Genomic DNA, 56,474 nt, shown 5'->3' on the forward strand with positions numbered 1-56,474 from the left:
GGGTGACGAGCAGGAGCCCGACCCGCCCCGTGACCGCACGCCAGTTGCGGCGCGACAGGCGCGGCCACAGCCACACCGTGCCGACGAACAGCACCGCGGCGACCACGATCGCCAGCAACAGCACCTTCTTGCTCGTGAGACCCATGGGGTGTTCCTGCCTGCGCTTTCCGTCCATGACCGGCGCACTCCCCGCACTTCCTTCGCACGGGCTTGCCCCGGACTTTCCTCGGCCTTTGAACCGGCTTTGACGGGGTGAGTGAACCTCTCCCCGCAAGACACCGTCCTAGAGGACGCAATGTCGCCGGATGCCCGATACGGCACCGGGTTCAAGGTCTCTCGCAGAACTACGGGATGCGATGTCTGTCAGGGAAGATGGGGAAATGTCGGGCGGGGTTCCGAGCCGATCAAGCCGGGTGCGGCGCGTGCTGCGCGGCCCGCGTCCCGAGGCCAGTCCGGTGCTCGTCGGCAGAGCGGCCGCCCTCGTGGGGGTCCTGGACATCGCCGCGGGGGTGTTCCCGCGGTTCAGGCACAGCCGTATGCACGCGATCGCCGAGGTGCTGCCCGGATCGTTCGGGCCGTTCGCCGCGGCGGTCTCGCTGGCCGACGGAATCCTGCTGCTGCTGCTCGCCCACGGCCTCAAGCGCGGCAAGCGCCGCGCCTGGCGCGCCGCCGTCGTCCTGCTGCCGGTCGGCGCGGTGGCGCAGTTCGTGTACCGCCACTCCGTCATCGGGGTGCTGATCTCCGCCGCGCTGCTCGCACCGCTGATCCTGCACCGCGACCAGTTCACGGCCCTGCCCGACCCGCGCAGCCGCTGGCGGGCCCTGGCGAACTTCGTCCTCATGAGCGCCGGATCCGTCGTGCTGGGCCTGGTCATCGTCAGCGTCCACCCGAACCGGATGGTCGGCGACCCGAGCCTGGCCGACCGCCTCACGCACGTGATCTACGGCCTGTTCGGCTTCGAGGGCCCGGTCGACTACCAGGGCAACACCTCCTGGACCGTCGCCTTCTCCCTCGGCGCGCTCGGCTGGCTGACCGCGGTCACCACCATCTACCTCGCCTTCCGGCCCGAACACCCGGCCGCCCGCCTCACCGAGGACGACGAGGCCCGGCTGCGGGCGCTGCTCGCCAAGCACGGCGGGCGCGACTCCCTCGGCCACTTCGCGCTGCGCCGCGACAAGGCCGTCGTCTTCTCCCCCAGCGGCAAGGCCGCCGTCACCTACCGCGTCGTCTCCGGCGTGATGCTCGCCAGCGGCGACCCCATCGGCGACGTCGAGGCCTGGCCGGGCGCCATCGAGCGCTTCATGGACGAGGCCAAGGCCCACTCCTGGACGCCCGCCGTGGTCGGCTGCTCCGAGACCGGCGGCGAGGTGTGGACCCGTGAGACCGGCCTCGACGCCCTCGAACTGGGCGACGAGGCGGTGGTGGACGTCAAGGATTTCTCCCTGTCCGGCCGTGCGATGCGCAACGTCCGCCAGATGGTCAAGCGCATCGAACGGGCGGGTTACGAGACGCGGGTGCGGCGTATCGGTGACCTCGGCGAGGCCGAGCTGGAGCGCATCCGCCGCGCCGCCGACGACTGGCGCGGCACCGACACCGAACGCGGCTTCTCCATGGCGCTCGGCCGCCTCGGCGACCCCGCCGACGCCGACTGCCTCATCGCCACCGCGCACAAGGCCGACGACGAACCCGGCGCGTACGGCGACCTCAAGGCGATCCTGCACTTCGTGCCCTGGGGCAACGACGGCGTCTCGCTCGACCTGATGCGGCGCGACCGCAGCGCCGACCCCGGCATGAACGAACTGCTGATCGTGGCCGCCCTCCAGGCCGCCCCGAAGCTCGGCATCGAGCGCGTCTCGCTGAACTTCGCCGTCTTCCGCTCGGCGCTGGCGCGCGGCGAGAAGCTCGGCGCCGGCCCGGTGCTGCGCACCTGGCGCGGGCTGCTGATCTTCCTCTCCCGCTGGTTCCAGATCGAGTCGCTGTACAAGTTCAACGCCAAGTTCCAGCCGCGCTGGGAGCCGCGCTTCATCGTCTACCGCGCCTCCGCCGACCTGCCCCGCATCGGCTTCGCCTACATGCAGGCCGAGGGCTTCGTGAACCTCGCCCCGCCGCTGCCGCGCTTCCTGCGCCGCCGCGCCGCCTCCCAGCGGCCCTGCGCCCACAGCGTGGCCGAACGCGACGTCCGCGCGGCCTGACACCCCTGTCACGCGCGCGTGCCGGCTCCCCGCGCACGCGCGCGTACCCGTCTGCGGCCGGCCCCGCCCGGCGGGAGACGGTAGAGCCGGCCCCGCCCGGCGGCCGCCGCCGCCCCGCCCGTACGGCGATCCCGCCCCGGTGAGGGGCCTACGCTGAACATATGAGCAACCACAGCGGACGCGGGCGCGTCGCGGGCCTTCCGGACTGGGACCGCTGCGCGGTCATGGGTGTCGTGAACGTCACCCCCGACTCCTTCTCCGACGGCGGCCGCTGGTTCGACACGACCGCCGCCGTCAAACACGGCCTCGACCTCGTCGCCCAGGGCGCCGACCTGGTCGACGTCGGCGGCGAGTCCACCCGCCCCGGCGCCACCCGCGTCGACGAGGACGAGGAACTGCGCCGGGTCATCCCCGTGGTCCGCGGCCTTGCCTCCGAGGGCGTCGTCGTCTCCGTCGACACCATGCGCGCCTCCGTCGCCGCCCGGTCCCTCGCGGCCGGTGCCGCCCTCGTCAACGACGTCAGCGGCGGCATGGCCGACCCCGCGATGATCCCCGCGGTCGCCGACGCCGGCGCCCCCTTCGTCGTCATGCACTGGCGCGGCTTCCTGCAGGGCGGCAACGTCCCCGGCCGCTACGACGACGTCGTCACCGAGGTCGTCGGCGAACTGCACGCGCGCGTGGAGGCCGCCCTGGCCGGCGGCATCGCCCCCGACCGCGTCATCGTCGACCCGGGCCTGGGCTTCTCCAAGGACGCCGAGCACGACCTGGCCCTCCTCGCCCACGCCGACCGGCTCCGCGCACTCGGGCACCCGCTGCTCATCGCCGCCTCCCGCAAGCGGTTCCTCGGCCGCATCCTGGCCGGCCCCGACGGCGCGCCCCCGCCCGCCCGGGAGCGCGACGCCGCCACGGCCGCCGTCTCCGCGCTCGCCGCGCACTCCGGCGCCTGGGCGGTGCGCGTCCACGAGGTGCGCGCCACCGCCGACGCGGTCCGCGTGGCCCGCGCCGTCGAGGGGGCGCGCACGACGCCCGAAGGAGCCCGGTGAGCGCCCCGCACACCGACGTCGAACAGGTCGAGGCCGCCAACACGGCCTTCTACGAAGCACTGGAGCGGGGCGACTTCGAGCAGGTCTCCGCCACCTGGCTCACCCCGGCCGACCTCGGCGTCGACGAGACCTACCACGATCCGGCCGACGCCGGCGTGATCTCCTGCGTGCACCCCGGCTGGCCGGTGCTGACCGGCCGCGGCGAGGTCCTGAGGTCGTACGCGCTGATCATGGCGAACACCGACTACATCCAGTTCTTCCTCACCGACGTGCACGTCTCGGTGACCGGCGACACCGCCGTGGTGACCTGCACGGAGAACATCCTGAGCGGCGGCCCGGCACCCACCGACGGCGAGGAGCTCGGACCGCTCGTGGGCCAGCTCGTGGTCGCCACCAACGTGTTCCGGCGCACGCCGGCGGGCTGGAAACTCTGGTCGCACCACGCCTCCCCCGTTCTGGCCGAAAACGAGGAGGACGAGGGCGAGGAGTCACCCTCCTGAGTGGGTAGGCGCACCGGGACAGCGCCGCGGGGACCAAGAAGTGGTTGGAATCACGGGCACCCGGGTAGGGGCGGCTACCAGCCCGTGCGTCACCGCGTTTCCCAGGGGAAACGTGCGGTGAACTCTTCCCGACCCGTGTCGGCCCGGCCCTGCGCCGGCCCGGCGCTGTCAGTGCCCGCAGGTAGATTCGACTGAGGCCGACGCACCGCCCGCACGCGGAGCGGACCGGCCGCACCCGACGATTGCAGGAGTGATTCGCGTGGATCGTGTCGCGCTGCGCGGCCTGAAGGCCCGCGGGCACCACGGTGTGTTCCCCAAGGAACGCGAGGAGGGCCAGACCTTCCTCGTGGACCTCGTCCTTGGCCTGGACACCCGGCCGGCCGCGGCCGACGACGACCTGACGAAGACCGTGCACTACGGCATCGTGGCCGAAGAGGTGGTGGCCGTCGTCGAGGGCGAGCCGGTCAACCTCATCGAGACCCTCGCCGAGCGCATCGCCCAGGTGTGTCTGAAGCACGAAGGGGTCAAGGAGGTCGAGGTCACCGTCCACAAGCCGGACGCGCCGATCACCGTGCCCTTCGACGACGTGACCGTGACGATCACCCGGAGCCGAGTATGACCGCACCCTTCACCAAGGGGCACACCGACCCGACCGTCCAGCCGGTGCCCGCCTCCGTCGTCGAGCAGGTCGACGCCGCCGACACCACGCTGCAGAACCCCAAACGCGCGGTGATCGCCCTGGGCGCCAACCTCGGCAACCGCCTGGAGACCCTCCAGGGCGCCATCGACGCCCTGGAGGACACGCCCGGCGTGCGGGTCAAGGCCGTCTCCCCGGTGTACGAGACCGAGCCGTGGGGCGTGGACCCCGGCAGCCAGCCCTCGTACTTCAACGCGGTGGTGCTGGTGAAGACCACCCTGCCGCCGTCCTCGCTGCTGGAGCGGGCGCACGCGGTGGAGGAGGCCTTCCACCGGGTCCGCGACGAGCGCTGGGGCCCGCGCACCCTCGACGTCGACATCGTCGCCTACGCCGGTGTCGTCTCCGACGACCCGCACCTCACCCTCCCCCACCCGCGCGCCCACGAGCGGGCCTTCGTCCTGGCTCCCTGGTACGACGTCGAGCCCGAGGCCGAGCTGCCCGGCCGCGGCGCGATCGCCGGGCTCCTCGACGCCGTCACCCGCGAGGGCGTCGCGCCCCGCGAGGACCTGGAACTCCACCTGCCCGAGTAGTCGTTAAGGTCGAGGCGGGCCGCAGGCGCGGCCCTGCGGACGGGAGCCGCCCGTCACCCGGTCCGGGGGAGCTGAAGGGTCACCGTGAAAGAGCTGCGCATCAGGGTGCTGGCCGGTGTGTTCGTCGTCGCCGGGATCCTGTCCTGGGCGGGCGCCCGCCTGTGGAACTCGGTGGGGACCCTGCCCAGCGTCCCCCTGGCCGCCCCCATCGTCCTCGCGCTGATCGCGGTGGTCCTGCTCGCCACGGCGCTGTCCCTGCGCGCCCGCCTCAAGGCCCAGCGCGACCGCGTCCCCGAGGCCAAGGGCGTGGACCCGCTGATGGCGGCCCGGGCGGTCGTCTTCGGCCAGGCCAGCGCCCTGGTCGCGGCCCTGGTCGCCGGCATGTACGGCGGCACGGGCGTCTTCCTGCTGGAACTCCTCGACATCCCGGCCCGCCGCGACCAGGCGATCTACGCCGGCTTCTCGGTCGTCGCGGGCATCGGCGTCGTAGCGGCAGCCCTGTTCCTGGAACGCGTCTGCAAACTCCCCGACGACGACGAACACAACAACAACGGGGCGGCCCACCCGGCGTGACCCGCCCCGCGCGGGAGCCTGTGGAGCTCGAAGGAGCCCGCGGGCTCAGTTGGCCATGATCAGGCTCATCGCCTCGTTGCGGGTCGCCGCGTCGCGCAGCTGACCGCGCACCGCCGAGGTGATGGTCTTGGCGCCCGGCTTGCGGATGCCGCGCATCGACATGCACATGTGCTCGCACTCGATGACGACGATGACACCACGCGGCTCCAGGATCTCCATCAGGGCGTCCGCCACCTGAGTGGTGAGACGTTCCTGCACCTGGGGGCGGCGGGCGTAGACGTCCACGAGCCGCGCCAGCTTGGACAGCCCGGTGATCTTCCCGCTGGTGGACGGGATGTAACCGACGTGGGCGACGCCACGGAACGGCACCAGATGATGCTCACAGGTCGAGAACACCTCGATGTCCTTCACCAGCACCATCTCGTCGTGGCCCAGGTCGAACGTCGTCGTCAGGACGTCCTCCGGCTTCTGCCACAGGCCCGCGAATATCTCCCTGTAGGCCCGGGCGACCCGTGCCGGGGTCTCCCTGAGGCCCTCGCGGTCCGGGTCCTCGCCGACCGCGATGAGGAGTTCGCGTACGGCGTTCTCGGCGCGCTTCTCGTCGAACTCGCCGATGGTGCCCTCGCCGTCCAGCGTCACGGGGTCGGTCATCTGGTTCCTCGTTCCTGTACCTGGCACGCGTGGCGAGCCACGCGTTTCGAACTGCGGTAGACGAAAGCCGCGCCCTCCAGGCTAGAACCTGGGGGGCGCGGCTTTCATTCCGGCCCGATGGCCGGAAACGCTCAGCTCTCGGGACGGTCCTCTCGGGCCGTCTCGGTCGCCGGGGCGGAGTCCGCCGCCGTCGACTTCGCCGTGCTGATCGCGGCCGTCGCGCCGTTGGCGCCGTTCGTCAGGGCGAGCTCCTTCGGGGAGAGCACCGGCGGACGGGTGGACGGCGTGCGCCGGGAGGAACCGGTCCAGGCGGGCCGCGGCGGGCGCTTGACGATGGGGGCGAAGATCTCGGCGATCTCCTCCTTGCCCAGCGTCTCCTTCTCCAACAGCTGCAGGACGAGGTTGTCGAGCACGTCGCGGTTCTCGACCAGGATCTCCCAGGCCTCGTTGTGCGCGGTCTCGATGAGCTTCTTGACTTCCTCGTCCACCAGCGCGGCGACCTCCTCGGAGTAGTCGCGCTGGTGAGCCATCTCACGGCCCAGGAACGGCTCGCTATTGTCGCCGCCGAACTTGATCGCGCCGAGACGCTCGGTCATGCCGTACTGGGTGACCATCGCGCGGGCCAGGTTGGTGGCCTTCTCGATGTCGTTCGCGGCGCCGGTGGTCGGGTCGTGGAAGACCAGCTCCTCGGCGGCGCGACCGCCCAGCATGTAGGCGAGCTGGTCGAGCATCTCGTTGCGGGTGGTCGAGTACTTGTCCTCGTCCGGGAGCACCATCGTGTAGCCCAGGGCGCGGCCGCGGGACAGGATGGTGATCTTGTGGACCGGGTCGGAGTTCGGTGAGGCCGCCGCGACCAGGGCGTGACCGCCCTCGTGGTACGCGGTGATCTTCTTTTCCTTGTCCGACATGATGCGGGTCCGCTTCTGCGGGCCGGCGACGACGCGGTCGATCGCCTCGTCGAGCATCTTGTTGTCGATCAGCTTCTGGTTGGAACGGGCCGTGAGCAGCGCGGCCTCGTTCAGCACGTTGGCGAGATCGGCACCGGTCATGCCGGGGGTGCGCCGGGCGACGGCCGACAGGTCGACGTCCGGGGCGACCGGCTTGCCCTTCTGGTGGACCTTGAGGATCTCCATACGGCCCTGCAGGTCCGGCGGGTCGACGGCGATCTGCCGGTCGAAGCGGCCGGGGCGCAGCAGCGCCGGGTCGAGGATGTCGGGCCGGTTGGTGGCGGCGATCAGGATGACGCCGCCCTTCACGTCGAAGCCGTCCATCTCGACGAGCAGCTGGTTCAGGGTCTGCTCGCGCTCGTCGTGACCGCCGCCGAGGCCGGCGCCGCGGTGGCGGCCGACCGCGTCGATCTCGTCGACGAAGACGATCGCCGGGGCGTTCGCCTTGGCCTGTTCGAACAGGTCACGGACCCGGGAGGCACCGACACCGACGAACATCTCGACGAAGTCGGAACCGGAGATCGAGTAGAAGGGGACGCCCGCCTCGCCGGCGACGGCGCGGGCGAGCAGGGTCTTGCCCGTACCCGGGCGGCCGTAGAGCAGCACGCCCTTGGGGATCTTGGCGCCGACGGCCTGGAACTTGGCCGGCTCCTGGAGGAACTCCTTGATCTCCTGGAGTTCCTCGACGGCCTCGTCGCAGCCGGCGACGTCGGAGAAGGTCGTCTTGGGGGTGTCCTTGGTGATGAGCTTGGCCTTGGACTTGCCGAAGTTCATGACCCGGCTGCCGCCGCCCTGCATCTGGTTCATCAGGAACAGGAAGACGACGACGATCAGGACGAAGGGCAGCAGGGACAGCAGGATGCCGACGAACGGGTTCTGCTTCGAGGGCGAAACCGTGTAGCCCTTCGGGATCTGCTTGTCCTGGTACTTGGTCTGCAGCGTGCCGGCGATGGTCACGCCCTGGTCGCCGATGTAGCTGGCCTGGATCTTCGAGCTGCCCTGAACCTTGACGCCGTCCTTGAGCTCGACCTTGATGGTCTGCTCGTCGCCGGTGGTGAGCTTGGCCTGCTCGACCTTGTTGTCGTTGATGGCCTGGACGACCTGGGCGGTGTCCACCGTCTTGTAGCCGCCGGACGAGCCGACGACCTGCATCAACACGACCACGGCAAGGACGGCCAGCACGATCCACATGACCGGCCCACGGAAGTATCGCTTCACGTCCATCCACACGGAGCGGTGCCGCCCCGTCCCTCCTGCCATAGTGAGTTTGATAAGACAGTTCTTCTGACGGTACCCCAGCATCGGGCTGTGAAGCCGCACGGGAGAGCTGGCGAACCCGTCTGCATGCTCCAACGGCGCGAGGGGCGCCGGGGTTCCCGATCGTCGTACGAACCGTGCCCGGGTGGGCTAGCCGCCGTAGACGTGAGGCGCGAGCGTACCGACGAACGGCAGGTTGCGGTACTTCTCGGCGTAGTCGAGGCCGTAGCCGACGACGAACTCGTTGGGGATGTCGAAGCCGACCCATTCGACGTCGATGGCGACCTTGGCGGCGTCCGGCTTGCGCAGCAGCGTGCACACCTTCAGGGAGGCGGGCTCGCGCGAGCCGAGGTTGTTGATCAGCCAGGAGAGGGTCAGGCCGGAGTCGATGATGTCCTCGACGATCAGGACGTGCCGGCCCTTGATGTCGGTGTCGAGGTCCTTGAGGATCCGCACGACGCCGGAGGACTGGGTGCCCGCGCCGTAGGACGAGACGGCCATCCAGTCCATGGTGACGGGGGTGGACAGCGCCCGGGCCAGGTCGGCCATGACCATCACCGCGCCCTTGAGCACGCCGACGATCAGCAGGTCCTTGCCCGCGTACTCCGCGTCGATCTTCGCGGCCAGCTCGGCCAGCTTCGCGTCGATCTCTTCCTTGGTGATGAGCACCTGCTGGAGGTCGGCACCCATGTCTTTCGCGTCCACCCGCATCACTTTCGGTCGGTCCCACCGGCCGGTCCGGCCCTCCGTCACGCGTGCGTCACGGGTGCGGAGGGGCCGGGAATCAGCCTTGCCGAATCACCAGTCTGCCACCCTGCCGCTGGGCGACGACTTTGCCGGGCAGATTGATGGCTCCCTGACCGCGCCAGCCGGTGATCAGCCGGTCGACCTCCTCGATGTGCCGGGCGAAGAGCGAACCGGCCGGGGCGCCCGCCTCGATGGCCGCGCGGCGCAGGATCCGGCGGCGTACGGCGGGCGGGAGGGCGTAGAGCTTGGCGCATTCCAGGCGGCCCGCCGCGTCGCGCACGCCGGCCTCGGCCTGGCTGGCCCAGGCGTCGAGGGCGTCGGCGTCGTCGCGGGAGAGCTGGGCGGTGCGGGCGAGGGCTTCGACGACGCCTTTGCCGAGGGCCTTCTCCAGCGCGGGCAGGCCTTCGTGGCGCAGCCGGGAGCGGGTGTAGGCGGGGTCGGTGTTGTGCGGGTCGTCCCAGACGGGCAGGGACTGGACCATGCAGGCCTTGCGGGCGGTCTGCCGGTCCAGCTGGAGGAAGGGGCGCCGGTAACGGCCGCCGGCCCCCGAGACCGCGGCCATTCCGGACAGGGAGCGGATGCCGGAGCCGCGGGCGAGGCCCAGCAGGACGGTTTCGGCCTGGTCGTCGCGGGTGTGGCCGAGGAGGACCGCGGCGGCGCCGTGATGCTCGGCGAGGGCGTCGAGGGCGGCGTAGCGGGCGTCGCGGGCGGCGGCCTCGGGGCCTCCGTCGCGGCCGACGGTGACGGCGACGGACTCCACGGGCGCAAGGCCCAGACCGGTGAGGCGCTGGACGACTTCGGCGGCGCGGGTGTCGGAGCCGGGCTGCAGGCCGTGGTCGACGGTGACGCCGCCGGCGCGGATGCCGAGCCGGGGGGCCTCGAAGGCGAGGGCGGAGGCGAGCGCCATGGAGTCGGCGCCGCCGGAGCAGGCCACGAGCACGAGGGGCGCGGGCGGGCGCGCGGGGGCGCCGGACCCGGCGGGCTCCATGGCCCGGACGGTGGCCGAGGAGGTCTGTTCGGTGAGGATGTCGTGGAGGACGCGGCGGACCGCCAGGCGTATCGCCGCGACCGCAGGATGGGGACCCATGTCCGGTTCCCTTCGGGAAGCTTGTCGGGGGGTGAACCGCCCGAGTTCGGTCACTCAGAGTGTGTAGATGGTGACAGAAATGGGCGGTGACCCGAGCATTGCACGCCTGTCCACGGCCCACGGTCCCTCGGACGGGTGATTGAAGGGGCGTTCGCCTGCCGTCCGCCGGGTCGTTTTCACCACCGTGCCCGTCCGTTCACGCCTCGGGCCTGCGGTGCACCCGCGCGATCCAGTCCGCCGGTTTGGAGATCTCCGACTTGGTCGGGAGCGTGTTCGGGGAGGTCCACACGCGATTGAAGCCGTCCATGCCGACCTCGTCGACGACCGCGCGCACGAAGCGTTCCCCGTCCCGGTACTGCCGCAGCTTGGCGTCCAGGCCGAGCAGCTTGCGCAGGGCGACGTCGAGGCGGGAGGCGCCCTTGGCGCGGCGCTGCTGGAACTTCTCGCGGATCTCGGCGACGGAGGGGACGACGGCGGGGCCGACGCCGTCCATCACGAAGTCGGCGTGGCCTTCCAGCAGGGACATCACGGCGGTGAGGCGGCCGAGGATCTCCCGCTGGGCCGGGGTCTGCACGAGCTCCACCAGGGAGCGGCCGCCGTCGTCCTCCTCGCCCTCGGGGCGGCCGCCGGCCAGCGACTGGGCGGCGTCGCGGACGCGCTCCAGGACGGTCATCGGGTCGACGTCGGTCTCGGCGAGGAACGACTGGATCTCGCCCTCCAGGTGGTCGCGCAGCCAGGGGACGGCGCTGAACTGGGTGCGGTGCGTCTCCTCGTGCAGGCACACCCACAGGCGGAAGTCGTGGGGCTGGACGTCGAGTTCGCGTTCGACGTGGACGATGTTGGGGGCGACGAGCAGGAGGCGGCCGCCGCCGTTCTCGCCGGCCGGCAGTTCGCGGGTGGAGGGGGCGAAGGTCTCGTACTGGCCGAGGACGCGGGAGGCGAGGAACGACAGCAGCATGCCCAGTTCGACGCCGGTGACCTTGCCGCCGACGGTGCCGAGGACCTGGCCGCCGGGGGTGCTGCCGCGGCGCTCCTGCATCTTCGCCAGCAGCGGCTTGAGGATCTCACGGAAGCCGGCGACGTTGGCCTTCACCCAGCCGGGGCGGTCGACCACGAGGACGGGGGTGTCGTGGATCTCGTCGGTGGCCATACGAGTGAAGCCCCGGACGTGCTCCTCCGAGGCTTTGGCGTGGCGGCGCAGTTCCGCGACGACGGCGCGGGCCTCCTCGCGGCTGACCTCGGGGCCCGGCCGTACGAGCCGGGTCGCGGTCGCGACCGCGAGATTCCAGTCGACCATCCCAGCAGATGCGGCACCACCGATGCTCGTCATGTGTCAACGGTACGTGAGCGTTCCCGCTTGGGGCAGGCCGTGGAGGTGGGGAACGCCGGGGGCGTTTCGGGTTGCGGGGGGCCGCGTCGGGCGTCGTCCTTCCGCCGGTGAGGGCCGGCGTCCCTCGGGCGGCACCCGGCGTCGCAGGCCGCGGGCCGGGGAGAGCCGTGGGTCCGCCGTCCTCAGTTCGGCGTGGCGGGCCCGGCCAGCGCCGTCGCCGCCCTGTCCAGCGCCCTCTGGGCGGCCGCCGAGTCGCTGGTGCCCGAGGTGAGGAAGGCGAAGGCCAGCAGGTGGCCCTGGGGGGCGACGGCCGTGCCGGCGAGGGTGTTCACGCCGGTGAGGGTGCCGGTTTTGGCGCGGACGATGCCGGCCGCGCCGTCGGCGTAGCGGGTGGTCAGGGTGCCGGTGAAGCCGGCGACCGGGAGGCCGGTGAGGACCGGGCGCAGGCCGGGGCGGGCCGGGTCGGCGGCCCGGGTGAGCAGGGCGGTCAGCAGGTCGGCCGTGATCCGGTCGGTGCGGTCGAGGCCGCTGCCGTCCTTGAAGACGGCGCCCTTGAGCGGCAGCCCGAGCTTGGCGAGCTGCCGGTGGATCGCCTCCCCGGCGCCGGGGAAGTCGGGGCGGGTGCCGGTGGCGAGGGCGGTCTGGCGGGCGAGGTGCTCGGCGATGTCGTTGTCGCTGTTGGTGAGCATCCGCTCGACGAGGTCGGACAGCGGCGGGGAGGACACCGTGGCGAGGGTCTGGGCGCGCTGGGTGGCCTTGGAGGGGCCGGGGGAGCCGGTCCGGACGCCCTGGGCGTGCAGCAGGTCGGCGAAACGGCCGACGGCGTCGGCGGCGGGGTCTTCGGCGCGGGTCGCGGTGCCGGAGGTGGAGTCGTCGGTGCGGGCCTCGTCGACCATCAGGGGGGTGACGGGGGCGAGGTTCTCGTTCTCCCCGATCGGGTGAAGGACGGGCCCGGCGTACAGGCTGGTGTCGTAGGACAGCGTCACGTCGGTCAGGCCGCGCTTCTTCAGCGCGGCGGCCGTGGCGGCGGCCAGGGTGCGCAGGCTCGCCCAGCCCCCGTCGTCCGCGCGGGCGGTGAGGGTGGGGTCGCCGCCGCCGACCAGGATCAGCTCGCGGGTGTCGGGCTCCAGCACCGCGCGCGTGGTGAGGCGGTGGTCGGGTCCGAGGGCGGTCAGGGCGGCGACCGCGGTGGCGATCTTCGTCGTGGAGGCGGGCGTGAGGGCGACGTCGCCGCCGCTGCCGTAGAGCCGGCGGCCGGTGGTGAGGTCGACGACGACGGCCGTGTGGCGCTCGCCGAGGGCGGGGTCGTTCAGCAGCGGGCCGAGGAGCCGGTCCAGTGGCGGTGTGCCGGGTGCCGGCGGGGCGGAGGCGACGGCGCCGCCGAGGCCGGCGAGGACCGCCGGGGCGCTGGGCGCGGGCCGCGGTGCCCCGGCCGCCGCGTCGAAGGACCCGGACGAATCGGACGTACGGCCGTGATCTGCGCCACCCGTGCGTTCCTGGGCGTCGGCCCGCTCCCGTTCGGCCGTACGCTGACCCGTGGAGTCCCAGGGGCCGGCGGCGGTGACGACGCCGGCGGCCAGTGCGAGACCGACGGTGGCGGCACCTGCGGTGTACTGCCAGGTCCGGACGGCCTGCGGTCGGCCGGTACGCGTGACCCGCAGCCGGGCGGCGGCGGTGGCGCGTTCCAGCCGTGGTCGTACGGCGTCCGCGATCCGTGCCATGTGCCCTCTCGCGGCCCGCCAGGGCCTCAGTTCCGGCACGACCACCAGCCCCTTTCGCGATCACACACTGGCGTGAGGGACACTTAATCACCCGAAGTATGTGTTGATCATGGAGGAGCCACCGGTGGAGTTCGACGTCACGATCGAGATCCCGAAGGGTTCGCGGAACAAGTACGAAGTGGACCACGAGACGGGTCGGATCCGCCTGGACCGGCACCTCTTCACCTCGACGGTCTACCCGGCCGACTACGGCTACATCGAGGGCACCCTCGGCGAGGACGGCGACCCGCTGGACGCCCTGGTCATCCTGGACGAGCCCACCTTCCCGGGCGTGCTGGTGAAGTGCCGCGCCATCGGCATGTTCCGCATGCGCGACGAGGCCGGCGGCGACGACAAGGTGCTGTGCGTGCCGGCGTCCGACCCGCGGATGGAGCACCTGCGCGACATCCACCACGTCTCGGAGTTCGACCGCCTGGAGATCCAGCACTTCTTCGAGGTCTACAAGGACCTCGAGCCCGGCAAGTCCGTCGAGGGCGCCAACTGGGTCGGCCGTGCGGACGCGGAGGCCGAGATCGAGCGTTCGATCAAGCGCAACGGGGAACACGGCGGCCACTGAGGCCCGCGGATCCGCTTGACCCCTGACGGGCCGCACGCGCACGCGTGCGGCCCGTTCGGCGTCTGTGCGCATACTGAGGCCCAAGAGTGTCGTACAGGGAGCGCTGCGTTAAGTGAGCGAGGCGGAGGACCGCAAGCCGCAGTCGGACGAGGCGAGGAGTGTCTACGACCCCGAGATCACGTCCGAGTTCACCATCCCCCAGGGGCTCGCCGTGCCCAGGGTGGGCGGCGAGTCCGAGACGACGTCCGAGTTCGCGCTGCCGGACGGACTGGAGGCGCCGCAACCGGCCGCGGCGGAGCCGGAGGGGTCGGCGTTCAGCCCGCCGCGGACCTACCACTCCAAGAGCGCGCCGCCCGCCTTCACCCCGGCCGGCGGGATACCCGCGGTCAGCCTCACCAAGGACGTGCCCTGGCAGGACCGGATGCGCACGATGCTGCGCATGCCGGTGGCCGAGCGGCCGGCGCCGGAGAAGGTGCACAAGCCGGAGGAGGAGGGCCCGGCCGTCCCGCGCGTGCTGGACCTGACCTTGCGTATCGGCGAGCTGCTGCTGGCCGGCGGCGAGGGCGCCGAGGACGTGGAGGCGGCGATGTTCGCCGTGTGCCGCTCCTACGGGCTGGACCGCTGCGAGCCGAACGTCACGTTCACCCTGCTGGCGATCTCCTACCAGCCCTCGCTGGTGGAGGACCCGGTGACGGCGTCCCGCACGGTGCGGCGCCGGGGCACCGACTACACGCGCCTGGCGGCCGTGTTCCGGCTCGTGGACGACCTGAGTGATCCGGAGACCCACATCTCCCTGGAGGAGGCCTACCGGCGTCTGGCGGAGATCCGCCGCAACCGGCACCCGTTCCCGAGCTGGGTGCTGACGCTGGCGAGCGGTCTGCTGGCCGGTGCGGCCTCGCTGCTGGTCGGCGGTGGGCTGCTGGTGTTCGCGGCGGCCCTGCTGGGCGCGATGCTCGGCGACCGGCTGGCGTGGCTGTGCGCGGGGCGCGGGCTGCCGGAGTTCTACCAGTTCACGGTGGCCGCGATGCCGCCGGCCGCGATCGGCATCGCGCTGACGCTGGCGCACGCCGACGTGAACGCGTCCGCCGTCATCACCGGTGGTCTGTTCGCCCTGCTGCCGGGGCGGGCGCTGGTCGCGGGCGTGCAGGACGGCCTCACCGGCTTCTACATCACCGCCTCGGCGCGTCTGCTGGAGGTGCTGTACTTCTTCGTCGGCATCGTCGTCGGCGTGCTGGTGATGCTGTACGTCGGTGTGCAGCTGGGGGCGCATCTCAACCCGGACGCGGCGCTGCAGCTGCAGGAGCGGCCGCTGATCCAGATCGCCGCGTCGATGCTGCTGTCGGCGACCTTCGCGGTGCTGCTCCAGCAGGAGCGGTCCACGGTCCTCGCGGTGACGCTGAACGGCGGCGTGGCCTGGTGCGTGTACGGCGCGATGCACTACGCCGGGGACATCTCGCCGGTGCCGTCCACAGCCGTGGCGGCGGGGCTCGTGGGGTTGTTCGGGCAGCTGCTGTCGCGCTACCGGTTCGTCTCCGCGCTGCCGTACACGACGGCGGCCATCGGCCCCCTGCTGCCGGGTTCGGCGACCTACTTCGGTCTGCTGTCGATCGCGCAGAACCAGGTCGACAAGGGGCTGGTGTCGCTGACGAAGGCGGCGGCCCTGGCGATGGCCATCGCGATCGGGGTCAACCTCGGGTCGGAGATCTCGCGGCTGTTCCTGCGGGTGGGCTCCGCCGACAAGCGCCGGGCGGCGAAGCGGACGAGGGGCTTCTGAGCCCCTCCCCGCCCCTCCTCCCGTCGGCCGTCAGCCCTGGTTGTCGTACGGGTACTGGCCGTCGTACCGCTGCCGGCCGTAGGCCGGGGGGTACTGCTGCGGCGCGTACGGGTCGCCGTAGTACTGCCCGCCGTGCTGGTCGCCGCCGTACTCGTCGCCGTACGGCTGCTGCTGGTGGGGGTGCTGCGGCTGCTGGTGCTGAGGGTGCTGCTGGGGCTGGGCCTGCTGCTGGTGCTGAGGGTACTGGTGCTGGTGCTGGTGCTGAGGCTGGTGCTGCTGAGGGTGCTGGTGGTACTGGTCCGGCGTCTGGTCGACGCGGCGCAGCTGGGTGGTCGCGTCGTCCATGGCCGGCGGCTGGGGCCGGGCCGCCGCCTGCGGGGCGTGGGCCGCGACGGGCTGCTGCTGGGCCTTCTTGCTCTTGCCGCGGGCGCGCAGGAACTCGATGGCGATCGGGACCACCGAGACGAGGACGATCAGGATGAGGATCGCCTCGATGTTGTTCTTGACGAAGTCGATGTTGCCCAGCCAGGAGCCCAGCAGGGTGACACCGGCGCCCCACAGGAGGCCGCCGACGACGTTGAAGACCAGGAACGAGCGGTACCGCATGCCGCTGACGCCGGCGATGATCGGCGTGAACGTACGCACGATGGGCACGAAGCGGGCGAGGACCAGGGACTTCGGGCCGTACTTCTCGAAGAACTCGTGCGCCTTGGTGACGTTCTCCTGCTTGAACAGGCGTGAGTCGGGGCGGTTGAACAGCGACGGGCCGACCTTCTTGCCGAACATGTAACCCGCCTGGTCGCCGAGGATCGCGGCGAGGCAGATCAGGGCGATCGCCGCCCACAGCGGGAAGTCCAGCTGCTTCGACGTGATCAGCAGACCGCAGGTGAACAGCAGCGAGTCGCCCGGCAGGAAGAAGCCGATCAGCAGACCCGACTCCGCGAAGACGATCAGGAGCAGGCCCCAGATGCCGAACGTGTCGAGGAGGTAGTTCGGATCGAGCCAGCTCGGGCCGAGGGCAAGCGTCGTCACGGTTCCGGGCTCCTGAGAGGGTGGGAAAGGTACGGCGGCAGGTAGCGCCCGCCCAAAGCTATCAACGCCTGGTGTACGGCCCGGGTTCCCCGGGTTCTCTCAGGATGCACCCGGTGCCGGGTGGGGCGAAGCTGTGGACCATGGGCATCGACGATTTCGGCGGCGGCCAGACGCCCCAGGCGGACGTGCTGGTCGTCACCACCAACGACGTACCGGGCTACCGGGTGCAGCAGGTCATCGGTGAGGTGTTCGGGCTGACCGTGCGCTCCCGGCACATCGGCAGCCAGATCGGCGCCGGCCTGAAGTCGCTGGTCGGCGGCGAGCTGCGCGGGCTGACCAAGACGCTCGTGGAGACCCGCAACCAGGCCATGGACCGGCTGGTGGAGCAGGCACGCGCGCGGGGCGCGAACGCCGTGCTCGCGTTCCGCTTCGACGTGACGGAAGCGGCGGACGTGGGCACGGAGGTGTGCGCGTACGGCACGGCGGTGGTCGTGGCCCGGGAGTAGGCACTCCGGGCCACGACCGGCACGGCGGTGGAGCCCCCGGGCCACTGCCGGCGGCCGCGCGGCCGTTCAGGCGGTGTGCCGGGCCGTGTTCGCCTTGATGGCGTCGCGCATGTACACGGCCAGGCCGGTGCGGATGTTCTCGTAGGTCGCGGTGAACCGCGGGTCGTCGACGTACATCTGCCCCAGACACGCGTGCAGCTCGTGCGAGCAGTCGTAGTAGCTGTCGCAGATGAAACGGCGGTGCTCCTCGGCGACGTCCATCGCGGCCTGCGAGTCGGCCGGAACGCCCTGGCCGAGCAGGTCCGCCATCCGTCCGTGGAGGGCGTTCAGCTCCTCGGTGATCCGCTTCCAGTCCTCCTTGGTGTACGACGCCGTCCGGCGCTGGGACTGCCGGTACTCCTCGGTGTGGCCCCACCGCTGCTGGACCTCGTCGGCGTACTGGTCGGGGTCGTGGTCCCCGAAGACCTCGAACTTCTCCTCGGGCGTGAGGTTGATGCCCATCCTGCGTGCCTCCATGGCGTGCTCCACGGCCTCGGCCATCTGCTTCAGCTTCTCGATCCGGGCGGTCAGCAGTTCGTGCTGGCGCCGCAGGTGCTCCTGCGGGTCCGCGTCCGGGTCGTCGAGCAGGGCCGCGACCTCCTCCAGCGGAAAGCCGAGCTCCCGGTAGAACAGGATCTGCTGCAGCCGGTCGAGGTCGGCGTCGTTGTAGCGCCGGTGACCCGCGTGGCTGCGCTCGCTGGGCACGAGCAGGCCGATGTCGTCGTAGTGGTGCAGCGTGCGCACCGTGACCCCGGCGAAGGCGGCGACCTGTCCCACGGAGTAGCTCACTTCCGCTCCCTTCTCGCTTGCGAGCTCCACCCTGAGCCCTCACGCCACGTAAGGTGCAAGCCCGTTGGGTGCGCGGCGAGCCGATACGGGCGGCAACTCCCGGCGGGACCCGGCCACGTTCCTCACGCGACGGCGAACCCGGCCGCGTCCGCACGCGACGGCGGCGGCGGGGACTACCGCTCGTCGCCGGGGTGCCGCTCCCCCGTCGCGTACGGGTTCTCCTGGCCGTCCGCCAGCACGCCGACGAAGGGTTCGCCCTCGCCGGCGAAGGTGTACGCGCCCGACTCGATCCGGGCGATCAGGCCACGCGTCCACGCGGCCTCGCCGTCGGCGGCGTGCACCCACATGTGCATGATCTCGCCGATGTGACCCAGCTGCTCGGGGCCGCCCTCGGGGACGTAGTCCGCGGTGACGGTGGCGCGCCACTCGGCCAGCCGCCGCAGGCGTTCGCGCAGCAGCTCCAGCACCTCCGCGCGCTCCAGGTCGACCATGAATCCGAGCGCCGCGGACAGCTGGTCGATGGCGCGGTCACGCGCGGCCAGCGCCTCGCGCAGCAGGGCGAAGTACTCCTGGGTGCCGCGCTCGGTGATCTCGTACTCGGTGCGGGGCGGACCGCCGGCCGTGGAGGGCGCCGTCTCGTGCGCGTGCAGCAGTCCCTGCTTCGCCATCTGCTTCAGAGCGTGGTAGATCGACCCCGGCTTGGCGTGGGACCACTCGTGCGCGCCCCAGTACTCCAGGTCGCCGCGCACCTGGTAGCCGTGGGCCCGCCCGTGCTGCCGGACGGCTCCCAGCACGAGCAGACGGATCGTGGACATGGGGTCCAGCGTAGGGCCGCGGGCCGGCCCGGCCGGACGGGGCTCCCACCCGCGGCACGCACCGCGGCCGCCACCCGGCGCGTCCGGACACGCCGTACGCCCTTGAGGCGGCCCGCCCGCATCGGCGCCCGCGACGTGGCGCTCCGGCCGACCGCCGGGGGATCGGCCCGCCTCCTACTCGGCCTGCTGCCGGTCCTCCTGCTCGGCCCGCTCCCGCTCCTCCCGCCCCTGCTGCTCCAGGGCCACCAGCTCGAACGCCGTCCTGCCGTCCAGCGATTCGCGGATGATGTCGGCGTGGCCGGCGTGCCGGGCCGTCTCGCGGATCAGGTGCAGGCACACCCAGCGCAGCGAGACCCGCTCGTCCGGCGGGAACCAGGGGTCGTTCGGCAGGGCGAAGGTGTCGTCGAGGCTCGGCGCGGACCGGATGAACTCCTCCGTCGCGGCCGCGACCTTCTCCCAGTACGCCAGCTGCTGCGCGAGCGTCTCGCCCTCGGTCAGCCGGAAGCACTCGTGCCAGTTCGACTCGTCCCGCTTGACCGCCGGCGGCTCGCCCTTGGCGCGGGCCACCCAGCCCTGCTCGACCTCGGCCGCGTGCTTGACCAGCCCGGCCAGGGACAGCTCGCTGGCGCTGGGCCGGCTGGAGGCCTGCTCCTCGGTGAGGCCCAGCACGGCCCGGCGGATACCGCCGCGCTGCTCCGCCAGGAAGGACAGCAGGGCCCCGCGCTCGTCGCCCCGGGCCTCGGCTCGCACGTGAGTGACCATGACCGGCCGCCTTTCGTCTCGTCGTCGTCCGTCGGCTCTCCGACCGACACCGACGACGTTACGGACCCTTGCGGTCAGCTTCCGTCCGCAAGGGCGGGCGCGCCGGGACAAGGGTGCAGGCCGGGAGAAGGGTTCAGAACGGGAAGCGGCTGCGCCCGTGCTGCACCGAGATCCACTTGAGCGAGGTGAACGCCTCCAGCGTGGACTCGCCGTTCAGCCGGCCGGGCCCCGAGTGCTTCTCGCCGCCGAAGGGCACGAGGGGTTCGTCGTGGACGGTGCCGTCGTTCACGTGGAACATGCCGGTGTCGATGCGCTGGGCGAAGCGCACCCCGCGCTCGACGTCGGCGGTGAAGACCGCGCCGCTCAGGCCGTACGGGGTGTCGTTGACGAGGCGCACGGCCTCCTCCTCGCCGTCGAAGGGGACGACGAAGGCGACCGGGCCGAACACCTCCTGCCGCAGCAACGGCGAGTCGGCGCTCAGGCCGGTGAGCACGGCCGGCTCGACCAGGGCGTCGGTGGTGGCGCCGCGCACCAGCGCGGTCGCGCCCTCGGCGAGGGCCTGCTCGATCACCGCGGTGACGTCCTCGGCCTGCCGGGGGTCGATCAGCGGGCCGATGACGGTGGCGGGGTCGCTCGGGTCGCCGGTCTTCAGTCCCCTGACCCGCTCGGCGAATCTCGCGGTGAACGCGTCCGCGAGGGACCGGTCGACCAGGATCCGGTTGGCGGCCATGCAGACCTGGCCCTGGTGGACGTACCGGCTGAAGACGGCGGCGTCCACGGCGTAGTCGAGGTCGGCGTCGTCGAGCACCACCAGCGCGCTGTTGCCGCCCAGTTCGAGCACGGCGCGCTTGAAGTGCCCGGCGCAGACGGTGGCCACATGACGGCCGACCCTGTCGGAGCCGGTGAAGGAGATGACCTTCGGCACCGGGTGCTCCAGGAAGGCGTCGCCGATCTCCGCTATGTCGGTGACGATCACGTTGAGCAGCCCCGCGGGCAGCCCGGCGTCCTCGAACAGCTTGGCTATCAGGGTGCCGCCGACGACCGGTGTGCTCTCGTGCGGCTTGAGCACGACGGCGTTGCCGAGCGCCAGCGCCGGCGCGACCGACTTCAGCGACAGCAGGAAGGGCACGTTGAAGGGGCTGATGACGCCGACCACGCCGACCGGCACGCGGTAGACGCGGTTCTCCTTGCCGTCGATCGGGGAGGGCAGGATGCGGCCCTGCGGGCTGAGCGCCACCTGGGCCGCCTCGCGCAGGAACTCCTTGGCCAGGTGCAGTTCGAACGCCGCCTTGCCGCGCGTGCTGCCCAGCTCGGCGATCATCGCCTCGGTGATCTCCGCCTCGCGCTCCTCGACGAGCCGCAGCACCTTCTCGAACACCGCCCGGCGGGCGAAGGGGCTGGTGGCCGCCCACTGCTTCTGGGCGCGCTCGGCCGCCCGGTAGGCGGCGTCGACCTCGTCGGCCGTGGCGATGGTGATCGAGGCGAGCTTCTCGTTGTCGTACGGATTGAAGTCGATGATCTCCCAGGAACCGGTGCCGGGACGCCACTCACCGTCGATGTACTGCTGCGCCAGGTCGGAGAAGTACGGCGACATGCGATCCCTCAATCCCTTCCTGCCGAGGCAGGCGAAGTCGGCACTCGGTCACTTCGCGGTGCTGATCGCACGTCATCGTACTTGTGTGTTACGACAGTTGAAGGAGTCCGCGCAAAAGGTCCCGGGTCTCCGACGGGCCGGGACTGTCCTGCTGGAGCTCCGAGAGCGCCTGCTCGTACTGGGCGACGTCCTCCCGCTTGTCCAGGTACAGCGCGCTGGTGAGCTGCTCCATGAAGACGACGTCCGACAGGTCGGACTCCGGGAAGCTGAGGATGGTGAACGCGCCGGACTCGCCGGAGTGGCCGCCGAAGCTGAACGGCATGACCTGCAGCCGGATGTTGGGCCGCTCGGACATGTCGATCAGGTGCTGCAACTGCTCGCGCATGACGGCGCGGTCGCCGTAGGGGCGGCGCAGGGCGGCCTCGTCGAGGACGACGTGGAAGTCGGGGGCGTTCTCGGCGACGAGGTACTTCTGCCGCTCCAGGCGCAGCTCGACGCGCTTTTCGACGTCGGCCTCGCTCGCCCCCTTCATGCCGCGGCGCACCACCGCGCGGGCGTACGCCTCGGTCTGCAGCAGGCCGTGCACGAACTGCACCTCGTACGCCCGGATCAGGGACGCGGCGCCCTCCAGGCCCACATAGGTGGGGAACCAGCTGGGCAGGACGTCGGAGTAGCTGTGCCACCAGCCGGCCACGTTCGCCTCGCGGGCCAGATTGACCAGGGCCGTGCGCTCGGCCTCGTCCGTGATGCCGTACAGCGTCAGCAAGTCCTCCACGTCCCTCGTCTTGAAGCTCACCCGGCCCAGTTCCATCCGGCTGATCTTCGACTCGGAGGCACGGATCGAGTACCCCGCCTGCTCGCGAGTGATCCCGCGTGCCTCGCGCAGCCGCCGGAGTTGCGAGCCGAGCAGCATGCGCCGCACCACTGATCCAGGCTCTCCCGCACTCACGTTCGCCTGCCTCCCAACCGTCTCCAGGGGCCGCAGTCTGCCACTAAAACACTCCGAGCAGTACTCGTCCGATTACGCAGACGGAAAAAGGGGATACCGCACTCCTGCGGCTTCCGGCCATCAAGGTGTGGGCAGAGTGCGGGAGTTGGGCGAGAAGATGGCAGAAAAAATGGCCAAGAAGCGGCACGGGGGCATCCATTTCGGTCACGTGCACGTGCATCTGCCCTTGCATCTGGTGTGCGCATCCGAAACCATGGTCCCGCGCCACCGCTGCATCGCAACGACCGCGAACTCCCGGGAGTGCCTCGCATGGGGACGAATGGATCGACCATGCTCGAGCCGTTACGGCAGGGCCTTCCGCCGCTGGATCCCGCAGCCGTGTCCTACGCCGCCTCCTGTTCCCTGCCCGCCCGCCTGGAAGCCGTCCGCGAGGCGCGCCGGTTCACCCGCCACACCCTGGACCAGTGGGAGCTGGGCGACCGCTTCGACGACGTGTGCCTGGTGGTGTCCGAACTCGTCACCAACGCGCTGCGGCACGCGACCCCGCCCGGGGACGGGCCGTCCCACGACCCGCTGCCCCCGGTGCGGCTGCACCTGATGCGGTGGACCGAGCGGCTGGTGTGCGCCGTGCGCGACGCCAGTCAGGAGGGCCCGGTGGCGCGCGAGGCCGACGACTTCTCGGCGGAGTCCGGCCGCGGGCTGTTCCTCGTCGACTCCTTCAGCGACAGCTGGGGCTGGCATCCGCTCAGCGGCTCACTGGGCGGCAAGGTCGTCTGGGCCCTGTTCCGCCTCACGCCCGCCTGACGAACCCCGGTGTCCTGTGACGCCGGGGTTCTACGCGCGTCACCAGAAACCGCTTGCCCCACGGGCCCGTCGACGGGCGGTCAGCCCCCGACCAGATGATCGAACTCCCCGTCCTTGACCCCGAGGAGCATGGCCTCGATCTCCGCGCGCGTGTAGACGAGGGCCGGACCGTCGGGGAACCGGGAGTTGCGGACGGCCACGTCCCCGCCGGGCAGCCGGGCGAACTCCACGCAGGATCCCTGGGAGTTGCTGTGCCGGCTCTTCTGCCAGTTCACCCCGTGCAGGCGCGTGGCGGCGATGCCGTTGTACACGCCGGACGCGTTCTCAACGTCGTACACGTCGTGGTCCACAGGTCGCTCCCCGGAGGTGCACTGGCGGATGAGGCCATTGATGCAGTGGTCAACTGATCCGGATCATAACCCCGTTCACGTGCAGCTGCAGACGCAAATGCACGTGCACGCGGGGTGGTTCCCCGGTTACAGCTTTGACGAGCGCTTTACCCGAACCGTTCCAGCGTCTGCCCCAGAGCAGGCAGAACATGCGCTTTCCAGCCGCCGCCCATGATGCGCCGGGCCATCGACTGCGCCGGGTCGTCCGGATCGAAGCCCTCGTGCACCAGAAAGAGACGCGTTCCGCGGCCTTCCTGTTCCAGCCTCCAGGTGATCGTCCAGTCGGCCGGGTTGGCCGGATCGGCGTCGGCCCAGCGGACGGACAGCATCCGCTCGGTCTCGTAGGCGAGCACCTCCACCTCCACGACACCGGAGAAAGCGGTGTTGGGCCGCGGGACGGAGGTCATCCGGTACCGGTGGCCGACCCGCAGCCGGAAGTCCCCGGCGCCGGGCATCTGCCACTGCGCCAGCAACTCCGGTTCGGTCAGGGCGCGCCAGACCTTCGCGGGCGGATGCGGAAAGAACTGGTCGACCCGCACCGTGGTCAGGTCGTCGTCTTCGTCGGTCATGAGGGCTCATCGTCGGGCATGCGGTCGAGCAGATCGCCGAGCCCCTTCAGTTGCTCGCGCCAGAACCGCTCGTACGGACGGAGCCAGTCCTGCACCTCGGCGAGCGGCACCGCCTCCAGCCGGTAGATACGCTGCCGGCCGGCCCGTTGCTCACTGACGAGCCCGGCGTCCTTGAGCACCTTCAGATGCTCCGACAGGCTGGGCCGGCGCATGGCGAAGTGATCGGCGAGCGCCTGCACGGGCTGGGGCCCGCCGTCCCGCAACAGCCGCAGCACCTCGCGGCGCGTGGCGTTGGCGAGCGCGGCGAAGACACGGTCCTCGGCGGCGGTGTCACGGGCCCCGGCTCCGGTGGTCATGGCGCGGTCAGAAGCCTTCCTTCTCCGTCAGCAGCATCAGACCGTTGCCGTCGGGGTCGGTGAAGGAGGCCATACGGCCCCACGGCTGATCCTCCGGCCCCCGCACCGCGACGCCGGCCTCGGCGAGGCGGGCGCAGTCGGCGTCGACATCGGTCGTCACCAACATGATCCCCCGGGCGGACCCGGCCTCGAATCCCCCCATCCCCGGCCCCGCCAGCGTGAACACGGTCTGCGCCCCCGCGGGCGCGACCTGCACCCACCGCCCGGGCGGCATCTGCACGTCGGCGACGACGCGGAACCCGAGCACGTCGGTGTAGAAGCGCAGGGCGCGGTCCTGGTCGGCGACGGGGAGGGTGACGAAGGAGGCGTGCGTGATGTTCATACGACGACGATAGGTAGGCGTTTCCCTACGTGTCAAACGTAGGTTTTCCCCTACGGATCCGTTTGCCCCGGGGGCGGGTGAACGCCGTGGGTACGGTGCCCGGCGTTGCGAGGCGCCCGGCGCCGGGGTGACCGCCGTGTGATGCGCGGCCCGGCGTTGCGGGGTGCCGCTGCGCCCACCCGTGCCGCCCCAGCGGCACGACTGCCCGCAGCTACGCATGACTGGGTGGGCGCCGCCCCAGGCGGCACGCATGCCCGCGGGTGGAGCGGGCGAACGGCCCGCAGCGCGCGCCCCGATGGTGCCGCAGTCGCCGACGGCGAGAAGGGGACGTGGTGGGGGGTGTCCGCCCGCAGCGGACGGCATTGCCTTTCGCCAGCCTCTTGGAGAGACGTAAGGCCGTACCGAGGACGGACACCCCCCACCACGGCCCCGACCCACCCACCGGCAGAAGGCGCTACATCAGCCCCCACCGGACCCGCGCAGGCCGCCGCAGGCATTCAAGGGGCGCGGGGAACTGCGCGAGCAACCACCCACTCAGCCGCACCCGGCAACGATCCGCACCCACCCGCACAGCCGCCGCAGGCACCCGCACCCGGCGACGAAACCGCACCCACCCGCCCAGGCGCCGCAGGCACCCGCAGGCAGCCGCCCGACGAACAACGGCCCACAAGGTCTGGCCGCACCGACCTACCCGTTGGTAGCGTGCCCCGGTGACTTCCCCGACCCCCGTCCGCGCCGGCACCCGCCGCCGCCTCACCCTCGCCGCCGCAGCCACCGCCACCCTGACCGCCACCCTCGCCGTCACCGCCTGCAGCAGCACCACGGACTCCACGGACGGGAAGCACACCCCCACCCCCACCACCGCCTCGGCGACCACCCCCACCGCGACGGCCACCACCCCCACCCACCCCCCGACCAGCCTGGAAGGCAACTGGCTGGCGACCACCAACGGCAAGGCCGTCGTCCTCGTCATCACCGACACCAAGGCCGCCCTCTTCACCACCGGCGGCACCGTCTGCAGCGGCGAGACCCAGCCCCGCACCACCCCCCAGACCATCCACCTGAAGTGCGGCAAGAACGCCGCGGGCAGCCGCACCACGGGCCAAGTCGACTCCGTCAACAAGACCACGCTCAAGGTCACCTGGCAGGGCGACATCGGCACGGAGACCTACACCCGCTCCGAGGGCGGCAAAGCCCCCACCTTCTTCCCCACGGAAGGCCTGGGTCAGTAAGCACGCGCCCACCTCATGCGCGATGATCCCTGATGCATCATCTCGACCAGCTCAGGGGATCCCGCACATGCGCGCCACGCCGCTCACCGCCAAGACCACGGCCCGCACCACGGTCAAGGCCATCGCCACGGTCTTCGCCGCCACCCTCCTCCTCACCGCCTGCGACAGCGGCAGCGGCAACGACACGGACGCCAAGGCCACCTCAGGCGCCACCACCGACGCCAAGGGCGCCGGCACCGGCAACGGCACCGCCTGCACCCTCGGCAGCGTCGCCGCACAGGTCGGCCCCGTCAGCGCCGCCCCCGCCGCCGGAGACACCGGCACGGTGACCGTGACGCTCACCAACAACGGCGACGACTGCACCCTGGACGGCTTCCCGAAGGTCACCCTCCAGGCCGGCGACACGAACGCGACGGTCCCCGCGGACCAGGCCGCGCAGGCCGGACAGCTCCCGCTGGCCAAGGGCGCGACCACGTCGTTCACGATCACCTACACGCGCGCGGCGGCGACCGGCGCGCAGAGCCTCGCGGCGAAGACGGCGACGTACGCCCTGCCCGGCACGGACGCGACGCAGAACTTCCCGTGGACGTACGGCGAGGTCGCCCTCAAGGGCACCACCCCGGACGCGACGGTGAGCGGCTTCGAACAGGCCGGCGACTGACGCCGGAGGGCACCGCCCCACGAGGACGCACCCCCAACCAGGAGGCGCCCCGGACCGGCGCCCGCCACCTCAAGGCAACGGCGGTCGCCGCTCCCCCACCCGCGCCCGATCCGCCGCCCGAGCCCCCTCGTCCCACCCGGCCGCGTCGCTCACCCCGCGCAGCCGGGTGGAAACGGTCTGCGGGAACATCCGATCGGCCGCGGCGGTGACGGCGACCTCACGCGAGGCGAGGACGGGCAGCAGCTCGTCACTCACCCCGGCCTCGGCCGCAGCCGTCTCCGCCACGGCCGCGAGCCGCCCACCGATCCGATGCGCATACGCGGCGAGGAACGACTGCCGAAACGTCTTCGTCCGCTTGCGCCCGCCCTTGCGCTGCGCGGCCTCCGCCGTGCTCAGCGCCGCCTGCGCCTGCACCAGCAGCGAGGTGTAGAGCAGTTCGACGGCGTCCAGGTCGGCCTCGAACCCGACGACGGTGGAGAAGCAGAGCGCCTCGTTCCACACCGCCCGGCAGTGGTTGGCGGTGGCGACGGCGTCCAGCAGGACGGCTTTGGCCTGCTCGTACGGCGGCTCGACCCCGATCCGGCAGGCCCCGGGCGCGTCCGGCGCGGGCGCCTGCGCGTCGAGCAGCGCCTCGTCGACGCTGTGCCGTGCCATCAGCTCCTGCGCCTTGGCGGTGAGCGCCTCGGCCTCCTCGGGATAGCCGGTCGCCTCCGCCTTGGCGAGCAGCGCACGGATCCGGCCGAGCGTACGGGCGTGGGAGCCGGAGGCGTGCACCCGCCGCGGTTCCTCCAGCGGCTCCAGCGTGGGCAGCCGTACGAGCAGGCGGTACAGCTCGAGGACGGCGGAGGCGCGGGTGAACCGATCCACGCGCCCCTCGGCGGGCCCGGGCAGCTCGTCCAGTTGGGCCCGCCAGCGCGCACCACGGGCCCGGTCGTCGGGCGCCTGGGCCCGCACGAGGTCGGCGACCAGCGCCACATGGACGTCGTCCAGCTCGCGCCGCACGATCCGGACGAGGTCGGCGGGCTGCCACCCACGCCGCCACAGCGCCGCGACGAACTCCCGCCCGCGCCGCTCGACTTCGCCGTCGGCCGCGGGGTCGGCGGCCAGCAGGGAGGCACCGGTGTCCAGGGCGGTGACGCCGGTGTCGTAGAGGGCGGCTCGGAAGGCGCGTTCGACGGTGCTCACCCGACGATCGTGACACGGACGACTGACAACCCGGATCGTCAACCAAGGGTTGACGCCCGAGCATCGTCAACCTACGGTTGACACATGTCGACGAACCCCGCTCTCACGACATCCGTACGCCTCGACGACCTCATCGCGGCCATCAAGAAGATCCACGAAGAGCCCCTCGAACAGCTCCAGGACGCGGTGCTCGCCGCGGACCACCTCGGCGAGGTGGCCGACCACCTGATCGGCCACTTCGTCGACCAGGCCCGCCGCTCGGGCGCCTCCTGGACCGACATCGGCAAGAGCATGGGCGTCACCCGCCAGGCGGCCCAGAAGCGCTTCGTGCCGAAGGAGTCCACCGACCTCGACCCGAGCCAGGGCTTCAACCGCTACACCACGCGCGCCCGCAACGTCGTCGTGGCCGCGCACAACGAGGCCAAGGCGGCCCACCACGCGGAGGGCCTGCCCGAGCACCTGGTCCTCGGGCTGCTCGCCGAGCCGGAGGCCATCGCCGCAAAGGCCGTCACCGCTCAGGGCGTCACCCTGGACGCCGTCCGCGAGGCGGCCCGGGCGGCCCTCCCGCCGGCCGTGGAGGACGCGCCCGACCTGGTGCCGTACAGCTCTTCGGCGAAGAAGGTGCTGGAGCTGACGTTCCGCGAGGCGCTGCGCCTCGGCCACAACTACGTCGGCACCGAGCACATCCTGCTGGCCCTGCTGGAGCACGAGAACGGCGAGGGCGTCCTCAGCACGCTCGGCATCGACAAGCCGGCCACGGAACGCCACATCGCGGACCTCCTCGCCCGGATCGAACCGGCCGAGGAGAACTGACCGCACCGAGAACACCCGATCTCACCCGAACCGCCCACAGCCCACCTCACCCCGCCCACCCAGCGGACTGGGCCCCGTCCGAACCCGCAGCGACGACCCTCCCCCTCGCCCCGGACGCCATTGTCAGACCCCCCTGCGACACTCACGACATGGCCGACCGCTGGGCACTCGCCCCGGCCGAGGACGGTGGCGTGGACGTCGCCCCCCTCGGCCCGGACGGGCTGCCCGCCGGTCCGGTCCGGCGGGAGGAAGACCTCGCGCAGGCCGTGCGCAGCCGGCCGCACGTCACGCGCTGGGTCTGGCGTTCCACGGCCGAGGTCTATCCGCGTCTGCTCGCCACGGGGGTGCGAGTCGAGCGGTGCTACGACGTCGAGGACGCCGAGACCCTCCTCCTGGGCCACGAGGGCCGCTACGGCGAACCTCGTTCGGCGGCCGCCGCGCTGGCACGCCTGCGCGGCGGCCCCGTACCGCCCGACCCGCCGCAGCGGTCGGCGGAGCCGGGCGCCCAGTCCTCGCTGTTCGAGCCGCAGGCCACCCACCTGCCGCTGACCGACCTGCTCGAGGTGTACGCCGAGCAGCAGCGCCGGCACGCGCGCGCCGAACACCCCGACCGGATGCACCTGCTGACGGCGGCCGAGTCGGCGGGGATGCTGGTGGCCGCGGAGATGAACCGCGCCGGGCTGCCCTGGCGCGCGGACGTGCACCGCGCGGTGCTGCACGACCTGCTCGGCGAGCGGTACGCGGGCGGGGGCGAGCCGCGCCGCCTGGCCGAGCTGGCGGACGAGGTGTCGGCGGCCTTCGGGCGCCGGGTGCGCCCCGACCTGCCCGCCGACGTGATCAAGGCGTTCGCGCAGGCCGGGATCAAGGTGAGATCGACCCGCCGCTGGGAGATCGAGTCCGTCGGCCATCCGGCGGTGAAACCGCTGCTGGAGTACAAGAAGCTGTACCGCATCTGGGTCGCGCACGGCTGGTCCTGGCTGCAGGACTGGGTGCGCGAGGGCCGGTTCCGGCCGGAGTTCCTGGCCGGCGGCACGGTGACCGGACGCTGGGTCACCAACGGCGGGGGCGCGCTGCAGATCCCGCGGGTGATCCGGCGGGCGGTGGTCGCCGACCCCGGCTGGCGGCTCGTCGTCGCCGACGCCGACCAGATGGAGCCGCGGGTGCTGGCGGCGATCTCGCGCGATCCGGGGCTGATGGAGGTCGCCGGCCGCGAGAGCGACCTGTACCAGGAGGTGTCCGACCGCGCGTTCGCCGGTGACCGCGGCCAGGCCAAGATCGCGGTGCTCGGCGCGGTGTACGGCCAGACGTCCGGTGACGGCCTGAAGAACCTCGCCGCCCTGCGCCGCCGCTTCCCGCGCGCGGTGGCGTACGTCGACGACGCGGCGCGTGCCGGTGAGGAGGGCCGCCTGGTGCGCACCTGGCTGGGCCGGACCTGCCCGCCGGCGGCGGGCGCCGCCGACGACACGGGCGAGGGCATTCCGGTGGCGGAGGGCGAACCGGGGCCCGGCGACGCGGGCGACCGCGCCTGGGTTCCCGGGTACGCCTCGACCGACGCCCGCGCGCGGGGCCGCTTCGCACGCAACTTCGTGGTGCAGGGCAGTGCCGCCGACTGGGCCCTGCTGATGCTCGCCGGGCTGCGGCAGCGGTGCGCGGACATGGCGGCGGAGCTGGTCTTCTTCCAGCACGACGAGGTGATCGTGCACTGTCCCGAGGAGGAGGCGCCGGCGGTCGTGGCGGCCATCCGGGAGGCGGCCGACGTGGCGGGCCGGCTGACGTTCGGCGAGACGCCGGTGCGCTTTCCGTTCACGACGGCGGTGGTGGAGTGCTATGCCGACGCCAAATAAACCGAGTGTGCGCCCGCCGATTTTTATGTGATCATGACAGTCGATCCCGGTCCGACGGCGCGCGCGGTTCACGCGCAGCTCGGGGGAGTGTCGCCGCCGTGACGGGATCCCGGGGACACACGGGGACCCTGGCCGGAAGAGGTGACCGGCCGGGGTCCTCGTCCCCGCTCGCCGGCGTCTCAGACGACCGAGCCTCAGATGACCGGGCCTCAGATGACCGGGGCCTCAGGTGACCGGGCCTCAGATGACCGGGGCCTCAGGTGACCGGGCCTCAGATGACGGGTGGCCGTCCCAGCCGGGTCAGCCGCCACACGGTGCGCCACCGCATGGGGCGCCGCTCACCGGCCGGCTGCCGCAGCCCTTCCGCGAAACCGCCGAACCACGCCCTCAGCCCGCCCGCCGACCGGGTGCGCAGCAGCGTGACGGCGATCCAGACGCCGAGGTGGACGGGGATGAGCGGCAGCGGGAGCCGGCGCCGCACGAGCCACACGCGGTTGCGGGCGGTGACGCGGTAGTAGATGGCGTGCCGCGCGGGTGAGGTCTTCGGGTGCTGGAGCAGCAGCTCGGGCGCGTAGAGGATCTTCCACCCGGCGTCGGCGGCCCGCCAGGCCAGGTCGGTCTCCTCGTGAGCGAAGAAGAACTCCGCGGGCCAGTCCCCGATCTGGTCGAGCATGGCCATGCGGAAGGCGTGCCCCCCGCCGAGGAACCCGGTGACGTATCCGCCGCGCAGCGGATCGGCGTCACCGGCCCGCGGCACGTGCCGCCGCTGCGTCTCCCCGTTCTCGTCGGCGATGCGGAACCCCACGATGCCGAGCCGCGGATCACCGTCGAACAGCTCCGCCACGCGCCGCAGGACGTCGGCGTCGACGAGCAGCCCGTCGTCGTCGAGCTCCACGACGACATCGACGTCACCGAAGGCGCGCAGCCGGTCGAGGGCGACGTTGCGCCCGCCGGGGCAGCCGAGGTTCTCGTCGGTCTCGACGACGGTGACCTCACCGGGCAGGGACAAGCGCTGGGCGAACTCGGGCAGCCGGCAGCCGTTGCCGACGATCACGATGCGGGCGGGCGCGAGATCCTGCTTGGCCACGGACTCCAGCAGGGCGTCGACCTCGGCGGGCCGGTTCCCCATGGTCACCACGGAGACCGCGATCCTCGGCTGCACCAACGTCCCTCACTCCATCCGGCCACCGCCCACACCCACACACGACCGCGCGGGCCCGTCGTTCACCAAGATGTTCCCCCACCACCCCCCGTTCCCCGGACACCCCTTCACTTTGCGCCCTTTTTACACCTGTTTCCCCAGCCGGCCGATCCCGCCACCGTGCAGCCCGGCAGCCTGTTTCAGACCTAGGCGTCCCCGAGTTCGCGCAGGTCGACGTAGCCCGCCCGGAAGTCCGGCGCGTTCATCTCGACGTCCATGTGACCGGCGTCGATCGCCTCGACCTTCCAGAGCCTGCCCGCGATCTCGACGGTGCTGCCCTGTCGTACATCGTCGTAGAAGGCGAGCTGTCCCTTGCCGACCGCGGTCACGCTGATCGACGCCCGGGCGGGACCGCTCTGGATGTCGGTGACGACGGCTCCCGCGCCCGGGCCGTTGTCGGGCACGTGCCAGCGCAGCCGCCACTGGCCGTCGTGCGTCGTCGGCCACTTGGCCATGTGAGCCCCCTGGTTCGTGCCGTTGTGTTCCGCCGTGGTGAGCACCACACGGTAGGTGCAGATCTGGGCGACCGCGAAGGAGTGCCCGTTCACGGTGATCTTCTGTCCCGCGCTCACCGTCTGCCTGCTCGCGCCGGCGGTCAGTACGGCCGTGCGGTGCTTGCCGTCGGCGTTCGCCTGCGCGTACGTCACCTTGCCCGCGCCCGGTACCTCGGTCGCGCCACCGCGCAGGAGGTGCAGTCCCTGCGCACCCGTGCCGCCCTCGCACTCGGGTCCCTTGTCCGCCGCGGGCACGGGCCGCGGTGACGAGGCGGACGCCGAAGGCCCCGTGGTGTCGGACCCCTTGGATTCACCCGTCGTACCGCAGGCCGCCAGCAGCAGCACCAGGGACACAGCCCCACCGAGTTTCGCGATCCTCATCCTGTTACCTGCAGTTCCTGGGTCTGTGGGCGACGAGCGGCTGCAGGGCCGGGCTCGTGGTGGTCGCCGGCCATGAAATGTCCACGCTAACAAGGCGCGGTCGGCGACTTACGCCGTCCCGGTGATGCTCACCGCACTCTCACCAACCCTGCGGGCCGAGACCCGGCGGGGACACTCGGCCGACCACCGCGGTGACGAGCCCCGAACTGAGACCCCGGCCGGCTGAGAGCGGACGGTGCCCGACGTCATCGCCTATCCGCTGAACGAGAAAACCCCAGGTCGGAGACGATCCGTCCTGGGGTTTCAGTGGAGCCGCTTTCGGGATTCGAACCCGAGACCTACGCATTACGAGTGCGTTGCTCTGGCCATCTGAGCTAAAGCGGCGTGCTGCCCGCACCATGGTGCGATCGGCAACGTCGGTAAGTCTACACAGTTTCCGGGGGTGCTTCGTACCAGCCCCGGAGTGGGGGATCCGGGGCTGGTGGGGGCAGGGTTACGAGCAGCGCTTGCCGGCGGGGGGCGGGGTGCCGTGGAGCAGGTAGGTGTTGATCGCGGAGTCGATGCAGGTGCTGCCGCGGCCGTAGGCGGTGTGGCCGTCGCCGACGTAGGTGAGCAGGCGGGCCGAGGAGAGCTGGCGGGTCAGGGACTGGGCCCAGCGGTAGGGGGTCGCCGGGTCGCGGGTGGTGCCGACGACCACGATGGGGGCGGCGCCCGCGGCCTTGATGCGGTGGGGCTCGCCCGTCGCCCGGACCGGCCAGTAGGCGCAGTTCAGGGACGACCAGGCCAGGCCGGCACCGAAGACCGGGGAGGCCTTCTCGAAGGCGGGCAGGGCCTTTTCCACCTGCTGCGGGCTGTCGAAGGCGGGCGGGAGGTCGAGGCAGTTCACGGCGGCGTTGGCGAACATCAGGTTCGCGTAGCGGCCGCCGGAGTCCCGCTCGTAGTAGCTGTCGCTGAGGGAGAGCAGCCCGGCGCCGTCGTTCTGCTTCATCGCCGAGGTGAGGGCCTCGCGCAGCTGCTCCCAGGCCGCCTCGTCGTACATCGCCGCGATCACCCCGGTCGTGGCGAGCGCCTCGCCGAGCTTGCGGCCGTCGGCGTCACCGGCCGGGATCGGGTGCGCGTCGAGCTTGCGGAAGAACGCCTTGAGGTGGTCGCCGACCTGCTGCGGGGTGGTGCGCGGGCCGCCGAGCGGGCAGTCGGCGTGCTTGACGCAGTCCTTCGCGAAGGACTGGAACGCCGTCTCGAAGCCCGCCGTCTGGTCCAGGTTCATCCGGCGCGCCGGCAGCGAGGGGTCCATCGCCCCGTCCAGCACCAGCCGGCCCACCCGGTCCGGGTACAGCCCGGCGTACGTCGCCCCCAGGTACGTCCCGTACGAGGCGCCCACGTAGGTCAGCTTCCGGTCGCCGAGCGCGGCGCGCACGATGTCCATGTCGCGGGCGGCCTCCACGGTGGAGACGTGCCGCAGCAGCTTCGCGGAGCGCGCCCCGCAGCCCTCCGCGAACTTCTTGTACGCCGCGACCAGCTCGTCGGTCTCCTCCTGGTCGTCCGGCGTGACGTCGGTCTGCGTGTAGGCGTCCATCTGGCGGCCGTCGAGACATTCCACGGGCTCGCTGCGGGCCACGCCGCGCGGGTCGACGGCGACCATGTCGTAGCGGGCGCGGACCTGCGCGGGGTAGCCGATCCCGGCGTACTCCTGGAGGTAGCCGACCGCGGAGCCGCCGGGTCCGCCCGGGTTGACCAGCAGTGAGCCGAGCGGCTTGCCCGGTCCGGTGGCCTTCTTGCGGGCCACCGCGAGCCTTACCTGGCCCGCCTCGGGGTGGGCGTAGTCGAGCGGGGCCTTCAGCGTGGCGCACTGGAACCCGGGGACACCGCAGGAGCGCCAGACGGGTTTCTGGCCGTAGTACGACGCCAGCGCGGACGGCGTGGCCTGCGAGAGCGGGGCCAGCGCCGCCTGGGCCGTCGTCGTGCTGGCGGTGTTCGTGGAACCGCCGTCGGAACAGCCGGCCACCAGCAGCGCTGCGGCGGCCAGGACGCCGGCGGCCATACGGGACCTGCGGAGAGTGCGCCTTGTGTGCATTCGGCGAGCGTAACGCTGAGCGACGCACCGCATGCGTTGCGTACGCTACGTGACCCGTACGAGTTACGTCCTCGCGGCGCCCCGGCCGGCCCCGCCCGCTCGTCTCCGTCCGGCTCAGCCCGCTCTGAGCGCCATCGTCATCGCCTCCACCGCGAGCAGCGGTGCCACGTTGCGGTCGAGGGCCTCGCGGCACGCGGCGATCGCCTCGATGCGCCGCAGGGTGGACTCCGGGGTGCCGGCGCGGGCGAGGCGCTCCAGCGCGTCCTCGGCGTCCGCGTTCGCGATGGCGACGCGGGAGCCGAGCTGGAGGGCGAGGACGTCACGGTAGAAGCCGGTGAGGTCGGTCAGCGCGAGGTCCAGGCTGTCGCGCTGGGTGCGGGTGCGGCGCCGCTTCTGCTTGTCCTCCAGGTCCTTCATCACGCCCGCGGTGCCGCGCGGCAGGCGCCCGCCCTGGGCCGCGCCGAGCGCCGCCTTGAGCTCCTCCGTCTCCTTGGCGTCGAGCTCCTCCGCCAGCGCCTTGGCGTCCTCGGCGGCCGCGTCGACCAGTTCCTGCGCGGCCTTGAGGGCGCCGCCGACGTCCTCGACGCGCAGCGGCAGCTTCAGCACGGCGGCGCGGCGCTCCCGCGCGGCCGGGTCGGTGGCCAGGCGGCGGGCCCGGTCGACGTGCCCCTGCGTGGCGCGGGCCGCCGCGGCCGCGACGTCCGGCTCGACGCCTTCCCGGCGCACCAGCATGTCGGCCACGGCGGCGACCGACGGCGTGCTCAGGTTCAGGTGGCGGCAGCGGGAGCGGATCGTCGGCAGGACGTCCTCGATCGAGGGGGCGCACAGCAGCCACACCGTGCGCGGGGCGGGCTCCTCGACGGCCTTGAGGACGGCGTTGGCGGACTTCTCGTTCAGTCGCTCGGCGTCCTCGACGAGGATGACCTGCCAGCGGCCGGTCGCGGGCGAGGTGAAGGACTTGCGGACCGTGTCCCGCATGTCCTCGGCGAGGATCTGCGTGCCCACCGCGGCGACGGTGGTGACGTCGGCGTGGGTGCCGATGAGCGCCGTGTGGCAGCCGTCGCAGAAGCCGCAGCCGGGGGTGCCGCCCAGGGCGCGGTCGGGGCTCACGCACTGCAGCGCGGCGGCGAAGGCGCGTGCCGCGTGGACGTGCCCGGCGCCGGGCGGTCCCGTGAACAGCCAGGCGTGGGTCATCTTCGACGCCTGCGGCGCCGGCGAGCCCGTCTCGGCCGCGGTCACGAGGGCGTCGGCGTCCCGGGCGGCGGCGGCCAGCTGCTCGCTCACCCGCTCCTGCCCGACCAGGTCGTCCCACACGCTCATGGGTCACCCCGCCCTTTCGTCCTGTTCCACCTTGCAGGATCCATTGTGCGGGTGACCACTGACAACGAGGCCGACGGGCGCCTGCCCGCCGTCAAGAGGCAGGAGGGCGCGACCACCGGCCGCGCCCTCCGCCACGGTTCGCCTCAGCGGCCTCAGCGGCCCCGGCCCCGTCGCCGGCCCCGCTCGTCCTCGTCGTGCTCCTCGTCGTCGTAGCGCGGGCCGAGGAGTTCGTCGGCGAGGGTCGGCAGGTCGTCCAGCGGGGTCTCCTCCGCCCAGTCCGAGCGCGGGCGGCGCGTGGGCGTGCCGTCCGCGTCGAGCTGCGGCAGCTCGCGCGTGCGGTCGTCGGAGCCGTCGGGACGCGGGGACGCGGGCCGCTCGTCGCGGAAGTAGCCCGGCGGCACCCGGTCCGCGGCGTCCTCCTCGCGCACCGGCGGCAGGACGGCGGTCTCCTCGGCGTCCGCCGGGGGCACCGGCGGCAGCACCGCGGTCTCGTCCGCCGCGCCCGGCGGGGTCTTCGGCAGCACCGCCGTCTCGTCGGCCGCGCCCTGCGGCACCGGCGGCTGCGGCAGTTCCGCCGTGACCTCGGTGTCGGAGGCCTCGGCGGGCGGGCCGGAGCGGTCGGCGTCGGCCGGCTCGTCCCGTACGGGGCGCAGGACCGCCGTCTCCTCCAGGGGGCCGCCCGTCGCGTTCGTCGGGGTCACCACCGGCGTCGGCACGGTCACCGCCTCCGGCGCCACGGCCGGCGGGGCCGGCTTGGGGCCGGCCTGGGCGGCCGCCGCGGCCTGTTCCGCCGCACGGCGGGCCTCCTCGGCGCGCAGCAGGGCCTCCTCGGCCTTGCGCTGCTTCTCCAGGCGCTGCCGTTCGGCCTCGGCGCGCAGCCGGGCCTCCTCCTCGGCCTGCTTGCGCCGCTGCTCCTCCTCGGCCCGGCGGCGGGCCTCCTCCTCGGCGCGGGCCTTCTCCTCGGCGAGCAGCCGGGCCCGCTCCTCCTCGGCGCGCCGGCGTGCTTCCTCGGCGCGCTGCCGGGCCTCCTCGGCCTGCCGTTCGGCCTCGCGGCGCTGGGCCTCCTCCAGCTCGCGCCGCTTGCGCTCCTCCTCCTCGGCGCGCAGCCGGGCGAGCTCCTCCTGGCGCTCGCGCTCCAGGCGCTCCTCCTCGGCCTTGCGGGCGGCTTCTTCCTCGGCCTTGCGGCGCGCCTCCTCCTCGGCCTTGCGCCGGGCCTCCTCCTGGGCCTTGATCTCGGCCTCGGACAGCGGCAGCACCTGGTCGAGCCGGTGCCGGATGACGGTGGTGACCGCCTCGGGCTCCTGGCCGGCGTCGACCACGAGGTAGCGGCCGGGGTCGGCGGCGGCGAGGGTGAGGAAGCCGGAGCGCACGCGCGCGTGGAACTCCGCCGGCTCCGACTCCAGCCGGTCCGGGGCCTCGGTGAACCGCTCGCGCGCGGTCTCCGGCGCGACGTCCAGCAGCACGGTCAGATGCGGTACGAGGCCGTTGGTGGCCCAGCGGTTGATGCGGGCGACCTCCGTCGGGGACAGGTCGCGGCCGGCGCCCTGGTAGGCGACGGAGGAGTCGATGTACCGGTCGGAGATGACGACCGCCCCGCGCTCCAGGGCGGGCCGCACGACGGTGTCCACGTGCTCGGCGCGGTCGGCGGCGTACAGCAGCGCCTCCGCGCGGTGGGACAGCCCGGCCGACGACACGTCCAGCAGGATGGAGCGCAGCCGCTTGCCGACGGGCGTGGCACCGGGCTCGCGCGTGACGACGACCTCGTGGCCCTTGCCGCGGATCCACTCGGCGAGCGCCTCGGCCTGGGTGGACTTGCCGGCGCCGTCGCCGCCCTCCAGGGCGATGAAGAAGCCGGTGCCGGCGGGCGCCTGCACCGGGTCGTCGCCGAGCAGCGCGTCGCGCAGGTCGTGCCGCAGCGGTACGCCCGCGCGGTCGTCGACCTTGGCCAGCACCAGCACGGCCACCGGCAGCAGCAGCGCGCCGACGAGCATCAGCGTGAACGCGGCGCCACCGTGGGCGAAGACGAACTTGCCGTTCTGCAGGCGGTGCGGCCCGATGCCGGCGGCGACCAGCGGCGCGATCACCGCGGCGAGCGCGAGGAAGACCCGGACGACGGCGTGCAGGTGCTCGGTGATGCGCGGCCGGCGGTAGTCCTCGGTCTCCTGGTCGAGCAGGGTGTGCCCGGTGTTGGCGGCCACGCCCGCGCCGACTCCGGCGAGGGCGGCGATCAGCAGGACGCTGGTGACGTCCGGGACGAGGCCGGCGGCGAGCAGGGCGACACCGGTGAAGGCGATCGACAGGGACAGCAGGCGGCGCCGCGACAGCGACACCAGCACCTTGGGCGCCGTACGGATGCCGACCACGACGCCGCCGGTGAGCGCGGCGACGAGCAGGCCGTAGAGGACCGGGCCGCCGCCCAGGTCCTTGGCGTGCAGCACGCACACGGCGACGGCCGCGGAGATCGCCCCGGCGACGGCCGCGCACGCGAACACGAGCAGCGGGATCGCGCCGGTGCGGCCCTTGTCGGCGCCGGTGCCGGTCTTCGGGCGGCGCAGGCCCTCCAGCGGCGAGCGGGCGCGCGGGGTGCGCGTGGCGGGCAGCTCCAGGAAGGTCAGCACGGACAGGGAGGCGGCGAACAGGCCGGCCGCCACGTAGGAGGCGAGGGCCGCCTTGTGCTGGTCGAACCAGTCGATGCCGGTGCCCAGCAGGTTGTTCAGCAGGGCGGCGAGGACCAGGACGGCCGCGCCGACCGGGATCACGGCGAACGCGGTCCGCAGGGACAGGCGGCGCAGGGCGTCGAGGTGGTCGGGCAGCGGACGGACGGTGGCGCCCTCGGGCGGCGGGGCGGGCAGCAGCGCGGGGGCCGCGCTCTCCCGGCACACCGTCCACAGGCGCTCGGCGATCGAGGTGAGGAAGACGGTGACGAGCAGGACGGCGAGGGCGTCGCGCGGCGTCCAGTCGATCCACAGGGGCGCGACGATGAGCAGCGCGGCCCGGACGCCGTCCGCGCCGACCATGGTCCAGCGGCGGTCGAGCGGACCGTCCTGGGAGGTCAGCGACGTCAGCGGGCCCAGCAGGACAGCGCCGAAGAGCAGGGTGCCGAGAATGCGCACGGCGAAGACGGTCGCCACTGCGAACGCCACGCCCCGGTAGCCGCCGCCGAAGGAGCCCTGGTCGATCGCCGCCTGCAGGGCGAGCAGCACCAGGACCAGCAGCGCGAGGACATCTCCGACACCGCCCACCACCTGTGCGCTCCACAACCGCCTGAGCTGCGGATGGCGCAACAGCGCGCGGACGGCGCGCTCGCGGGAGTCCGCTACCAGGGCGTCGTCCGGGACCGGGTTGGGGGCCGTTGGCTGGTCGGCTCGCGTCATGCATTCAGACTATCGGGCGCCACCGACAGTCACCGTCGACCGTCCGAACAGGCGCGCGCCCCGACACCGATTTGGGTGCCGGGGCGTGCCTTGTGCGAACGCGGCGCCGGCGCGACCCGCCGACGGCGGCTCGGCCGGCGGGCCGTCAGTCCTCGGCCGGCGCCTTGGACGCCGCGGTCTTCTTCGCGGCCGTCTTCTGGGCGGTGGTGGCCTTCTTCGCCGTGGTCGTCTTCTTCGCGGCCGTCTTCTTGGCCGTCGTCGTCTTCTTCGCGGTGGTCGTCTTCTTGGCCGCCGCCTTCTTCGCCGTCTTCTTGGCGGGGCCCTTCGCGCGCTTCTCGGCGAGCAGCTCGAAGCCGCGCTCGGGGGTGATCGTCTCGACGCTGTCGCCGGAGCGCAGGGTCGCGTTGGTCTCCCCGTCGGTGACGTACGGGCCGAAGCGGCCGTCCTTGACCACGACCGGCTTGCCGCTGACCGGGTCCTCGCCCAGCTCCTTCAGCGGCGGCTTGGCCGCGGCACGTCCGCGCTGCTTGGGCTGGGCGTAGATCGCCAGCGCCTCTTCCAGCGTGATCGTGAAGAGCTGCTCCTCGGACTGCAGGGACCGCGAGTCCGTGCCCTTCTTCAGGTACGGGCCGTAGCGGCCGTTCTGCGCGGTGATCTCCTGGCCCTCGGCGTCGGTGCCGACGACGCGCGGGAGCGACATCAGCTTCAGCGCGTCGTCGAGGGTGACCGTGTCCAGGGACATCGACTTGAACAGCGACGCCGTGCGCGGCTTGACCGCGTTCTTGCCGGTCTTCGGGGTGCCCTCGGGCAGGATCTCGGTGACGTACGGGCCGTAGCGGCCGTCCTTGGCGACGATCGTGTGACCGGTCGCCGGGTCGGTGCCCAGCTCGTAGTCGCCGCTCGGCTTGGCGAGCAGTTCCTCGGCGAGCTCGACGGTCAGCTCGTCCGGCGCCAGGTCGGCGGGGATGTCGGCGCGCTGGTGCTCCTCGGTGTCCTTCTCGCCGCGCTCGATGTACGGCCCGTAGCGGCCGACGCGGAGCACGATGCCGTTGCCGACGGGGAACGAGGACACCTCGCGGGCGTCGATCGCACCGAGGTCGGTCACCAGCTCCTTGAGGCCGCCGAGGTGGTCGCCGTCGCCGTTGCCGGCGTCGGCCGCGGCGCCCTCGGCGCTGCCCTCGCCGAAGTAGAAGCGCTTCAGCCACGGCACGGCCTGGGCCTCGCCGCGGGCGATGCGGTCGAGGTCGTCCTCCATCTTGGCGGTGAAGTCGTAGTCGACGAGCCGGCCGAAGTGCTTCTCCAGCAGGTTGACGACGGCGAAGGACAGGAAGGACGGCACGAGGGCCGTGCCCTTCTTGAACACATAGCCGCGGTCGAGGATCGTGCCGATGATCGACGCGTACGTCGACGGGCGGCCGATCTCGCGCTCTTCGAGCTCCTTGACCAAGGAGGCCTCGGTGTAGCGGGCCGGGGGCTTGGTCGCGTGGCCGTCGACGGTGATCTCTTCGGCGGCGAGCCGGTCGCCCTCGGAGACCTGCGGCAGCCGGCGCTCGCGGTCGTCGAGTTCGGCGTTCGGGTCGTCGGCGCCCTCGACGTAGGCCTTGAGGAAGCCGTGGAAGGTGATCGTCTTGCCGGACGCGCTGAACTCGACGTCCCGCCCGTCGGCGGCGGTGCCGCCGATCTTCACGGTGACGGAGTTACCGGTCGCGTCCTTCATCTGGGAGGCGACGGTCCGCTTCCAGATCAGCTCGTACAGCTTGAACTGGTCGCCGGTCAGGCCGGTCTCCGCGGGCGTGCGGAAACGGTCCCCCGAGGGACGGATCGCTTCGTGCGCCTCCTGCGCGTTCTTCACCTTGGCGGCGTAGGTACGCGGCTGGGGCGGCAGGTAGTCGGCCCCGTACAGCTGCGTGACCTGGGCGCGAGCGGCCGCGATGGCGGTGTCGCTCAGCGTCGTGGAGTCCGTACGCATGTACGTGATGTAGCCGTTCTCGTACAGCTTCTGCGCGATCTGCATGGTCGCCTTCGCGCCGAAGCCGAGCTTGCGGCTGGCCTCCTGCTGCAGCGTCGTCGTACGGAACGGGGCGTACGGCGAGCGGCGGTACGGCTTGGACTCGACGGAGCGCACGGAGAACTGCGTGTTCTCCAGGGCGGCGGCCAGGGCGCGGGCGTTCGCCTCGTCGAGGTGGAGGGTGTTCGCGCTCTTGAGCTGGCCAAGGGAGTCGAAGTCACGGCCCTGCGCGATCCGCCGGCCGTCGACGCTCTGCAGGCGTGCGACCAGCGACGACGGGTCGGACGGGTCCCCCGCGCGGCCGGTGGCGAAGGTGCCCGTCAGATCCCAGTACTCGGCGGAACGGAACGCGATGCGCTCGCGTTCCCGCTCCACCACGAGCCGGGTGGCGACGGACTGCACGCGGCCGGCCGACAGCCGGGGCATGACCTTCTTCCACAGCACCGGGGAGACCTCGTAGCCGTAGAGGCGGTCGAGGATGCGGCGGGTCTCCTGGGCGTCGACCAGCTTCTGGTTGAGCTGGCGCGGGTTGGCGACGGCGGCCTGGATCGCGGACTTGGTGATCTCGTGGAAGACCATCCGCTTGACCGGGACCTTCGGCTTGAGCACCTCCTGCAGGTGCCAGGCGATGGCCTCGCCCTCGCGGTCCTCATCGGTGGCGAGGTAGAGCTCGTCGGACTCCTTCAGCAGGTCCTTGAGCTTCTTGACCTGCGCTTTCTTGTCGGCGTTGACGACATAGACCGGCTGGAAGTCGTGCTCGACGTCCACGCCGAGGCGGCGGACCTCGCCGGTGTACTTCTCGGGCACCTCCGCGGCGCCGTTGGGAAGGTCACGGATGTGCCCGACGCTCGCTTCGACGACGTAGCCGGGGCCGAGATAGCCCTTGATCGTCTTCGCCTTGGCAGGCGACTCGACGATGACGAGTCGGCGGCCGCCCTGTGCGGTCTCGCTGGTCGGGGACAACTTCGCTCTTCTCTCCGGTCGACGCTGGGCCTCCCCAGGCCTTGATTGCCGGGGTCGGGTCTTCACTTCGTGGCGCGCTCGCCTGACGGGCTCTACCGCCGGTCCCGTCGGCGCGCTCGCTGGTGACGCTGCGGAGTGTGACGGTACATCCCGCCCCCGTGTCAAACGGGAAAAGCCCGCAACGGCCACTCGAACGGTAACCCGAGTAACGCCGATCCTGCCGCCCGGAGTGCCCAGCCGCCCTTCCGGTCCTGTCCGGAGCGTCACATTCCTATTACTCGCGGTCGATGCCGTACAGCGGCCTCAGACCTGCGTGAAGCACCACAGGCCGGTGCCCAGCGCGGCCACCGCCGCGAGTGTCGCGAGGGCCGCCGATGCGACCGGCCTCACACCGTGGGCGACCGGCTCCCCCTGCCTCGCCCGGATACCGGTCCACACCAGCAGTGCGCCTCCGAACAGGGCGAACACCGCTCCGGTGAAGATCGCCGGTCCGCTCTCCATGGCTGGCGTGCCCCTGTTCTCCCGTCCGCGAGTGCCCGGTGCGCAGACACTGACACGCACGGACGGCGGGCAGGCGAACCCCGGGTGAACGGCACACCGCCGACTCCCCCCGCACGCCCCTCGGCGGTACGGCGCGGACGACTTTCCGCCTTTTTTCGCGCCGCGCCGTTTTTTCTCCGCCGGGACGGCTCACGGTGGGCTCGGCACCCCCAGGGGGCTCGGTACTCCCAGGAAGCTCAGTCCCCCCAGGGGCGCCCCCTCTCCCTCGGCTCCCCGGCGGCTCACCGCTCCTTCGCTGCCAGGGGCCGGCCCCCGTGCCCTCACTCGGCCGGGTCGAGGAACCCCTGTTCCACCAGCAGCCGGATCTGGGCCGGCGTGCGGTCGCGCAGCAGGACCGGGTCCTCGCCCATCAGCTGGGCGATCGCGTCCAGGATGCGGCCCGCGCTCAGCGTGCCGTCACACACGCCGGCGAAGCCCGCGCCGACCGTGTCGACCTTGGTGGCCCGGCGCATGCCGCGGTTCTGCCGCAGCACGACGTGCTCGGGGTCCTCGGCGCCGGGCAGCCCGACCTGCTCCTGGACCACCTCGGCGGCCAGCCGGTAGTGCGCCGCGAGCAGCGCCGCGTCGTCGTGCGCGCGCAGGTGGTCCAGGCGCCGGAAGTGCGCCCGGATGGTGTCGCCGAGCGGCTGCTCGACCGGGTGCGGCCACTCCTCGACGGTGATCGACGGCTCGTCGGAGTCCGTACGGCGCAGGGTGATCCACCCGAAGCCGACGGCCTTCACCTTGCGCGACTCGAACTCCTCGAGCCACGCGTCGTACCGCGCCTGGTACTCGGCCGGGTCCGCCCGGTGGTCACCGGCGTCCCTCAGCCACAGCTCGGCGTACTGCGTGACGTCCTGCACCTCGCGCTGCACGATCCACGCGTCGCAGCCGCGGGGCACCCATGACCTGAGCCTGTCCTGCCAGTCCTCCCCTTCGACGTGCTGCCAGTTGGCGAGGAACTGCGCGAACCCGCCCGCGTTCAGCCGTTCCCCTGCCCCCTGAACGAGCGAGCGGCACAGATCGTCCCCGCCCATGCCGCCGTCCCGGTAGGTCAGCCGGGCGCCGGGCGAGATCACGAACGGCGGGTTGGAGACGATCAGGTCGAACGTCTCGTCGGCGCGCAGCGGCTCGAACAGCGAGCCCTGCCGCAGATCCGCCTCCGGCGCGCCGGACAGCGCCAGGGTCAGCGCGGTGATGTGCAGCGCGCGGGGGTTGAGGTCGGTGGCGGTCACTCGCGTGGCGTGCCGGGCCGCGTGCAGGGCCTGGATGCCGGATCCGGTGCCGAGGTCCAGCGCGGCGGAGACGGGCGTCCGCACGGTGATGCCGGCCAGCGTCGTGGAGGCGCCGCCGACCCCGAGCACGACCCCTTCGTCGCGGCTGCCGATGCCGCCGGCGCCGCCGACCGCGCAGCCCAGGTCGGAGACGATGAACCAGTCCTCGCCGTCGGGTCCGCCGTACGGCCGTACGTCCACGGTGGCGGCCACCTCGTCCCCGCCGGCGCGGACGAGCCAGCCGCTCTCCAGGCAGGCGTCCACCGGCAGTACGTCCGCCACGCGCGCGTGCGGCACCGGCTGCTGCAGCAGGAACAGCCGTACGAACGTCTCCAGCGGCGTGTCGCCACGGGTCGCCCGCAGCGCGGGCACGGTCTCGCTGCGGGCCAGCGCGGCGTAGGCGGGCGCTCCGAGCAGGTCGAGCAGCCCGTCAGCGGTGAACGAGGCACCGAGCAGCGCATCACGCAGCCGCGCGGCGACGTCCCGGTCGACGGAGGGCAGGGGGGAGAGACTGGCGTTACTCACGCTCCCCATTGTGTCCCGCGACCTCGCAGAGCGCGGGCATACGGGGGCGGGGCGGATGGCCTGCTTCCTCCCCTGCGCCTGCGCCTGCGTCGGCCACTGCGCGGGGGCATCGGCCTCTTGGCGGCCGGGGGTGACGGCCGGAATCGACGCCCCGGCCGGGTTCCAGACCCGGCGCCGGGCCGGCCGCCGACTGCGCCGGGATCCGCGTCGGCCGTCGCGGCCGGGCGAGGCCGTCGGCCGTTCAGGCATGGACCGGCCATCAGGGCGGGGTCGGGCCTTGGTGGCCGCAGGTCGCGCACGTGCGCGGCCACCCGCGCCCCGGCCAGGAACCGTTCGTGCGCGCGTGTCGGCGGCCGAGGCGGCCGCGACCGTCAGGACCGCGACTGCCGTCAAGGCCTACGCCGGCCACGGAGCGGCGTCAGGCCCCGGCGGCCGGGATCCGCCGTAGGCGGCCGGTCGCCGGCGTCGAGCCGGCGCAGGGTCTCGGCGGGAGCGGGCCCGGCGCCGGGTCTCGGCGGGGGCCGGCCCGGCGCCCGGGAGCCGGGGTCAGCTCTTGGAGGCCGAGGGGGCCGCCGGCGCGGAGGCGGTCTTGCAGCTCTCCTGCTTGCTCATCGCCTTGCCGACGTCGCCCTCCTCCAGGTTCTTCAGCGCGTCGCTGCCGCTCTTGCTGAGCTTGTCCAGCTCGGTGGCGATTCCCTTGAGACCGTCGGCGAACTTCGCCTGGTCCGTGGTGTTCAACGCGTCGACCTGCTTCTTCAGCGCCGCGTACTTCGCGGACAGCGCGTCGAGCTCCTTGACCGCGTCCTGCTGCTTCTTCTCGCCGCCGTCCACGTTCGGCGCCCCGGCGCGCTGCACCGCCGCCCCGATCGCCTTGTACGCGTCGGACATGTCCTGGAAGGCCCGCGCGTCGGTCGCCTGCACGTCCTTGGGTGCGCTGTTGTCCGAGGTCTCCTTCTGGATCGCGGCGTTCGCGGCCTCGATCTTCTTCGCCTGCGGCTGAACGGCGTCACAGACCTGCTTGGCCCAGGCATCCAGCTTCTCGTTGCCGTTGTCGCTGCTGCATCCGGACAGCGCCAGTACCAGTACCGCACCGCCGGACAGTGCGGCCGCGAGCTTCTTGTTCACCGGATTGGTCCCTTCCATGGCTCTCGGCCCCGGAACATACACGCCGCCCGTGCGACACCTGCACTCGGGATGCCCGATTAATCACTTTTGAAGCCATTCGCACCAAGCGAGAGAAGGCTCACGAACCCGGTCGCCGCACACGGCGAGCGGGCGGGCGGCGCGCCAACACGCGCCGCCCGCCCGCCCCTTGGAGCAGGACCCGTCCGCCGGATCTAGGAAACCACCGCCGGATCGGGCGACTTGGGCGACTCCTCTGCGTTGTCCTCGTCACCCACGGCGATACCGCGCCGCTTGGAGACGTACACCGCCACCAGGATCACCAGGAAGGCGAGCACCGCGACCAGGACCCTGATCCCGACGCTCTTGTCCGCGCCGTAGGAGAACTTGATGACCGCGGGTGCGATGAGCAGCGACACCAGGTTCATGACCTTCAGCAGTGGGTTGATCGCGGGACCCGCGGTGTCCTTGAACGGGTCGCCGACCGTGTCGCCGATGACCGTCGCCGCGTGCGCCTCGCTGCCCTTGCCGCCGTGGTGGCCGTCCTCGACGAGCTTCTTGGCGTTGTCCCAGGCGCCGCCGGAGTTGGCCAGGAACACCGCCATCAGCGTGCCCGCGCCGATCGCGCCCGCCAGATACGCGCCGAGCGCGCCGACACCGAGCGTGAACCCGATGAAGATCGGCGCCATCACAGCGAGCAGCCCGGGCGTGGCGAGCTCCCGCAGCGCGTCCTTGGTGCAGATGTCGACGACCTTGCCGTACTCCGGTTTCTCCGTGAAGTCCATGATCCCGGGCTTCTCACGGAACTGCCGGCGCACCTCGAAGACCACCGAACCCGCCGAGCGCGACACCGCGTTGATCGCCAGCCCCGAGAAGAGGAAGACGACCGCGGCGCCCGCCATGAGCCCGACGAGGTTGTTGGGCTGGGAGATGTCCATCGACAGGGTCAGCGGGGCGCCCGCCCCGGTCAGCTTCTCGCCGACGTCCCGGACGTTGGAGGTGATCGCGTCGCGGTACGACCCGAACAGCGCCGACGCCGCGAGCACGGCCGTGGCGATGGCGATGCCCTTGGTGATGGCCTTGGTGGTGTTGCCGACCGCGTCGAGGTTGGTGAGCACCTGCGCGCCCGCGCCCTCGACGTCCCCGGACATCTCGGCGATGCCCTGCGCGTTGTCGGAGACCGGGCCGAAGGTGTCCATCGCGACGATCACACCGACCGTGGTGAGCAGGCCGGTGCCGGCCAGCGCGACCGCGAACAGCGCGAGCATGATCGACGTACCGCCGAGCAGGAACGCCCCGTACACGCTCAGGCCGATCAACAAGGCCGTGTAGACGGCCGATTCCAGTCCGACGGAGATACCGGCGAGGACGACCGTGGCCGGGCCGGTGAGGGACGTCTTGCCGATGTCCCGGACGGGACGGCGGGTGGTCTCGGTGAAGTAGCCGGTCAGCTGCTGGATCACGGCGGCCAGCAGGATGCCGATCGCCACCGCGACCAGGGCGAGCACGCGCGGGTCGCCGTTCTTGCCGCTGATCGCCGCGTCGCTGACGCCGGCCAGGTCGGAGTACTTCGCCGGCAGATAGGTGAAGACGGCGATCGCGACCAGCACCAGCGAGATCACCGCGGAGATGAAGAAACCGCGGTTGATCGCGCTCATGCCGCTGCGGTCGGCGCGGCGCGGCGCCACGGCGAAGATGCCGATCATCGCCGTGATCACCCCGATCGCGGGGACGAGCAGCGGGAAGGCGAGCCCCGAGTCGCCGAAGGCGGCCTTGCCGAGGATCAGCGCGGCGACCAGGGTGACGGCGTAGGACTCGAACAGGTCGGCGGCCATGCCGGCGCAGTCGCCGACGTTGTCGCCCACGTTGTCGGCAATGGTCGCGGCATTGCGCGGGTCGTCCTCCGGAATGCCCTTCTCGACCTTGCCGACCAGGTCGGCGCCGACGTCGGCGGCCTTGGTGAAGATGCCACCGCCCACCCTCATGAACATCGCGATCAGCGCCGCGCCCAGGCCGAAGCCCTCCAGCACCTTCGGCGCGTTCGCCGCGTACACCAGCACCACGCAGGACGCGCCCAGCAGGCCCAGCCCCACCGTGAACATGCCGACGACGCCACCCGTACGAAAAGCGATCTTCATCGCTTTGTGGGAAACCGCGGTGAGATCCTTTTCCGGTTCACCGGGTGCCGGAGTTGCTTCCCGGGCCGCCGCGGCGACCCGCACATTGCTGCGCACGGCGAGCCACATGCCGATATAGCCGGTGGCCGCCGAGAATGCCGCGCCGATCAAGAAGAACACCGACCGCCCGGCTCGCTGACTCCAGTCGTCCGCGGGCAGCAGCATGAGCAGGAAGAACACGACGACGGCGAATACGCCGAGGGTGCGCAGCTGCCGGGCCAGATAGGCGTTCGCGCCTTCCTGGACGGCCGCGGCGATCTTCTTCATGCTGTCGGTGCCCTCGCCCGCCGTCAGGACCTGCCGCAGCAGCACGCCCGCGACCACCAGGGCGGCCAGCGCGACGACGCCGATGACGATCACCAGGATCCGGTTGTTGTCGGTGAGCACCGCGGCGGCGAGGGTCGTGGGGTGGTCCAACCGATGTGAGAGGGAAAGCTCCGCCATTCGTCCTCCTTGACGCTTGGGCTGAGCTCACGATGTGGACGGATTGTAGGTACCCCGCCCTGATCAAAACAGGGCGCGGTAAACGGAATGAGCCTGAACCGAAATAGCGGTAACGCTTTTGGGGCGTTGACATCGATCGTGAATTCCTTCACGAAATGCGTCGCGCCCATTACCGTGTTCACTGCCTGCAGTCAGCGCACGATCCACTGTAGGTGGGGGCACTGACATCCGCACACGACGAAGGGCCCCGCGAGATCGCGGGGCCCTTCGTCGTGGTGCGCTCTAGGCGCGGCGCGCGGTCGGCTGGGCGGCGCGCCGTGCGGTCAGGTGAGCGCCGTGGCCGGCGGTGTGGTCGGCCAGGTCATGCGGATCTGCCCACCGTGCTCCCCGGCGGTCACCTCCACGTCGTCGACGAGGCCGGAGATGACCGCGAGGCCCATCTCGTCCTCCTCGACGTCCGCGTCGGCTTCGGCGCCGTCGCCCGCCGCTGCTCCGATCGGGGCATGCCGCGCCTCGTCGCCGACCTCGATGGAGAACTGCTTCTCCTCCTCGACCAGCACCACCTTCACGGGCGCGCTGATGCCGCCGTTGCGGTGCAGACCGACGGCACGGCTGCAGGCCTCGCCGACGGCGAGCCTGACCTCGTCGAGGACGGCCTCGTCCACCCCGGCCCTGCGCGCCACCGCCGCCGCCACCAGCCGGGCGGTCCTGACATGCTCGGGCAGCGCGCTGAAGCGGAGCTCAACGGTGGCCATGCATCCCCCTCGCGACTACGGGCGTGCTGTCGAGGGGCCGGGCCGCACGGGCCCGGTCCCCCTGTTGTTCAACTCGGCCGTCCCGGGCGGACCCGGGAGACGGGCTTCAGTCGGTGGCCGCCACCGCTTCGTCGACCGAGGTGTGGATCGGGAACACCTTGGTCAGACCGGTGATGCGGAAGATCTTCAGAATGCGCTCCTGGTTGCAGACCAGGCGCAGCGAGCCCTCGTGGGCACGGACCCGCTTGAGTCCGCCCACCAGCACGCCGAGCCCGGTGGAGTCGAGGAAGTCCACGCCCTCCATGTCCACGACGAGGTGGAAATTCCCGTCGTTCACCAGCTCGACCAGCTGCTCGCGCAGCTTGGGCGCGGTATATACGTCGATTTCGCCACCGACCTCGACGACCGTACGATCGCCGACGGTACGGGTCGACAGGGACAGGTCCACGGATCCTCCAGCACCTTGCTATCGAGCGGTCGTCCCTCGGGACACCTCGGCTTGCAGCCCCAAGGACGGTTCGCCAGCCGCGATGGCATTCAATCACTTACCGGCAGGCGTGCACGACGCCTTGACTCCATTGTCCGTCACGCCAGTGACACACTCGGTGCCGATGGCCAAGAATCACCGATCCGATCGACCCGCCCCGGACCACGTCTCCCACCGGGAGCCGGGCGCTGTCCTGGGCAGGCTCGCCTCGGGCCCCAGCCGCGCGTCGCGCATCACTCATACGGAGCACTTGCCCCCGCGCGCGGGCCGCCATGCCGTCTGGCCGGACCGGATCCGCCCGGAGGTCGTCGCGGCCGTGCAGGCCTGCGGCATCGAGCACCCCTGGGCCCACCAGGCCGAGGCCGCCGAGCACGCCCTGGACGGCGACTCGGTGGTGGTCGCCACCGGCACCGCCTCCGGCAAGTCCCTGGCCTACCTGGTGCCGGTGCTCTCGGCCCTGCTGGACGGCTCGCAGGCGCCGAACGGCCGCGGCGCCACCGCCCTGTACCTGGCGCCGACCAAGGCACTTGCGGCGGACCAGTGCCGGTCGGTGAAGGAACTTTCACAGCCGCTCGGCCATGCCGTCCGGCCCGCCGTGTACGACGGCGACACCCCGTTCGAGGAGCGGGAATGGATCCGCCAGTACGGCAACTACGTGCTGACCAACCCGGACATGCTGCACCGCGGGAGCCTGCCCTCCCACCCGCGCTGGTCCTCCTTCCTGAAGTCGCTGCGGTACGTCGTGATCGACGAATGTCACACCTACCGGGGCGTGTTCGGCTCGCACGTCGCCCAGGTGCTGCGCCGGCTGCGCCGCCTGTGCGCCCGCTACGGCTCCTTCCCGGTGTTCCTGCTGGCCTCCGCGACGGCCGCGCAGCCCGCCGTCGCCGCCCGCCGGCTGACGGGCCTGCCGGTGGTCGAGGTGGCCGACGACGCCTCCCCGCGCGGTGAACTGGTGTTCGCCCTGTGGGAGCCCCCGCTCACCGAGATGCAGGGCGAGAAAGGTGCACCCGTTCGGCGTACCGCCACGGCCGAGACCGCCGACCTCCTCACCGACCTCGCCGTGCAGGGCGTGCGCACGGTCGCCTTCGTCCGCTCCCGGCGTGGCGCCGAACTGATCTCGGTGATCACGCAGGAACGGCTCGCCGAGGTCGACCGCTCGCTCGCCCGGCGTGTCGCGGCCTACCGGGGCGGCTATCTGCCGGAGGAACGGCGCGCCCTGGAGCGCGCCCTGCACTCCGGCGAGCTGCTCGGCCTCGCCGCGACGACCGCCCTGGAACTCGGCGTCGACGTCTCCGGCCTGGACGCCGTCCTGATCGCCGGCTACCCGGGCACCCGCGCGTCGCTGTGGCAGCAGGCGGGCCGGGCCGGACGGTCCGGGCAGGGCGCCCTGGCGGTCCTGATCGCCCGCGACGACCCCCTGGACACCTTCCTCGTCCACCATCCCGAGGCCCTGTTCGACCAACCGGTGGAATCCACGGTCCTCGACCCCGACAACCCCTACGTCCTCGCCCCCCACCTGTGCGCGGCCGCCGCCGAGCTGCCCCTGACCGAGGACGACCTGGAGCTGTTCGGACCCTCCTGCGCGGACGTGCTGCCCCAGCTGGAGGCCGCCAAGCTGCTGCGCCGCCGGACGAAGGCCTGGCACTGGACCCGCCGTGAACGGGCCGCCGACCTGACCGACATCCGGGGCGCGGGCGGCCGCCCGGTGCAGGTCGTGGAGACCGGCACCGGCCGGCTGCTCGGCACGGTCGACGCGGCCGCCGCGCACAGCACCGTCCACGAGGGCGCCGTCCACCTCCACCAGGGCCGCACCTATCTGGTGCGCTCCCTGGACCTGGAGGACTCGGTCGCCCTGGTGGAGCAGGCCAGTCCGCCGTATTCGACCGTGGCCCGCGACACCACGGCGATCTCCGTCCTGGAGACGGACACCGAGATCCCGTGGGGCGAGGGCCGCCTGTGCTACGGCTCGGTGGAAGTCACCAACCAAGTGGTCTCCTTTCTGCGCCGGCGGCTGATCACCGGCGAGGTGCTCGGCGAGACGAAGCTCGACCTGCCCCCACGGACCCTGCGCACCCGAGCGGTGTGGTGGACGGTCACCGAGGACCAGCTGGACGCTGCCCGGATCACCCCGGAGATCCTCGGGGGCTCCCTGCACGCCGCCGAGCACGCGTCGATCGGCATGCTGCCGCTGTTCGCGACCTGCGACCGCTGGGACATCGGCGGCGTCTCGATCCCGCTGCACCCCGACACGCTCCTGCCGACGGTCTTCGTCTACGACGGCCACCCCGGCGGCGCGGGCTTCGCCGAGCGCGCCTTCCACACCGCCCGGGCCTGGCTCGCCGCCACCCGCGAGGCCATCGCCTCCTGCGAGTGCGACGCCGGCTGCCCGTCCTGCATCCAGTCCCCCAAGTGCGGCAACGGCAACGACCCGCTCCACAAACGCGGCGCCGTACGCCTCCTCACGGAGCTGCTGCGGGGGGCGCCGGAGGAGAAGCCGTCGGAGGCGCCAGACGCGGGGCTGGCAGGGGAGGTGCCGGAGCCGGGGGCGGCGGGGCGGCCGGCCCCGGAGGCGCAGGGACAGCCGGTCCCGGGGACCGAGGGGATCCCGGAGGGGAATCCGGCCCCGGGGACGCAGCTGACGCCGGACTCGGGGACTGCGAGGGAGCCGGGCTCGGGGACGGAGAGGATGCCGGAGGGGAAGACGGACCCGGGGACGGTGGCAGGCTCGGCAGCGGATCCGTCGGTGTCCGCGCCGCAGGGCCCGCTCTCGCCCTGACCTCCGCGGTGAACGGGGCCCGCCCCGAGGCCGCCGTCACGTCCGAGGCCTCGCCGACGATCGCGCACCGCACCAGCCGGGCGCCCTGGGCCCGCGCCACGCCGTCCGCCCGGGCACAGGCCCCCGCGGTGCCCTCCGCCCAGTGGTCCGCCGCCGCGAGCGCCGCGAGGTCCGCGCCGCCGGCCGCGCGGTGCCGGACCACGACGGCGTGTCCGAGGGCCAGCACCGCCGCGAACACCACGCACAGCACGGCGATCACGCCGACACTCCACACGGTGGCCGAACCACGGTCCGCGCCCGGGGTGCGGCGGCAGCCCACGCGCAGCACCCACAGGACGCGGCCAGCGAACCCGTCCCGGCCAGGTCGGCCTACGGCTCCCTCCGGGATCCGCCGCAGGCTCATGGCTCACCCCCCACCGTCTCCTCCGCCAACGCCACGGCTTCCTCGCGGAGCTCGAAGGACAGCCCGTGCAGCAGGGCGGGTCTGGCCTCGACGGTCACCCGGACCCGGTCGCCCTCCCGGCCGACGGTGACCCGGGCACCTCGCGGCGCCGTGTCCCGGGTCACCCGGATCACCTCCTCGACCGGGTCCTGGCGGGCGGCGGCACGCGCCCCGGTCCGCGCCGCGTCCACGCACTGGACCTGCGCCGCCACGACGAGCAGCCCCCATACCAGCGCGCTGGCGAACAGCACCAGCACCGGCAGCGCCACCGCCGTCTCCGCCGTGACGAACCCGCCGTCGCCGCGCCGCTCACACCGCCGCACCGAGCGCTCGATTCATCAGGCCCTGCAGCTGCGCGGAGACCGCCTCGCTCGTCGCCAGCTTGTAGAGCACGGTGGCGAACGCCACCGCCGCGAGCACGCCGACCGCGTACTCGGACGTGACCATTCCGGCATCGCCGCGCACCACCGCGCGTCCCTTGCGCACCCACGCCCGCAGCCGGGCCCGCACCAGGACCTTTACCGCCTTGTACATCTCAACCCCCGTGAGGTTCCGTTCCGTTGCCTTGGCTTGATTTCTTTGAAGAGACACCGCTGACCGTCGGCCGGTCGCCGGCCACGCCCATCCATCAGCCCGATCCCCCACCCCCTTCCAGCAAGCCGCCCGCCAGCCCGATCACCACCGGCAGGACGCCGATCACGATGAACGCGGGCAGGAAGCACAGCCCCACAGGCGCGGTCACCAACACGGCCGCCCGGCGGGCCCGTTCCGTCGCCGTGCGGGTCCAGTCGGCGCGGGCGTCCGCGGCGAGCCGCGCGACCGGTACGGCCGCCGGCAGCCCGCTCACGTCGGCCCGTTCCAGCAGTCGGGCCAGGGCCGCCGCACCGGGCAGCGCGGCCAGTCTCCGCCAGGCGTCGGCCGGTTCACCGCCGAGCCGTACCTCCGCCGCCCCGCGCGTCAGCGCCTCCCCGACCGGCCCCCCGAGGGCCTCACCGACGGCGTGCGCGGCGGCCACGGGTCCGGCGCCCGCCGCGATGCAGGCGGCGAGCAGGTCGGCGGCGAGGGGCAGTTGACGCTCCGCCTCCCGTGACTCGGCCGCCGTGAGGCCGTTGCCCGTCCCGGGTCCGCCCGTGGGCCGCCGACGGCGCCAGTACTCCAGCCCGGCCGCGCCGGCCAGGCCCACCGCGACTCCGGCCGCGCCGCCCACGACGGCCCACCCGGCACCCGCCACGGCCACCAGCGGCAGCCACCGGGCCGCCACTCCCCGCATCCGCCACCGCGGACCCGCTGTCACCGTCTCGCGGGCCAGCAGCCCGGCCAGTCGTCTGCGCACGCGCCGTTCATGCCGCAGCCGCTCCAGCCACCGGGCCGCCCACGCCAGGCTCAGCACGAGGGCCAGGACCATCCCCAGCCTGTGCACCACGTCCGTACCCATCACGCCTCCACTCCCCTCCGCACCCATCACGCCCCGACTCCCCTGCGTCTGTGATCCGTTCTCGGTCCGTCCGGCCTGCGCCCGGCGCATCACGCCGACTCCGCCGCCCGTACGATCCGCAGCGCCCAGCCCACGCCCGCCGCCTCCAGCAGCCCGCCGACGAGCAGGCAGCCGAGCCCCGCACCGGTGTGCAGCAGCACCCGCAGCGGATCGGCGCCGAGCGCGGTGCCCAGGCCCAGGCCGAGGACCGGCAGTCCGGCGAGCAGCACCGCGGTGGAGCGGGCACTCGCCAACTGGGCCTGCAGGTCGGCACGTTGGTCACGCTCGGCCCGTAGCGCCGCCTGCAGCCGGTCGAGGCCGGCGGCGAGGCCCGCGCCCTGGTCCAGGGCCACCCGCCAGCAGGCGGCGAGCCCGAGCAGTCCCTCGGCGCCCGGCTGCCGCGCCGCGGTCGTCAGCGCGCCCGGCACGTCCCCGCCGAAACGGGCCGCCGCGAGGACCGCGGCCCTGCCGTCGCCGAGACCGCCCGACTCACGCGCCGCGCTCAGCAGCGCATGACCCGGCTGCCGTCCGGCGCGCACCTCCCCCGCGAGCGCCGCGCACAGCGCGATGACCGCGTCGCCCCGCCGCTCGCGCGCCCGCCGCGCCTCACCGGCCAGCCGGGCCTTCCGCAGCAGCGGCACCCCGGCCGCGCCGAGGGCGAGCGGCAGCAATGAGCCGCCCAGCAAGGCCAGGACCACTCCGGCGACCGGCGCCCACCACTCGGGGCGCCATCGCGCGCGCAGCCGCCGCAGCTCGTCGGCGAGGTCGGGCCAGGCGGGCGGTCCGGCCGCCACGACTCCGCCGCCCGCCAGCACCAGCCGGGCCCGTCGCGCCCCGAAGTGGTCACCACCGGCCAGCAGGGCCGCCATCCCCAGACAGGCCACGGCGGCAGCCCACGAGGCCTGTCCCACGCCCCAGGACACCTGTCCCGCGCCCCACGAGGCCTCATCCATGCCCGCCACCTCCCCGCCCGCTTCCACGTCCCGCCTCGCACCCGTCCGTACGGCTCTCCTCGCACCCTTCGCCGTGCCGCGGCCCGTCCCCGTGACGCGACTCGCCCCCGTCCCCGTGACGCGGCTCCGAGGCGCCCCCGTGGCCCGGCTCGCACCCGTCCCCGTGGCTTCCGAGCAGCCTCCGCAGCCGCTCCCAGCCCCGTTCGCGCAGGAAGGCGTCCGGGCTCCAGCGGAGGGCCGGGACCGTGCGCACCAGGCCGGAGGGGTCACGCTCCAGGACGTGCACCTCGGCGATCCGGCGGCGTCCTGCGCGGTCGCGTACCAGGTGCAGGACGACCGACAGGGCGGCCGCCACCTGGCTGTGCAGCGCGGCCCGGTCGAGCCCGGCCGCCGTGCCGAGCGCTTCCAGGCGGGCCGGTACGTCCGCGGCCGCGTTGGCGTGGACCGTGCCCGAGCCGCCTTCGTGGCCCGTGTTCAGGGCGGCGAGCAGGTGCACGACCTCCGCCCCGCGCACCTCGCCGACCACGAGCCTGTCGGGCCGCATGCGCAGTGCCTGCCGCACCAGGTCCTCGAGGGTGACCAGGCCGGCGCCCTCCTGGTTGGCGGGTCTGGTCTCCAGGCGGACGACGTGCGGATGGTCGGGCCGCAGCTCGGCGGAGTCCTCGGCGAGGACGATCCGTTCGTCCGGGCCGACGAGCCCGAGGAGCGCGCTCAGCAGGGTCGTCTTGCCGCTGCCGGTGCCGCCGCTGATCAGGAAGGACAGCCGGGCCGCCAGCAGGGCGCGCAGCACCCGGTCGCCGCCGGGCGGCACGGTGCCCGCCGCGACGAGTTCGCCGAGCGTGAAGGCCCGCGGCCGTACCACGCGCAGTGACAGGCAGGCGCAGCCGACGGCGACCGGCGGCAGTACGGCGTGCAGCCGGGTGCCGTCGGGCAGCCGGGCGTCCGCCCAGGGGCGGGCGTCGTCCAGGCGCCGTCCGGCGACCGCGGCGAGGCGCTGCGCCAGGCGGCGCACGGCGGCAGGGTCGGGGAAGGTGACGCCGGTCAGTTCCAGGCCGGCGCCGCGGTCCACCCAGACCCGGTCCGGAGCCGAGACGAGGACGTCGCTGACGCTCGGGTCGGCCAGCAGGGGTTCGAGCGGTCCGGCGCCGACGAGTTCGGAGCGCAGCCGCTCGGCCGCGCCGAGGACTTCCGCGTCGCCGAGGACGCGTCCTTGTTCGCGCAGCGCCTGCGCCACGCGCGCGGGGGTGGGCTCGGCGCCGCTGGCGGCCAGCCGGCGGCGCACGCCGTCGAGCAGTTCCGCC

The 56,474-nt window shown here is 72.5% G+C and carries 50 protein-coding genes, 1 tRNA gene and 1 pseudogene (2 of these 52 running past the window's edge); 15 read left to right on the plus strand and 37 right to left on the minus strand.

Annotation, left to right across the window (positions count from 1 at the left end; all coding sequences use genetic code 11):
- Positions 1-145: the 5' portion of an alpha/beta hydrolase gene (locus ACF1AL_RS22145; RefSeq protein WP_391661963.1), read on the minus strand. Its footprint begins 983 nt before the window's first position; only the first 145 of its 1,128 coding nucleotides appear in the window; its start codon is at positions 143-145; the stop codon falls past the left edge of the window.
- A gap of 235 nt (positions 146-380) precedes the next feature.
- On the opposite strand from ACF1AL_RS22145, the gene ACF1AL_RS22150 reads away from it, so the two are divergent.
- The 6 genes from ACF1AL_RS22150 to ACF1AL_RS22175 all read left to right on the plus strand — a co-directional run bounded on the left by ACF1AL_RS22150 (position 381) and on the right by ACF1AL_RS22175 (position 5,535).
- On the plus strand, positions 381-2,192 hold the full coding sequence (locus ACF1AL_RS22150; protein WP_366840599.1) for a phosphatidylglycerol lysyltransferase domain-containing protein: 1,812 nt from the start codon (positions 381-383) through the stop codon (positions 2,190-2,192).
- Between the two features lie 161 nt (positions 2,193-2,353).
- Positions 2,354-3,235: a dihydropteroate synthase gene (gene folP, locus ACF1AL_RS22155; RefSeq protein WP_391661964.1), complete on the plus strand. Its 882-nt coding sequence runs from the start codon at positions 2,354-2,356 to the stop codon at positions 3,233-3,235.
- Positions 3,232-3,735, plus strand: coding sequence for a nuclear transport factor 2 family protein (locus ACF1AL_RS22160; protein ID WP_366840601.1), 504 nt, complete (start codon positions 3,232-3,234; stop codon positions 3,733-3,735). Before folP ends, ACF1AL_RS22160 begins: the two co-directional genes overlap by 4 nt.
- Before the next feature lie 259 nt (positions 3,736-3,994).
- A complete protein-coding gene (gene folB / locus ACF1AL_RS22165; RefSeq protein ID WP_366840602.1) occupies positions 3,995-4,354 on the plus strand; it encodes a dihydroneopterin aldolase in 360 nt (119 codons plus the stop codon).
- Complete coding sequence (gene folK / locus ACF1AL_RS22170; protein ID WP_391704404.1) at positions 4,351-4,962, plus strand: 2-amino-4-hydroxy-6-hydroxymethyldihydropteridine diphosphokinase; 612 nt, start codon at positions 4,351-4,353, stop codon at positions 4,960-4,962. The genes folB and folK overlap by 4 nt, the downstream gene beginning before the upstream one ends.
- An 84-nt stretch (positions 4,963-5,046) precedes the next feature.
- On the plus strand, positions 5,047-5,535 hold the full coding sequence (locus tag ACF1AL_RS22175; protein WP_366840604.1) for a DUF3180 domain-containing protein: 489 nt from the start codon (positions 5,047-5,049) through the stop codon (positions 5,533-5,535).
- Positions 5,536-5,580: 45 nt separating this feature from the next.
- Here ACF1AL_RS22175 and folE read toward each other — a convergent pair whose 3' ends face one another.
- The 6 genes from folE to dacB all read right to left on the minus strand — a co-directional run bounded on the left by folE (position 5,581) and on the right by dacB (position 13,275).
- Entirely contained in the window at positions 5,581-6,186 is a 606-nt protein-coding gene (gene folE, locus ACF1AL_RS22180) for a GTP cyclohydrolase I FolE (RefSeq protein ID WP_391827043.1), read from the minus strand.
- Between the two features lie 131 nt (positions 6,187-6,317).
- Positions 6,318-8,357, minus strand: coding sequence for an ATP-dependent zinc metalloprotease FtsH (ftsH, locus tag ACF1AL_RS22185; protein ID WP_366840626.1), 2,040 nt, complete (start codon positions 8,355-8,357; stop codon positions 6,318-6,320).
- A 183-nt stretch (positions 8,358-8,540) separates the two neighbouring features.
- The gene (gene hpt, locus ACF1AL_RS22190) at positions 8,541-9,101 is read right to left on the minus strand and encodes a hypoxanthine phosphoribosyltransferase (protein ID WP_030342680.1); all 561 of its coding nucleotides are present in this window, start codon (positions 9,099-9,101) and stop codon (positions 8,541-8,543) included.
- A 73-nt stretch (positions 9,102-9,174) separates the two neighbouring features.
- Entirely contained in the window at positions 9,175-10,224 is a 1,050-nt protein-coding gene (gene tilS / locus ACF1AL_RS22195) for a tRNA lysidine(34) synthetase TilS (protein WP_366840606.1), read from the minus strand.
- 196 nt (positions 10,225-10,420) lie between these two features.
- On the minus strand, positions 10,421-11,554 hold the full coding sequence (locus ACF1AL_RS22200) for a zinc-dependent metalloprotease (protein WP_366840607.1): 1,134 nt from the start codon (positions 11,552-11,554) through the stop codon (positions 10,421-10,423).
- 182 nt (positions 11,555-11,736) lie between these two features.
- A complete protein-coding gene (dacB, locus tag ACF1AL_RS22205) occupies positions 11,737-13,275 on the minus strand; it encodes a D-alanyl-D-alanine carboxypeptidase/D-alanyl-D-alanine-endopeptidase (protein WP_391827045.1) in 1,539 nt (512 codons plus the stop codon).
- A 124-nt stretch (positions 13,276-13,399) separates the two neighbouring features.
- Between dacB and ACF1AL_RS22210 the strand changes: the two genes are divergently transcribed.
- Together ACF1AL_RS22210 and ACF1AL_RS22215 are read left to right on the plus strand one after the other, a co-directional pair.
- Positions 13,400-13,891 (plus strand): inorganic diphosphatase, encoded by a 492-nt coding sequence (locus ACF1AL_RS22210; protein ID WP_366840627.1) that lies wholly within the window; start codon positions 13,400-13,402, stop codon positions 13,889-13,891.
- A gap of 112 nt (positions 13,892-14,003) precedes the next feature.
- Positions 14,004-15,665 (plus strand): threonine/serine exporter ThrE family protein, encoded by a 1,662-nt coding sequence (locus tag ACF1AL_RS22215; RefSeq protein WP_391661969.1) that lies wholly within the window; start codon positions 14,004-14,006, stop codon positions 15,663-15,665.
- A 30-nt stretch (positions 15,666-15,695) separates the two neighbouring features.
- Here the strand turns inward: ACF1AL_RS22215 and ACF1AL_RS22220 are convergent, their stop codons facing one another.
- Entirely contained in the window at positions 15,696-16,697 is a 1,002-nt protein-coding gene (locus ACF1AL_RS22220; RefSeq protein WP_391777949.1) for a DedA family protein, read from the minus strand.
- A 140-nt stretch (positions 16,698-16,837) separates the two neighbouring features.
- Between ACF1AL_RS22220 and ACF1AL_RS22225 the strand changes: the two genes are divergently transcribed.
- The gene (locus tag ACF1AL_RS22225) at positions 16,838-17,203 is read left to right on the plus strand and encodes a YbjQ family protein (protein ID WP_391661971.1); all 366 of its coding nucleotides are present in this window, start codon (positions 16,838-16,840) and stop codon (positions 17,201-17,203) included.
- A 66-nt stretch (positions 17,204-17,269) separates the two neighbouring features.
- Here ACF1AL_RS22225 and ACF1AL_RS22230 read toward each other — a convergent pair whose 3' ends face one another.
- The 5 genes from ACF1AL_RS22230 to ACF1AL_RS22250 form a co-directional block, all read right to left on the minus strand.
- Positions 17,270-18,031, minus strand: a complete 762-nt coding sequence (locus ACF1AL_RS22230) for a MerR family transcriptional regulator (protein WP_391777950.1) — start codon at positions 18,029-18,031, stop codon at positions 17,270-17,272.
- A 173-nt stretch (positions 18,032-18,204) separates the two neighbouring features.
- Entirely contained in the window at positions 18,205-18,846 is a 642-nt protein-coding gene (locus ACF1AL_RS22235) for a PadR family transcriptional regulator (protein WP_366840613.1), read from the minus strand.
- Positions 18,847-19,020: 174 nt separating this feature from the next.
- Positions 19,021-19,608 (minus strand): DinB family protein, encoded by a 588-nt coding sequence (locus tag ACF1AL_RS22240; RefSeq protein ID WP_391777951.1) that lies wholly within the window; start codon positions 19,606-19,608, stop codon positions 19,021-19,023.
- 133 nt (positions 19,609-19,741) lie between these two features.
- Positions 19,742-21,202 carry an aldehyde dehydrogenase family protein gene (locus ACF1AL_RS22245; RefSeq protein ID WP_391704424.1) on the minus strand — a complete coding sequence of 487 codons (1,461 nt, stop codon included), beginning with the start codon at positions 21,200-21,202 and terminating at the stop codon, positions 19,742-19,744.
- 88 nt (positions 21,203-21,290) lie between these two features.
- Positions 21,291-22,115, minus strand: a complete 825-nt coding sequence (locus ACF1AL_RS22250; protein ID WP_386913925.1) for a helix-turn-helix domain-containing protein — start codon at positions 22,113-22,115, stop codon at positions 21,291-21,293.
- Between the two features lie 366 nt (positions 22,116-22,481).
- On the opposite strand from ACF1AL_RS22250, the gene ACF1AL_RS22255 reads away from it, so the two are divergent.
- Positions 22,482-22,955 carry an ATP-binding protein gene (locus ACF1AL_RS22255; protein WP_366840617.1) on the plus strand — a complete coding sequence of 158 codons (474 nt, stop codon included), beginning with the start codon at positions 22,482-22,484 and terminating at the stop codon, positions 22,953-22,955.
- Positions 22,956-23,035: 80 nt separating this feature from the next.
- On the opposite strand, the gene ACF1AL_RS22260 is transcribed toward ACF1AL_RS22255, so the two are convergent.
- The 4 genes from ACF1AL_RS22260 to ACF1AL_RS22275 all read right to left on the minus strand — a co-directional run bounded on the left by ACF1AL_RS22260 (position 23,036) and on the right by ACF1AL_RS22275 (position 24,651).
- Positions 23,036-23,305 carry a DUF397 domain-containing protein gene (locus tag ACF1AL_RS22260; protein ID WP_366840618.1) on the minus strand — a complete coding sequence of 90 codons (270 nt, stop codon included), beginning with the start codon at positions 23,303-23,305 and terminating at the stop codon, positions 23,036-23,038.
- A gap of 146 nt (positions 23,306-23,451) precedes the next feature.
- A complete protein-coding gene (locus tag ACF1AL_RS22265) occupies positions 23,452-23,913 on the minus strand; it encodes an SRPBCC domain-containing protein (RefSeq protein ID WP_384214551.1) in 462 nt (153 codons plus the stop codon).
- Positions 23,910-24,269 (minus strand): metalloregulator ArsR/SmtB family transcription factor, encoded by a 360-nt coding sequence (locus tag ACF1AL_RS22270; protein ID WP_366840620.1) that lies wholly within the window; start codon positions 24,267-24,269, stop codon positions 23,910-23,912. The genes ACF1AL_RS22265 and ACF1AL_RS22270 overlap by 4 nt, the downstream gene beginning before the upstream one ends.
- A 7-nt stretch (positions 24,270-24,276) precedes the next feature.
- Entirely contained in the window at positions 24,277-24,651 is a 375-nt protein-coding gene (locus ACF1AL_RS22275) for a VOC family protein (RefSeq protein ID WP_366840621.1), read from the minus strand.
- Positions 24,652-25,361: 710 nt separating this feature from the next.
- Between ACF1AL_RS22275 and ACF1AL_RS22280 the strand changes: the two genes are divergently transcribed.
- Both ACF1AL_RS22280 and ACF1AL_RS22285 read left to right on the plus strand, forming a co-directional pair.
- Positions 25,362-25,883 carry a hypothetical protein gene (locus ACF1AL_RS22280; RefSeq protein WP_391777952.1) on the plus strand — a complete coding sequence of 174 codons (522 nt, stop codon included), beginning with the start codon at positions 25,362-25,364 and terminating at the stop codon, positions 25,881-25,883.
- Positions 25,884-25,950: 67 nt separating this feature from the next.
- Positions 25,951-26,544: a DUF4232 domain-containing protein gene (locus ACF1AL_RS22285; RefSeq protein ID WP_391777953.1), complete on the plus strand. Its 594-nt coding sequence runs from the start codon at positions 25,951-25,953 to the stop codon at positions 26,542-26,544.
- Positions 26,545-26,613: 69 nt separating this feature from the next.
- Here ACF1AL_RS22285 and ACF1AL_RS22290 read toward each other — a convergent pair whose 3' ends face one another.
- A complete protein-coding gene (locus ACF1AL_RS22290) occupies positions 26,614-27,729 on the minus strand; it encodes a DUF2786 domain-containing protein (RefSeq protein WP_391827047.1) in 1,116 nt (371 codons plus the stop codon).
- Positions 27,730-27,813: 84 nt separating this feature from the next.
- Here ACF1AL_RS22290 and ACF1AL_RS22295 point away from each other — a divergent pair, with 84 nt between their 5' ends.
- Both ACF1AL_RS22295 and ACF1AL_RS22300 read left to right on the plus strand, forming a co-directional pair.
- The gene (locus ACF1AL_RS22295) at positions 27,814-28,542 is read left to right on the plus strand and encodes a Clp protease N-terminal domain-containing protein (protein ID WP_391827049.1); all 729 of its coding nucleotides are present in this window, start codon (positions 27,814-27,816) and stop codon (positions 28,540-28,542) included.
- Positions 28,543-28,691: 149 nt separating this feature from the next.
- A complete protein-coding gene (locus tag ACF1AL_RS22300) occupies positions 28,692-30,386 on the plus strand; it encodes a bifunctional 3'-5' exonuclease/DNA polymerase (protein ID WP_366836860.1) in 1,695 nt (564 codons plus the stop codon).
- A 271-nt stretch (positions 30,387-30,657) separates the two neighbouring features.
- Here ACF1AL_RS22300 and ACF1AL_RS22305 read toward each other — a convergent pair whose 3' ends face one another.
- From ACF1AL_RS22305 to bldG, 13 genes are all read right to left on the minus strand, one after another.
- On the minus strand, positions 30,658-31,551 hold the full coding sequence (locus ACF1AL_RS22305; protein ID WP_391827051.1) for a glycosyltransferase family 2 protein: 894 nt from the start codon (positions 31,549-31,551) through the stop codon (positions 30,658-30,660).
- A 182-nt stretch (positions 31,552-31,733) separates the two neighbouring features.
- A complete protein-coding gene (locus tag ACF1AL_RS22310; RefSeq protein ID WP_391827053.1) occupies positions 31,734-32,462 on the minus strand; it encodes a hypothetical protein in 729 nt (242 codons plus the stop codon).
- A gap of 307 nt (positions 32,463-32,769) precedes the next feature.
- A tRNA-Thr gene (locus tag ACF1AL_RS22315) sits at positions 32,770-32,846 on the minus strand.
- 109 nt (positions 32,847-32,955) lie between these two features.
- Positions 32,956-34,536 (minus strand): alpha/beta hydrolase, encoded by a 1,581-nt coding sequence (locus tag ACF1AL_RS22320; RefSeq protein WP_391827056.1) that lies wholly within the window; start codon positions 34,534-34,536, stop codon positions 32,956-32,958.
- A gap of 114 nt (positions 34,537-34,650) precedes the next feature.
- Entirely contained in the window at positions 34,651-35,856 is a 1,206-nt protein-coding gene (locus tag ACF1AL_RS22325; RefSeq protein ID WP_366836864.1) for a DNA polymerase III subunit delta', read from the minus strand.
- Between the two features lie 152 nt (positions 35,857-36,008).
- Positions 36,009-39,230: a dTMP kinase gene (gene tmk, locus ACF1AL_RS22330; RefSeq protein WP_391827058.1), complete on the minus strand. Its 3,222-nt coding sequence runs from the start codon at positions 39,228-39,230 to the stop codon at positions 36,009-36,011.
- Positions 39,231-39,375: 145 nt separating this feature from the next.
- On the minus strand, positions 39,376-42,201 hold the full coding sequence (gene topA / locus ACF1AL_RS22335) for a type I DNA topoisomerase (protein WP_391820781.1): 2,826 nt from the start codon (positions 42,199-42,201) through the stop codon (positions 39,376-39,378).
- 303 nt (positions 42,202-42,504) lie between these two features.
- Entirely contained in the window at positions 42,505-42,702 is a 198-nt protein-coding gene (locus ACF1AL_RS22340) for a hypothetical protein (protein ID WP_384202055.1), read from the minus strand.
- Between the two features lie 320 nt (positions 42,703-43,022).
- Positions 43,023-44,549, minus strand: a complete 1,527-nt coding sequence (locus tag ACF1AL_RS22345; RefSeq protein ID WP_384202052.1) for a methyltransferase — start codon at positions 44,547-44,549, stop codon at positions 43,023-43,025.
- Positions 44,550-45,086: 537 nt separating this feature from the next.
- The gene (locus ACF1AL_RS22350; RefSeq protein ID WP_366836869.1) at positions 45,087-45,683 is read right to left on the minus strand and encodes a small secreted protein; all 597 of its coding nucleotides are present in this window, start codon (positions 45,681-45,683) and stop codon (positions 45,087-45,089) included.
- Between the two features lie 194 nt (positions 45,684-45,877).
- Entirely contained in the window at positions 45,878-48,283 is a 2,406-nt protein-coding gene (locus ACF1AL_RS22355) for a sodium-translocating pyrophosphatase (RefSeq protein ID WP_391827060.1), read from the minus strand.
- A 323-nt stretch (positions 48,284-48,606) separates the two neighbouring features.
- Positions 48,607-49,038, minus strand: coding sequence for an ATP-binding protein (locus ACF1AL_RS22360; RefSeq protein WP_366836871.1), 432 nt, complete (start codon positions 49,036-49,038; stop codon positions 48,607-48,609).
- Between the two features lie 106 nt (positions 49,039-49,144).
- Positions 49,145-49,486 carry an anti-sigma factor antagonist BldG gene (bldG, locus tag ACF1AL_RS22365; protein ID WP_009189842.1) on the minus strand — a complete coding sequence of 114 codons (342 nt, stop codon included), beginning with the start codon at positions 49,484-49,486 and terminating at the stop codon, positions 49,145-49,147.
- An 82-nt stretch (positions 49,487-49,568) separates the two neighbouring features.
- Between bldG and ACF1AL_RS22370 the strand changes: the two genes are divergently transcribed.
- Positions 49,569-52,304: a DEAD/DEAH box helicase gene (locus ACF1AL_RS22370; RefSeq protein ID WP_391827062.1), complete on the plus strand. Its 2,736-nt coding sequence runs from the start codon at positions 49,569-49,571 to the stop codon at positions 52,302-52,304.
- A gap of 40 nt (positions 52,305-52,344) precedes the next feature.
- On the opposite strand, the pseudogene ACF1AL_RS22375 reads toward ACF1AL_RS22370, so the two are convergent.
- The 6 genes and pseudogenes from ACF1AL_RS22375 to ACF1AL_RS22400 all read right to left on the minus strand — a co-directional run.
- Positions 52,345-52,707, minus strand: a pseudogene (locus tag ACF1AL_RS22375) (Rv3654c family TadE-like protein); the annotation flags it as partial.
- Positions 52,704-53,069, minus strand: coding sequence for a TadE family type IV pilus minor pilin (locus ACF1AL_RS22380; protein ID WP_391820778.1), 366 nt, complete (start codon positions 53,067-53,069; stop codon positions 52,704-52,706). The gene ACF1AL_RS22380 and the pseudogene ACF1AL_RS22375, both read right to left, overlap by 4 nt.
- A complete protein-coding gene (locus ACF1AL_RS22385; RefSeq protein ID WP_366836874.1) occupies positions 53,056-53,280 on the minus strand; it encodes a DUF4244 domain-containing protein in 225 nt (74 codons plus the stop codon). The genes ACF1AL_RS22380 and ACF1AL_RS22385 overlap by 14 nt, the downstream gene beginning before the upstream one ends.
- A gap of 94 nt (positions 53,281-53,374) precedes the next feature.
- On the minus strand, positions 53,375-54,181 hold the full coding sequence (locus tag ACF1AL_RS22390; protein WP_391827064.1) for a type II secretion system F family protein: 807 nt from the start codon (positions 54,179-54,181) through the stop codon (positions 53,375-53,377).
- A gap of 89 nt (positions 54,182-54,270) precedes the next feature.
- On the minus strand, positions 54,271-55,173 hold the full coding sequence (locus tag ACF1AL_RS22395) for a type II secretion system F family protein (RefSeq protein ID WP_391827066.1): 903 nt from the start codon (positions 55,171-55,173) through the stop codon (positions 54,271-54,273).
- A protein-coding gene (locus tag ACF1AL_RS22400) for a TadA family conjugal transfer-associated ATPase (protein WP_391827068.1) crosses the window boundary here: on the minus strand, positions 55,166-56,474 show its 3' portion. The gene runs 26 nt beyond the window's last position; the window shows 1,309 of its 1,335 coding nt (coding positions 27-1,335); its start codon lies beyond the right edge, outside the window; it ends in the stop codon at positions 55,166-55,168. The genes ACF1AL_RS22395 and ACF1AL_RS22400 overlap by 8 nt, the downstream gene beginning before the upstream one ends.

The organism is Streptomyces sp. NPDC014801, from assembly GCF_043082085.1.
Taxonomy (GTDB): Bacteria; Actinomycetota; Actinomycetes; order Streptomycetales; family Streptomycetaceae; genus Streptomyces.

What these genes read in the sequence shown, in the direction of transcription:
- dacB (WP_391827045.1), bottom strand. Translation starts at nt 13,275, where the DNA reads ATGGCACGGATCGCGGACGCCGTACGACCACGGCTGGAACGCGCCACC.
- ACF1AL_RS22270 (WP_366840620.1), bottom strand. Translation starts at nt 24,269, where the DNA reads ATGACCACCGGAGCCGGGGCCCGTGACACCGCCGCCGAGGACCGTGTC.
- ACF1AL_RS22300 (WP_366836860.1), top strand. Translation starts at nt 28,692, where the DNA reads ATGGCCGACCGCTGGGCACTCGCCCCGGCCGAGGACGGTGGCGTGGAC.
- ACF1AL_RS22200 (WP_366840607.1), bottom strand. Translation starts at nt 11,554, where the DNA reads ATGACGAGCATCGGTGGTGCCGCATCTGCTGGGATGGTCGACTGGAAT.
- ACF1AL_RS22355 (WP_391827060.1), bottom strand. Translation starts at nt 48,283, where the DNA reads ATGGCGGAGCTTTCCCTCTCACATCGGTTGGACCACCCCACGACCCTC.
- folP (WP_391661964.1), top strand. Translation starts at nt 2,354, where the DNA reads ATGAGCAACCACAGCGGACGCGGGCGCGTCGCGGGCCTTCCGGACTGG.
- tilS (WP_366840606.1), bottom strand. Translation starts at nt 10,224, where the DNA reads ATGGGTCCCCATCCTGCGGTCGCGGCGATACGCCTGGCGGTCCGCCGC.
- folK (WP_391704404.1), top strand. Translation starts at nt 4,351, where the DNA reads ATGACCGCACCCTTCACCAAGGGGCACACCGACCCGACCGTCCAGCCG.
- ACF1AL_RS22225 (WP_391661971.1), top strand. Translation starts at nt 16,838, where the DNA reads ATGGGCATCGACGATTTCGGCGGCGGCCAGACGCCCCAGGCGGACGTG.
- ACF1AL_RS22345 (WP_384202052.1), bottom strand. Translation starts at nt 44,549, where the DNA reads ATGGGGAGCGTGAGTAACGCCAGTCTCTCCCCCCTGCCCTCCGTCGAC.
- ACF1AL_RS22150 (WP_366840599.1), top strand. Translation starts at nt 381, where the DNA reads ATGTCGGGCGGGGTTCCGAGCCGATCAAGCCGGGTGCGGCGCGTGCTG.
- ACF1AL_RS22370 (WP_391827062.1), top strand. Translation starts at nt 49,569, where the DNA reads ATGGCATTCAATCACTTACCGGCAGGCGTGCACGACGCCTTGACTCCA.
- tmk (WP_391827058.1), bottom strand. Translation starts at nt 39,230, where the DNA reads ATGACGCGAGCCGACCAGCCAACGGCCCCCAACCCGGTCCCGGACGAC.
- ACF1AL_RS22310 (WP_391827053.1), bottom strand. Translation starts at nt 32,462, where the DNA reads ATGAGGATCGCGAAACTCGGTGGGGCTGTGTCCCTGGTGCTGCTGCTG.
- ACF1AL_RS22325 (WP_366836864.1), bottom strand. Translation starts at nt 35,856, where the DNA reads ATGAGCGTGTGGGACGACCTGGTCGGGCAGGAGCGGGTGAGCGAGCAG.
- ACF1AL_RS22390 (WP_391827064.1), bottom strand. Translation starts at nt 54,181, where the DNA reads ATGGGTACGGACGTGGTGCACAGGCTGGGGATGGTCCTGGCCCTCGTG.
- ACF1AL_RS22235 (WP_366840613.1), bottom strand. Translation starts at nt 18,846, where the DNA reads ATGTCCACGATCCGTCTGCTCGTGCTGGGAGCCGTCCGGCAGCACGGG.
- ACF1AL_RS22240 (WP_391777951.1), bottom strand. Translation starts at nt 19,608, where the DNA reads ATGGTCACTCACGTGCGAGCCGAGGCCCGGGGCGACGAGCGCGGGGCC.
- folE (WP_391827043.1), bottom strand. Translation starts at nt 6,186, where the DNA reads ATGACCGACCCCGTGACGCTGGACGGCGAGGGCACCATCGGCGAGTTC.
- ACF1AL_RS22275 (WP_366840621.1), bottom strand. Translation starts at nt 24,651, where the DNA reads ATGAACATCACGCACGCCTCCTTCGTCACCCTCCCCGTCGCCGACCAG.
- ACF1AL_RS22320 (WP_391827056.1), bottom strand. Translation starts at nt 34,536, where the DNA reads ATGCACACAAGGCGCACTCTCCGCAGGTCCCGTATGGCCGCCGGCGTC.
- hpt (WP_030342680.1), bottom strand. Translation starts at nt 9,101, where the DNA reads ATGCGGGTGGACGCGAAAGACATGGGTGCCGACCTCCAGCAGGTGCTC.
- ftsH (WP_366840626.1), bottom strand. Translation starts at nt 8,357, where the DNA reads ATGGACGTGAAGCGATACTTCCGTGGGCCGGTCATGTGGATCGTGCTG.
- ACF1AL_RS22285 (WP_391777953.1), top strand. Translation starts at nt 25,951, where the DNA reads ATGCGCGCCACGCCGCTCACCGCCAAGACCACGGCCCGCACCACGGTC.
- ACF1AL_RS22340 (WP_384202055.1), bottom strand. Translation starts at nt 42,702, where the DNA reads ATGGAGAGCGGACCGGCGATCTTCACCGGAGCGGTGTTCGCCCTGTTC.
- ACF1AL_RS22255 (WP_366840617.1), top strand. Translation starts at nt 22,482, where the DNA reads ATGCTCGAGCCGTTACGGCAGGGCCTTCCGCCGCTGGATCCCGCAGCC.
- ACF1AL_RS22395 (WP_391827066.1), bottom strand. Translation starts at nt 55,173, where the DNA reads ATGGATGAGGCCTCGTGGGGCGCGGGACAGGTGTCCTGGGGCGTGGGA.
- ACF1AL_RS22360 (WP_366836871.1), bottom strand. Translation starts at nt 49,038, where the DNA reads ATGGCCACCGTTGAGCTCCGCTTCAGCGCGCTGCCCGAGCATGTCAGG.
- ACF1AL_RS22385 (WP_366836874.1), bottom strand. Translation starts at nt 53,280, where the DNA reads ATGTACAAGGCGGTAAAGGTCCTGGTGCGGGCCCGGCTGCGGGCGTGG.
- ACF1AL_RS22250 (WP_386913925.1), bottom strand. Translation starts at nt 22,115, where the DNA reads ATGCTGCTCGGCTCGCAACTCCGGCGGCTGCGCGAGGCACGCGGGATC.
- ACF1AL_RS22295 (WP_391827049.1), top strand. Translation starts at nt 27,814, where the DNA reads ATGTCGACGAACCCCGCTCTCACGACATCCGTACGCCTCGACGACCTC.
- ACF1AL_RS22245 (WP_391704424.1), bottom strand. Translation starts at nt 21,202, where the DNA reads ATGTCGCCGTACTTCTCCGACCTGGCGCAGCAGTACATCGACGGTGAG.
- ACF1AL_RS22350 (WP_366836869.1), bottom strand. Translation starts at nt 45,683, where the DNA reads ATGGAAGGGACCAATCCGGTGAACAAGAAGCTCGCGGCCGCACTGTCC.
- ACF1AL_RS22265 (WP_384214551.1), bottom strand. Translation starts at nt 23,913, where the DNA reads ATGACCGACGAAGACGACGACCTGACCACGGTGCGGGTCGACCAGTTC.